Source organism: Burkholderia sp. A9 (assembly GCF_000801975.1).
Map to the genome: position 1 here is coordinate 1 of NZ_JSZN01000033.1, position 57,671 is coordinate 57,671.

Annotated in this window: 46 protein-coding genes, 1 tRNA gene, 1 pseudogene and 1 riboswitch (1 of these 49 running past the window's edge); of the genes and pseudogenes, 18 read left to right on the plus strand and 30 right to left on the minus strand. The window is 64.2% G+C overall.

What is annotated here, in order from left to right:
- Together PI86_RS13550 and PI86_RS13555 are read left to right on the plus strand one after the other, a co-directional pair.
- Window positions 1–368 (plus strand): annotated as a pseudogene (locus PI86_RS13550) (MFS transporter); the annotation flags it as partial.
- Between the two features lie 108 nt (window positions 369–476).
- Window positions 477–1,637: an MFS transporter gene (locus PI86_RS13555; protein WP_039323313.1), complete on the plus strand. Its 1,161-nt coding sequence runs from the start codon at window positions 477–479 to the stop codon at window positions 1,635–1,637.
- A 159-nt stretch (window positions 1,638–1,796) separates the two neighbouring features.
- Here PI86_RS13555 and fahA read toward each other — a convergent pair whose 3' ends face one another.
- The 5 genes from fahA to PI86_RS13580 are packed head-to-tail and all read right to left on the minus strand — an operon-like array spanning window position 1,797 to window position 7,750.
- Window positions 1,797–3,101, minus strand: a complete 1,305-nt coding sequence (gene fahA / locus PI86_RS13560) for a fumarylacetoacetase (protein WP_039323314.1) — start codon at window positions 3,099–3,101, stop codon at window positions 1,797–1,799.
- Complete coding sequence (hmgA, locus tag PI86_RS13565; RefSeq protein ID WP_039323316.1) at window positions 3,098–4,432, minus strand: homogentisate 1,2-dioxygenase; 1,335 nt, start codon at window positions 4,430–4,432, stop codon at window positions 3,098–3,100. The genes fahA and hmgA overlap by 4 nt, the downstream gene beginning before the upstream one ends.
- A gap of 20 nt (window positions 4,433–4,452) precedes the next feature.
- The gene (locus tag PI86_RS13570) at window positions 4,453–5,817 is read right to left on the minus strand and encodes an MFS transporter (RefSeq protein WP_039323318.1); all 1,365 of its coding nucleotides are present in this window, start codon (window positions 5,815–5,817) and stop codon (window positions 4,453–4,455) included.
- Window positions 5,814–6,044, minus strand: coding sequence for a DUF2783 domain-containing protein (locus PI86_RS13575; RefSeq protein WP_014897947.1), 231 nt, complete (start codon window positions 6,042–6,044; stop codon window positions 5,814–5,816). The genes PI86_RS13570 and PI86_RS13575 overlap by 4 nt, the downstream gene beginning before the upstream one ends.
- A gap of 29 nt (window positions 6,045–6,073) precedes the next feature.
- On the minus strand, window positions 6,074–7,750 hold the full coding sequence (locus PI86_RS13580) for an FAD-dependent oxidoreductase (protein WP_082012237.1): 1,677 nt from the start codon (window positions 7,748–7,750) through the stop codon (window positions 6,074–6,076).
- A 381-nt stretch (window positions 7,751–8,131) separates the two neighbouring features.
- On the opposite strand from PI86_RS13580, the gene PI86_RS13585 reads away from it, so the two are divergent.
- Window positions 8,132–8,935, plus strand: a complete 804-nt coding sequence (locus PI86_RS13585; RefSeq protein ID WP_014897949.1) for an EAL domain-containing protein — start codon at window positions 8,132–8,134, stop codon at window positions 8,933–8,935.
- A 234-nt stretch (window positions 8,936–9,169) separates the two neighbouring features.
- On the opposite strand, the gene PI86_RS13590 is transcribed toward PI86_RS13585, so the two are convergent.
- On the minus strand, window positions 9,170–9,580 hold the full coding sequence (locus PI86_RS13590) for a GFA family protein (protein ID WP_039323322.1): 411 nt from the start codon (window positions 9,578–9,580) through the stop codon (window positions 9,170–9,172).
- A 126-nt stretch (window positions 9,581–9,706) separates the two neighbouring features.
- The gene (locus PI86_RS13595) at window positions 9,707–10,498 is read right to left on the minus strand and encodes an IclR family transcriptional regulator (protein ID WP_039323325.1); all 792 of its coding nucleotides are present in this window, start codon (window positions 10,496–10,498) and stop codon (window positions 9,707–9,709) included.
- A gap of 76 nt (window positions 10,499–10,574) precedes the next feature.
- On the opposite strand from PI86_RS13595, the gene PI86_RS13600 reads away from it, so the two are divergent.
- A complete protein-coding gene (locus PI86_RS13600; RefSeq protein ID WP_039323327.1) occupies window positions 10,575–11,762 on the plus strand; it encodes an acyl-CoA dehydrogenase in 1,188 nt (395 codons plus the stop codon).
- A 137-nt stretch (window positions 11,763–11,899) separates the two neighbouring features.
- Here PI86_RS13600 and PI86_RS13605 read toward each other — a convergent pair whose 3' ends face one another.
- Window positions 11,900–12,538, minus strand: a complete 639-nt coding sequence (locus PI86_RS13605; protein WP_014897953.1) for a peroxiredoxin — start codon at window positions 12,536–12,538, stop codon at window positions 11,900–11,902.
- Between the two features lie 316 nt (window positions 12,539–12,854).
- On the opposite strand from PI86_RS13605, the gene PI86_RS13610 reads away from it, so the two are divergent.
- From PI86_RS13610 to PI86_RS13620, 3 genes are all read left to right on the plus strand, one after another.
- Window positions 12,855–13,157 carry a DUF883 family protein gene (locus tag PI86_RS13610; RefSeq protein ID WP_006754606.1) on the plus strand — a complete coding sequence of 101 codons (303 nt, stop codon included), beginning with the start codon at window positions 12,855–12,857 and terminating at the stop codon, window positions 13,155–13,157.
- A 123-nt stretch (window positions 13,158–13,280) separates the two neighbouring features.
- Window positions 13,281–13,670, plus strand: coding sequence for a phage holin family protein (locus PI86_RS13615; protein ID WP_039323332.1), 390 nt, complete (start codon window positions 13,281–13,283; stop codon window positions 13,668–13,670).
- 43 nt (window positions 13,671–13,713) lie between these two features.
- A complete protein-coding gene (locus PI86_RS13620) occupies window positions 13,714–14,157 on the plus strand; it encodes a DUF3318 domain-containing protein (protein ID WP_014897955.1) in 444 nt (147 codons plus the stop codon).
- A 65-nt stretch (window positions 14,158–14,222) separates the two neighbouring features.
- Here the strand turns inward: PI86_RS13620 and PI86_RS13625 are convergent, their stop codons facing one another.
- The 7 genes from PI86_RS13625 to glyA form a co-directional block, all read right to left on the minus strand.
- Complete coding sequence (locus PI86_RS13625) at window positions 14,223–14,675, minus strand: type IV pilin protein (RefSeq protein WP_039323335.1); 453 nt, start codon at window positions 14,673–14,675, stop codon at window positions 14,223–14,225.
- Window positions 14,672–15,145, minus strand: coding sequence for a pilus assembly protein (locus tag PI86_RS13630; protein WP_039323505.1), 474 nt, complete (start codon window positions 15,143–15,145; stop codon window positions 14,672–14,674). Before PI86_RS13630 ends, PI86_RS13625 begins: the two co-directional genes overlap by 4 nt.
- 193 nt (window positions 15,146–15,338) lie before the next feature.
- Window positions 15,339–16,181: a PilW family protein gene (locus tag PI86_RS13635; RefSeq protein ID WP_082012239.1), complete on the minus strand. Its 843-nt coding sequence runs from the start codon at window positions 16,179–16,181 to the stop codon at window positions 15,339–15,341.
- Window positions 16,165–16,560 carry a type IV pilus modification PilV family protein gene (locus PI86_RS13640; RefSeq protein ID WP_235362772.1) on the minus strand — a complete coding sequence of 132 codons (396 nt, stop codon included), beginning with the start codon at window positions 16,558–16,560 and terminating at the stop codon, window positions 16,165–16,167. The genes PI86_RS13635 and PI86_RS13640 overlap by 17 nt, the downstream gene beginning before the upstream one ends.
- A gap of 29 nt (window positions 16,561–16,589) precedes the next feature.
- Window positions 16,590–17,153 carry a GspH/FimT family pseudopilin gene (locus PI86_RS13645; protein ID WP_039323510.1) on the minus strand — a complete coding sequence of 188 codons (564 nt, stop codon included), beginning with the start codon at window positions 17,151–17,153 and terminating at the stop codon, window positions 16,590–16,592.
- A gap of 153 nt (window positions 17,154–17,306) precedes the next feature.
- Window positions 17,307–17,786 carry a transcriptional regulator NrdR gene (gene nrdR, locus PI86_RS13650; RefSeq protein WP_014897962.1) on the minus strand — a complete coding sequence of 160 codons (480 nt, stop codon included), beginning with the start codon at window positions 17,784–17,786 and terminating at the stop codon, window positions 17,307–17,309.
- 6 nt (window positions 17,787–17,792) lie between these two features.
- The gene (glyA, locus tag PI86_RS13655; RefSeq protein WP_039323339.1) at window positions 17,793–19,040 is read right to left on the minus strand and encodes a serine hydroxymethyltransferase; all 1,248 of its coding nucleotides are present in this window, start codon (window positions 19,038–19,040) and stop codon (window positions 17,793–17,795) included.
- A gap of 137 nt (window positions 19,041–19,177) precedes the next feature.
- Window positions 19,178–19,278: riboswitch (ZMP/ZTP riboswitch) on the minus strand.
- 180 nt (window positions 19,279–19,458) lie between these two features.
- Between glyA and PI86_RS13660 the strand changes: the two genes are divergently transcribed.
- The 9 genes from PI86_RS13660 to PI86_RS13700 all read left to right on the plus strand — a co-directional run bounded on the left by PI86_RS13660 (window position 19,459) and on the right by PI86_RS13700 (window position 26,034).
- Window positions 19,459–20,205 (plus strand): SDR family oxidoreductase, encoded by a 747-nt coding sequence (locus PI86_RS13660; protein ID WP_014897964.1) that lies wholly within the window; start codon window positions 19,459–19,461, stop codon window positions 20,203–20,205.
- A gap of 118 nt (window positions 20,206–20,323) precedes the next feature.
- Entirely contained in the window at window positions 20,324–20,809 is a 486-nt protein-coding gene (gene ybgC, locus PI86_RS13665) for a tol-pal system-associated acyl-CoA thioesterase (protein WP_039323341.1), read from the plus strand.
- Window positions 20,810–20,939: 130 nt separating this feature from the next.
- Window positions 20,940–21,617 (plus strand): protein TolQ, encoded by a 678-nt coding sequence (gene tolQ, locus PI86_RS13670; RefSeq protein WP_010091489.1) that lies wholly within the window; start codon window positions 20,940–20,942, stop codon window positions 21,615–21,617.
- Between the two features lie 10 nt (window positions 21,618–21,627).
- The gene (gene tolR / locus PI86_RS13675) at window positions 21,628–22,077 is read left to right on the plus strand and encodes a protein TolR (protein ID WP_014897966.1); all 450 of its coding nucleotides are present in this window, start codon (window positions 21,628–21,630) and stop codon (window positions 22,075–22,077) included.
- Window positions 22,074–23,141 (plus strand): cell envelope integrity protein TolA, encoded by a 1,068-nt coding sequence (tolA, locus tag PI86_RS13680; RefSeq protein WP_039323348.1) that lies wholly within the window; start codon window positions 22,074–22,076, stop codon window positions 23,139–23,141. Before tolR ends, tolA begins: the two co-directional genes overlap by 4 nt.
- A gap of 109 nt (window positions 23,142–23,250) precedes the next feature.
- Window positions 23,251–24,546 carry a Tol-Pal system beta propeller repeat protein TolB gene (gene tolB / locus PI86_RS13685; RefSeq protein WP_039323351.1) on the plus strand — a complete coding sequence of 432 codons (1,296 nt, stop codon included), beginning with the start codon at window positions 23,251–23,253 and terminating at the stop codon, window positions 24,544–24,546.
- Between the two features lie 17 nt (window positions 24,547–24,563).
- Entirely contained in the window at window positions 24,564–25,076 is a 513-nt protein-coding gene (gene pal / locus PI86_RS13690) for a peptidoglycan-associated lipoprotein Pal (protein ID WP_014897969.1), read from the plus strand.
- Between the two features lie 19 nt (window positions 25,077–25,095).
- Window positions 25,096–25,845, plus strand: coding sequence for a tol-pal system protein YbgF (gene ybgF / locus PI86_RS13695; protein ID WP_014897970.1), 750 nt, complete (start codon window positions 25,096–25,098; stop codon window positions 25,843–25,845).
- Between the two features lie 112 nt (window positions 25,846–25,957).
- Window positions 25,958–26,034: transfer RNA gene (locus PI86_RS13700), tRNA-Lys, on the plus strand.
- Window positions 26,035–26,295: 261 nt separating this feature from the next.
- Here PI86_RS13700 and PI86_RS13705 read toward each other — a convergent pair.
- Window positions 26,296–27,243: a cupin domain-containing protein gene (locus tag PI86_RS13705; protein WP_039323354.1), complete on the minus strand. Its 948-nt coding sequence runs from the start codon at window positions 27,241–27,243 to the stop codon at window positions 26,296–26,298.
- A 130-nt stretch (window positions 27,244–27,373) separates the two neighbouring features.
- Here PI86_RS13705 and PI86_RS13710 point away from each other — a divergent pair, with 130 nt between their 5' ends.
- Window positions 27,374–27,703 carry a carboxymuconolactone decarboxylase family protein gene (locus tag PI86_RS13710; protein ID WP_014897972.1) on the plus strand — a complete coding sequence of 110 codons (330 nt, stop codon included), beginning with the start codon at window positions 27,374–27,376 and terminating at the stop codon, window positions 27,701–27,703.
- A 146-nt stretch (window positions 27,704–27,849) separates the two neighbouring features.
- Window positions 27,850–28,683, plus strand: a complete 834-nt coding sequence (locus tag PI86_RS13715) for a class II glutamine amidotransferase (protein ID WP_014897973.1) — start codon at window positions 27,850–27,852, stop codon at window positions 28,681–28,683.
- 24 nt (window positions 28,684–28,707) lie between these two features.
- Here PI86_RS13715 and PI86_RS13720 read toward each other — a convergent pair whose 3' ends face one another.
- From PI86_RS13720 to wecC, 14 genes are all read right to left on the minus strand, one after another.
- Window positions 28,708–29,385 (minus strand): GNAT family N-acetyltransferase, encoded by a 678-nt coding sequence (locus PI86_RS13720; RefSeq protein ID WP_235362782.1) that lies wholly within the window; start codon window positions 29,383–29,385, stop codon window positions 28,708–28,710.
- Window positions 29,385–30,713, minus strand: coding sequence for an aminotransferase class I/II-fold pyridoxal phosphate-dependent enzyme (locus PI86_RS13725; RefSeq protein ID WP_039323360.1), 1,329 nt, complete (start codon window positions 30,711–30,713; stop codon window positions 29,385–29,387). The genes PI86_RS13720 and PI86_RS13725 overlap by 1 nt, the downstream gene beginning before the upstream one ends.
- Window positions 30,714–30,777: 64 nt before the next feature.
- The gene (locus PI86_RS13730) at window positions 30,778–31,695 is read right to left on the minus strand and encodes a UDP-3-O-acyl N-acetylglycosamine deacetylase (RefSeq protein ID WP_039323516.1); all 918 of its coding nucleotides are present in this window, start codon (window positions 31,693–31,695) and stop codon (window positions 30,778–30,780) included.
- A gap of 47 nt (window positions 31,696–31,742) precedes the next feature.
- Window positions 31,743–39,296 carry a type I polyketide synthase gene (locus PI86_RS13735; protein WP_039323363.1) on the minus strand — a complete coding sequence of 2,518 codons (7,554 nt, stop codon included), beginning with the start codon at window positions 39,294–39,296 and terminating at the stop codon, window positions 31,743–31,745.
- Window positions 39,293–40,825 carry an LTA synthase family protein gene (locus tag PI86_RS13740; RefSeq protein WP_039323366.1) on the minus strand — a complete coding sequence of 511 codons (1,533 nt, stop codon included), beginning with the start codon at window positions 40,823–40,825 and terminating at the stop codon, window positions 39,293–39,295. Before PI86_RS13740 ends, PI86_RS13735 begins: the two co-directional genes overlap by 4 nt.
- A gap of 1 nt (window position 40,826) precedes the next feature.
- Window positions 40,827–41,612: an SDR family NAD(P)-dependent oxidoreductase gene (locus PI86_RS13745; protein WP_039323369.1), complete on the minus strand. Its 786-nt coding sequence runs from the start codon at window positions 41,610–41,612 to the stop codon at window positions 40,827–40,829.
- Window positions 41,599–42,825 carry a capsule biosynthesis protein gene (locus PI86_RS13750; RefSeq protein ID WP_039323373.1) on the minus strand — a complete coding sequence of 409 codons (1,227 nt, stop codon included), beginning with the start codon at window positions 42,823–42,825 and terminating at the stop codon, window positions 41,599–41,601. Before PI86_RS13750 ends, PI86_RS13745 begins: the two co-directional genes overlap by 14 nt.
- Window positions 42,826–43,095: 270 nt before the next feature.
- The gene (locus PI86_RS13755; RefSeq protein WP_039323376.1) at window positions 43,096–45,294 is read right to left on the minus strand and encodes a capsular polysaccharide biosynthesis protein; all 2,199 of its coding nucleotides are present in this window, start codon (window positions 45,292–45,294) and stop codon (window positions 43,096–43,098) included.
- Window positions 45,291–46,085 (minus strand): SGNH/GDSL hydrolase family protein, encoded by a 795-nt coding sequence (locus tag PI86_RS13760; RefSeq protein WP_235362774.1) that lies wholly within the window; start codon window positions 46,083–46,085, stop codon window positions 45,291–45,293. Before PI86_RS13760 ends, PI86_RS13755 begins: the two co-directional genes overlap by 4 nt.
- Window positions 46,082–46,849, minus strand: coding sequence for a CgeB family protein (locus PI86_RS16605; RefSeq protein ID WP_235362780.1), 768 nt, complete (start codon window positions 46,847–46,849; stop codon window positions 46,082–46,084). Before PI86_RS16605 ends, PI86_RS13760 begins: the two co-directional genes overlap by 4 nt.
- Window positions 46,850–47,148: 299 nt before the next feature.
- Window positions 47,149–48,876: a hypothetical protein gene (locus PI86_RS17165; protein ID WP_152608110.1), complete on the minus strand. Its 1,728-nt coding sequence runs from the start codon at window positions 48,874–48,876 to the stop codon at window positions 47,149–47,151.
- A gap of 147 nt (window positions 48,877–49,023) precedes the next feature.
- The gene (locus PI86_RS17170) at window positions 49,024–50,784 is read right to left on the minus strand and encodes a polysaccharide deacetylase family protein (protein ID WP_161792369.1); all 1,761 of its coding nucleotides are present in this window, start codon (window positions 50,782–50,784) and stop codon (window positions 49,024–49,026) included.
- 175 nt (window positions 50,785–50,959) lie between these two features.
- Entirely contained in the window at window positions 50,960–56,764 is a 5,805-nt protein-coding gene (locus tag PI86_RS13770) for an FkbM family methyltransferase (protein WP_082012241.1), read from the minus strand.
- A 71-nt stretch (window positions 56,765–56,835) separates the two neighbouring features.
- Window positions 56,836–57,671: the 3' portion of a UDP-N-acetyl-D-mannosamine dehydrogenase gene (gene wecC, locus PI86_RS13775; protein ID WP_039323382.1), read on the minus strand. 433 nt of this gene lie beyond the right edge of the window; only the last 836 of its 1,269 coding nucleotides appear in the window; the start codon falls outside the window, past its right edge; it ends in the stop codon at window positions 56,836–56,838.

Below are 57,671 nucleotides of genomic sequence, written 5' to 3' on the forward strand. Positions count from 1 at the left end.
TCGCGACGCTCGCGCTGATCGGCGTCGTGCTCGCGCTGCTCGCCGGCACGATGCACCTGCCGTTCGCCATGCTCGCGACGATCTTCGTGTGGGGCATCCTCGCGTTCGCGATCGTGCCGCCGCTGCAGATCCTGATCGTCGATCGCGCGAGCGATGCACCGAACCTCGCGTCGACGCTGAACCAGGGCGCGTTCAACCTCGGCAACGCGACCGGTGCGTGGCTCGGCGGGATGGCGATCGGCTCCGGCGTGTCGCTCGTGAATCTGCCGTGGGTCGGTGCCGCGATGGCCGTCGCGGCGCTCGCGCTCACGCTGTGGTCGGCGTCGCTCGAACGCCGACCGGTGAGCGGGCCGACCGGATACGTATGACGCGCGGCAGCCCGGCCGCGCGCCGCAGCATTCGTTGCGCGCGCAACCCCATTCGATCCTGATGGCCTTCATGGACCTTTCAAGGCCCGCGGTGTAGCATCGCGGCCGATGAAAGCCATTCTCAATCGTGATTTCCTCGCGCTGATCCTGAGCGTCGCGGTGGTCGGTCTCGGCACCGGCGCCACCATGCCGCTCACCGCGCTCGCGCTGACCGAGGCCGGGCACGGCACCAACGTCGTCGGCATGCTGACGGCCGCGCAGGCCCTCGGCGGCCTCGCCATCGTCCCGTTCGTCACCGCGCTCGCGCGGCGCATCGGCGCGCGCCGCGCGATCGTCGTGTCGGTCGTGCTGCTCGCCGCGGCCACCGCGCTGATGCAGTTCACGTCGAACCTGCTCGTGTGGGGCGTGCTGCGCGTGCTGTGCGGCGCCGCGCTGATGCTGCTGTTCACGATCGGCGAGGCGTGGGTCAACCAGCTGGCCGACGATTCGACGCGCGGCCGCGTGGTCGCAATCTACGCGACCAATTTCACGCTGTTCCAGATGGCAGGCCCCGTGCTCGTCAGCCAGATCGCGGGCGCGACGAGCATCCGCTTCGCGCTGTGCGGCGCGCTGTTCCTGCTCGCGCTGCCGACGCTCGCGACGATCCGGCGCGCCCCGCTCGCCGGCGACGACGCGCATCACGCAGCACACGACAGCTGGCTCGCCGTGCTGCCGCGCATGCCCGCGCTGATCATCGGCACCGGCTTCTTCGCGCTGTTCGATACGCTCGCGCTGTCACTGCTGCCGCTCTACGCGATGGATCACGGCGTCGCCAGCGCGACCGCCGTGCTGCTCGCGTCGATCATGCTGTTCGGCGACACCGCGATGCAATTCCCGATCGGCTGGCTCGCAGACAAGCTCGGCCGCGAACGCGTGCACCTCGGCTCCGGCTGGATCGTGCTCGCCGGCCTGCCGCTGCTGCCGTTCGTGATCGCGAACCCGTGGCTGTGCTGGCCGCTGCTGTTCGTGCTCGGCGCGGCGGCCGGCAGCATCTACACGCTGTCGCTCGTCGCGTGCGGCGAACGCTTCCGCGGCACGGCGCTCGTCACCGCGAGCTCGCTCGTGTCGGCATCGTGGAGCGCCGCGAGCTTCGGCGGCCCGCTGGTGGCGGGCGCGTTGATGGAGCAACTGGGCAGCAACGCGCTGATCGGCGTGCTGGTCGTCTGCGTCGCCGCCTTCGTCGCGGCCGCGCTGTGGGAACGCCGCACCGCGTTGCAACGCGCGGTCTGATATCGGCGCTGTCGCGGACGCAAACATTAACGCTCGTACGCAGCGTCACACATCGACGCACACGCGTCGCCGCGCCCGCCAGCAAAAACGAAAACGGCCCGCGCAATGCGGGCCGCCCTGTCCTTCCGGACTACCTGCTAAAAGTCGCGCGCCGATCCGTCACGCGCTCCGCGCGGGCAGGATCTTGCCCGCGCACGCGCCGAAGCCGACGCGATAGCCGTCGCCCTGGCACCACCCCGCGAGCGTGAGCTCGTCGCCGTCCTCGATGAACGCACGGCTGCCGCCATCGTTCAGCGCGAGCGGTTCCTTGCCGTTCCACGTCAGTTCGAGCAGGCTGCCGAACGAATCCTTCGTCGGCCCGCTGATCGTGCCCGAACCCATCAGGTCGCCAACCCGCGTATTGCAGCCCGCGACCGTGTGATGCGCGAGCTGCTGCGCCATCGTCCAGTACATGTGCTTGAAGTTGGTGCGGCAGATCGACGTCGCCTCGGCGGCGCCTTCGGCACGCAGCGTCACTTCGAGCGCGATGTCGAACGCGTGCTTGCCAGCATGCTGCAGATACGCGAGCGGCTGCGGCGACTGCTCGGGCTGCGCGACGCGGAACGGTTCGAGCGCGTCGAGCGTGACGATCCACGGCGAGATCGTCGTCGCGAAGGTCTTCGCGTTGAACGGGCCGAGCGGCACGTATTCCCACTGCTGGATGTCGCGCGCGCTCCAGTCGTTCAGCAGCACCATCCCGAAGATATGCGCTTCTGCGTCCTCGCAGGCGATCGGCTCGCCGAGCGCATTGCCCCGCCCGACGATGAAGCCCGTCTCCAGTTCGATGTCGAGCTTGCGGCACGCGCCGAACACCGGGCGCTCCTGGTCGGGCAGCTTCAGCTGCCCGTTCGGGCGCCGCACCGGCGTGCCGCTCACGACCACCGACGACGCGCGGCCGTTGTAGCCGATCGGCATCTCCGACCAGTTCGGCAGCAGCGCATTCTTCGGATCACGGAACATCGAACCGACGTTGGTCGCATGTTCCTTCGACGAGTAGAAATCAGTGTAGCCGGGAATCTCGACCGGCAGGTGCAGCGTCGCGTCGCGCTGCGCGACCAGCACTTGCGAGCGCAGCGAAGCATCGTCGCGCAGCCGCGCGTTGTCGCGCGAGAACAGATCCGACAGTTGCACACGCACGCTGCGCCATGCGTCACGACCGAGCGCGATGAATGCGTTGAGCGTCGGCGCGGCGAACACGTCGGCGCCGGCCGGCAGCGTCACGAGGCCCGCACGCGCGAGCGCCGCGAGGTCGACGATCTGGTCGCCAAGCGCGACGCCCGCACGGCGCGCCGCCTGCTTCGCATCGCTGAAGATCCCGAACGGCAGGTTCTGGATCGGAAAATCGCAGGCGGGATCGTTCGCCGTCTCGACCCAGCTCTTGCGAGCCGGGTCGAGCGTCGCGCGCCAGTCTTGGGTGTCGCTCATTTTTGCTCCGGATTGAAGTGTTTCTTGATGCCTTGCCAGCATTCGAAGTAGTCGGCCTGCAGCTGCGCGGTGTCGAGCGCGTAGCGCGTCGGCCGGATCAGCGTGCGGGTTTCGAACATGAACGCCATCGTCGCGTCGACCTTGTGCGGCTTCGTCGTGTCGCCCGCGGACGCCTTCTCGAACGTGTCCGCGTCGGGCCCGTGGCCCGACATGCAGTTGTGCAGGCTCGCGCCGCCCGGCACGAAGCCCTCGGCCTTCGCGTCATACGCGCCGTGCACGAGCCCCATGAACTCGCTCGCGACGTTGCGGTGGAACCAGGGCGGGCGGAACGTATCCTCGGCCGCGAGCCAGCGCGGCGGGAAGATCACGAAGTCGATCGCGTCGACGCCCGGCGTATCGCTCTGCGACTGCAGCACGAGGAAGATCGACGGATCGGGATGGTCGAAGCTGATCGAGCCGATCGTGTTGAACAGGCGCAGGTCGTATTTGTACGGCGCGTAGTTGCCGTGCCACGCGACGACGTCGAACGGCGAATGGCCGATGTCGGCGCGCCACAGGCGGCCGTTGAGCTTCGCGACCAGCTCGAACGCACCTTCGCGATCCTCGTAAGCGGCCTGCGGCGTCAGGAAGTCGCGCGGATTCGCGAGCCCGTTCGAACCGATCGGGCCGAGGTCGGGCAGGCGCAGCTGCGCGCCGAAGTTCTCGCAGAGATAGCCGCGCGCGTCGCCGTCCGGCAGCGCGACCGAAAAACGCACGCCGCGCGGGATCACCGCGATCTCGAACGGCTCGACGTCGAGCCGGCCGAATTCGGTCGCGATGAAGAGCCGGCCCTGCTGCGGCACGATCAGCAGTTCGCCGTCGGCGCTGTAGAAGAAGCGGTCCTGCATCGAGCGGTTCGCCGCATACAGATGGATCGCGCAGCCGTTCATCGCGGCGGCCGAGCCGTTGCCGGCCATCGTCACCATCCCTTCGACGAAATCGGTCGGCTCGACCGGCATCGGCAGCGGATCCCAGCGCAGCTGGTTCGGCGGCGTCGGCGGCACGTCGGCCGAATCGCCGAATTCCGACACGAGGCGCTGCGGGCCCGTGAACGGCTCGAACGGCCGGTGCACGGCCGCCGGCCGGATCCGGTACAGCCACGAGCGGCGGTTGTGGCCGCGCGGCGCGGTAAACGCGGTGCCCGACAGCTGCTCCGCATACAGCCCGTACGGCGCGCGCTGCGGCGAGTTGCGGCCGTGCGGCAGCGCGCCGGGCAGCGCCTCGGTCGCGAATTCGTTTCCGAAACCGCTCAGGTAGCCGGCGGTCGCCGGTTTCGACAGGTCAAGCGTCATCGTTTCCTTTCTCCATCCATTCATGAATTCATGGCAGCGTTCGGCGCCTGCGCACCGCTGCGCCGCGTTACGCCAGCCAGTCCCAGCACGAACAGCGCCGAGCACAGCACGGGCACCGCGGCCGCATGGAACAGCGCGCCGTTGGTCCAGTTGAGCGCAATCAGTTGTCCGCCGACGAGCGGCCCGAGCACCGAGCCGATCCGGCCGATGCCGAGGCTCCAGCCGATGCCGGTCGAGCGCAGCGACGTCGGGTAATACTGGCCCGCGAGCGCATTCACGGCCGGCTGCCCGCCGACCACGCAGAAGCCCCCCGCGAACACGACGAGCAGCAGCCACGGCAGCGCATGCGCAACCGAGCCGATCAGGCCCACCGCGACGGCCGCACACGCGAAGCATGCGAACAGCACGCGCACGAAGCCGTAACGTTCGATGAACCAGCCGAGCGACAGCGTGCCGATCACGCCGCCCGTCTGCAGCACCGTGCCGACGATCACCGCGGTGCCCGGCGAATAGCCCGCGTCGCGCATCACGGTCGGCAGCCAGTTCGACAGGAAGTACAGGTCGATCAGGTTCATGAAGCTGATGACCCACAGCAGCAGCGTGACCGGCAGGCGGCCATGGCGGAACAGCTCGGCGACCGGCGCGCCGCTCGCCGCGCGCTCGCGCACGACGAGTCGCGTGTTCGCATCGATGCCGGCCTGCGGCGCGAAGCGGGCAAGCCAGCCGCGCGCCTGTGCGTCGCGCCCTTTCAGCACCAGGAACTGCAGCGACTCGGGCAGCCGCGCGAGCATCGCGAGCGTCAGCACGAGCGGCACCGCGCCGCCGACGAAGAACACCGAGCGCCAGCCGAGCGCCGGAATCAGCGCGGCGCTGATGAAGCCGCCGAGCGCGGCGCCGAGCGTGAAGCCGCACGACACGATCATCATCCGCTTCACGCGATGCGCGGCCGGGCTGAACTCGCCGACCAGCGCCATCGCGTTCGGCATGATGCAGCCGAGACCGAGACCCGTGACGAAGCGCAGCGCCATCAGCACGGGGATCGAGCCCGCGAACGGCGTCGCGAGCATCGTCACCGCGAAGAACAGCGTCGAGCCGATCAGCACCGGGCGCCGCCCGATCCGGTCGGCCAGCACCGACAGCCCGAGCGCGCCGAGCAGCATCCCGAACAGGCTCGCGCTGAACACCGGCCCGAGCGCCTGCTTCGGCACACCCCATTCGGCGATCACGCTCGGCGCGACGTAACCCATCGCCTGCGCATCGAAACCGTCGATCACGAGGCACAGGCCGCACAACACGAGCAGCATCCAGTGAAACCCCGGACGATGGGTCTCGTCGATCACATGCTCGACTTCGAGCACGCGCGCGGCGGCCGGCGCCGCGCTCATTGCGCCACCTCGGCGGCCGGATGCACGGGCGGCGTCACGCCCTGGCGCGCGAGCGCCATCGCCTCGCGCAGCACGTCGGCGTCGCCGATCTGGTTCGCGAGCAGCAGGATCAGCTTCGCGTTGACGAGCTGGCTGTCGGCGTCGGACAGGTCGCGATGCATGTCGATCAGCGCTTCGTAGAACGCGTCCGGGTCGGCCAGGCGCGGGCGGGTGTCGAGTCGGGGCATGACGGGTGTCTCCGGTGTCGTTATGGTGTTCAGCATGCGCAGGTCGCGCGCGCCAGTGCGTCGGCGATCGCCTGGCGATCGAGCGCACGCAGCCGTGCGCAGACGTGCTGATCGGGGCGCAGCAGATAGAACGTGCCGGGCTTCGCGTCGTAGCGCTGCGCGGCGAACCCGTCGACGTCCTCCACGACGTCGACGCCGGCCACCGGTTTCGCGTGCCCGGCCGGCACGATCAGCACCGGCCGCACCGGCAGCGCGAGACCGTCGAGCGCCTGCGCGAGCGCGGCGGCGTCGCCCGGCAGCCCGAACAGCACGCCCGCGAAGCCGTCGCCCAGATGCTTCAGCAGCCAGCCCGCTGCACCCTGCGCGCGCACCGGCGCATCGGCCGCTGCCGCGCCCGGGCGCATCGCGCACGCGAACGTGTCGCCGGTGCGGTCCGGCGTGTTCAGCGGCGAATCGGTCAGCACGGCCGGCACCGACAAGCGGCCGCTGTTCACGAGCTTGCGCGCGAACTCGCAGTCGCGCGCGAGCTTCAGCGTCGCGTCGCGGAACACGCGCGACACCGCACTCTTCGGCGTGATGAAGTCGGTCGAGCGTGTCGAGTGGCGGATGTTCTCGTCCGCCGCGAACTCACGCTCGCTCGCATAGGTGTCGAGCAGGCGGTCGTCCGAGCGGCCGTCGAGCACGAGCTTCAGCTTCCATGCGAGGTTGTCCGCGTCCTGCACGCCGCTGTTCGCGCCGCGCGCGCCGAACGGCGACACGCCGTGCGCGGAATCGCCCGCGAACAGCACGCGGCCGTGACGGAACGTATCCATCCGCTGGCAGCGGAACGTATAAACGCTCACCCATTCCAGCTCGAACTCGACGTCCGCCCCGAGCAGCGCACGCACGCGCGGGATCACGCGCTCCGGCTGCTTCTCGGCGACCGGATCGGCATCCCAGCCGAGCTGGAAGTCGATGCGCCACACGTTGTCGGGCTGGCGATGCAGCAGCACCGACTGGTTGCGGTGGAACGGCGGATCGAACCAGAACCAGCGCTCGGTCGGGAATTCCGCCTTCATCTTCACGTCGGCGATCAGGAAGCGATCCTTGAACGTGCGGCCGCGGCTCTCGAGCCCCATCGCCGCGCGCATCGGGCTGCGCGAGCCGTCGGCCGCGATCACGTAGCGCGCGCGCAGCGTCTCGATGCCTTCCGGCGTCTCGACGGTCAGCGCCGCATGGTCCGCCGACTGCGCGACGCCCGTCACCTGGTGCTTCCAGCGAATGTCGAGGTTCGGCAACTCGAACGCGCGCTCGGCCAGATAGCCTTCGACGTAGTACTGCTGCAGGTTGATGAACGCGGGGCGCGCGTGGCCTTCCTCCGGCAGCAGGTCGAATGCATACAGTTGTTCGTCCTGCAGGAACACCTTGCCGACATGCCAGCTCACGCCCTTGTCGACGAAGCGCTCGCCGCAGCCGAGCCGGTCGAAGATCTCGAGCGTGCGCTTCGCGAAGCAGATCGCGCGCGAACCCGTCGACAACGTGTCGTCGTCGTCGAGCAGCACGACCGGCACGCCCTGCTGCGCGAGGTCGATCGCGGCCGACAGGCCCACCGGGCCCGCGCCGACGACGATCACCGGGTGGATCGCCGCGTCATCGCCGGCGGCCCGCGTCGCGCGCGGGCGGTAGTCGAACTTCAGCGTCTGGTAATCGATGCTCATGGTTGCCATCCGCTCCCTCAGCCCTGCCGTGCGCACACCGGCGCGCGCAGCGTCGTTCCGTCCCTGCCCGTCGCCCGCCGCTGCCCCGGCCCGCCCTTGCTCGTCCATTTCCAGTCAACCGCCACGTCTCGCTCCTTGCTTCCTGTTGATTCGATTCGGGAAACGGCGCCGTTCCCGGGCGCCCGAACGCCGCTTTTCTTGATCGGCGACAAATCCTTGGATTTACGAATAGTAAAACCAATTACGAATAGTGAAATCAACGTAAACCCTAGCCATCGACGCGGGGACGGGATAACCATATGAGCGAAACGCCAAGCCGAGGCGGGCGCGCGCTGCTAATATCGACACATGAGGCGGCCCTTTCGGCCGCCATTTTTCCGTTCTACGCCGATGATTCCGCCCAACATTCCCGAGCTGGTCGCCCGCGCCGGGCAACTGCCGTATCTACGGGAACACCTTGCGCTCGCCGACGGCGGCACCGCGTGCGCGAATCTGCCGGAGCGCACGCTCGCCAGTGCGTACGACCCGATCTACGACGTGACGATGCCGGGCGCGCCGCAGTCGACCTCGTTCGCCGATGCGATCGAGCGCTATGGCGACGAACTCGGCTTCCAGGCCGTCACGCTCGTCACCGGCGCCGCACACGATCCGGTCGACTCGGCCGTGGACGACCAGGCGCTTGTCGCGATCGACCGGTTGTCGCGCGCGCTGCACGCGATCAACTTCTTCGGCGCGCAGCGCCACGGGCTGCTGTTCCTGCGCGTGCACGAACGGCTGCTCAAGAGCGTGAAGTACGACCACGGCAAGCATTTCTCGTCGGTGCTGCAGCGCTTCGGGCTGCCGGTCGAGCGGATCGTGATCGAGCTGCCGGCGGTCGCGGTCGCGCACAAGACCTTCCTCGGCTACCTGACGCGCAGCTACCAGCATCACGGCTTCAAGGTCGCGGACAAGCTGCCCGACCCGGGCCGCATCCTCGCGGTCGAATCGGAGATGGCGCGGCCCGACTACATCAAGATGGATGCGGGCATCGCGCTGCGCGACGGGATGGTGAAGGCGCTGGTCGCGTATGCGCAGCGCGTGCGGATTCCGCTGATTTTCGACGGCGTCGTCGACGAGACGCAGTGCGAGCTGCTGCGCCAGCACGACGTGCGGTTCATGCAGGGGCCGGTGTTCGCGAAAGTCGTGCCGGCGTGATTGACGGCGTGGCGGCCGGCTCGCGGGAGCAGCCGGCTCGCGGGGAGCGTCGCGCCGGATCGTGGATTCGGTTCAGCAAGTGTGTTGCGGCGGGGTCGGGGTGTGGTGCGCGGGGTCGCTCGTGGCGCAATGCCGCGCGATACGCGGTGCTTTGTCCGTCACGCGCAAAGGTCGAGCCTGCGTTGAACACGCTCGCGTGCTCGATGCCGCCGTGTCGCCGTTGATGGCCGCAGCCTAGTCTCTTCCGCCGTCCGCGTATTTCGGCAGATCGTCGTCGATCTCGATGCCCGGGAAGCGATCCCCGTACCAGACGTGCCACGCGGGACGCAGCCGCGCCGGCTCGTCGAGCGTTGCATAGTTGATTTCCACGGTCGTCGCCGCATCGGCCAGCCGATACTCGAGCTGCGCGCCGCAGCGGCCGCAGAAGCGCCGCTCGCCCCACGCGCTCGACGCGTAGACCGTCGGCTCGCCCTGCAGATAGTCGAACGCGTCGAGCGGCACCGATGCCGACGCGACGACCGCCGCGCCCGTCGTGCGCTGGCAGAGCCGGCAATGGCAAAAACCTGCATCGGTCGGAATGCCGGTGATCCGGTAGCGGATCGCACCGCATGCGCAACCGCCTTCCATCGTTTCCGGGTGTGACATCGCGAACCTCGTCGTCGGGAAGCTGGTGAACGATGATGAATGCGGTTCACCCGCGACGCAACGGGCGGCTGCGCCCCCTCCCGTTCCCGAGCCCCTCCCGGCGATGCGTCGCTTGCGGTGTCCGTCTCAGGCTGTCTGCCCGAGCCGCTGCGCGAGCGCCTTCAGCTTCGGCCCGACCTGCGTGCGGAACACTTCCTCGTCCATCGACGACGCCGGCCCGCTGCAGCTCAGGATCAGCCAGCGCCCCTCGCGCGGCTCGCGAAACGGCACGGCCGCCGCGTTCACGTCCATGTGCCACGCGCGGAACGAATAGCAGCATCCGCCCGCGGAGAATTCGGCCACCGCTTGCTGCGCGGCAGCCACGAGCGCATCCGCGTCGGCCGCGCCGCCCGCCGCGCGGTGCAGATCCGCATAGAGCGCACGGCGCACGTCCTCCGGCTGCACGGCCAGGTACGCGCGACCCATCGAGCTCGTCAGCATCGACAGCCGCGACCCGGGTGCGAGCCCGAGCGTCAGCGCGGTTTCGCTGCGGATCGTTTCCAGATAGATCATGTCGAGCCCGTCGCGGCAGCCGAGCGACACGGCCGCGCCGATCTCTCGTGCGAGCGCCTGCATGTGCGGCCGCGCGAGATCGATGGTGCCCGAGCCGGACAGCAATGCGTAGCCGAGCGACAGCACGCCGGCGTCGAGCGCATACTTTCCGAGCGTCTCGTCGTAGCGCAGGTAGCCGAGCACGGTCAGCGTATAGGCGAGCCGGTTCACCGTCGCCTTCGGCAGCCCGGTGCGCTCCGCGAAGTCGCGATTGCCCAGCATCGTCTCGCCGGGCCGGAATGCGCGCAGCAGGTCGAGCCCGCGCGCGAGCGCAACGACGAACTTGCGTTCGTCGATCGTGGTTTCGTCGATGGTTGAAAGCGGCATCTGATGCTACACTGGGTTCAATTTGCAAAACATTGTTCCGCAGAGCGGAACTCCAGTCAAGCGAGGAGATGAAACGATGAGCGCTGCAACTTTTCATTGGGACGATCCGCTGCTGCTCAACCAGCAACTGACCGAAGAAGAGCGGATGGTGCGCGATGCCGCGCACGCCTATGCGCAGGACAAGCTCGCGCCGCGCGTCACCGAGGCGTTCCGCCATGAACGCACCGACGCCGAGATCTTCCGCGAGATGGGTGAAGTCGGGCTGCTCGGCCCGACGATTCCGGAGGAATACGGCGGCCCCGGCCTCAATTACGTGAGCTACGGCCTGATCGCGCGCGAGGTCGAGCGCGTCGATTCCGGCTACCGCTCGATGATGTCCGTGCAATCGTCGCTGGTGATGGTGCCGATCTACGAATTCGGCTCGGACGCGCAAAAGCAGAAATACCTGCCGAAGCTCGCGAGTGGCGAATGGATCGGCTGCTTCGGGCTGACCGAGCCGAACCACGGCTCCGACCCGGGCAGCATGGTCACGCGCGCGAAGAAGGTGCCCGGCGGCTATTCGCTGTCCGGCGCGAAGATGTGGATCACCAACTCGCCGATCGCCGACGTGTTCGTCGTGTGGGCCAAGCTGGAAGAAAACGGCAAGGATGCGATCCGCGGCTTCCTCCTCGAGAAGGGCTGGAAGGGCCTGTCGGCGCCCACGATCCACGGCAAGGTCGGACTGCGCGCGTCGATCACCGGCGAGATCGTCCTCGACGACGTGTTCGTCCCCGAAGAGAACCTGATGCCGAACGTGAGCGGCCTGCGCGGCCCGTTCACGTGCCTGAACTCGGCACGCTACGGGATCGCCTGGGGCGCGCTCGGCGCGGCCGAATCGTGCTGGCACACCGCGCGCCAGTACGTGCTCGACCGCCAGCAGTTCGGCCGGCCGCTCGCCGCGAACCAGCTGATCCAGAAGAAGCTCGCCGACATGCAGACCGAAATCACGCTCGGCCTGCAGGGCGTGCTGCGTCTCGGCCGGATGAAAGACGAAGGCACGGCGGCCGTCGAGATCACGTCGATCATGAAGCGCAACTCGTGCGGCAAGTCGCTCGACATCGCGCGGCTCGCACGCGACATGCTCGGCGGCAACGGCATCTCGGACGAATTCGGCGTCGCGCGCCACCTCGTGAACCTCGAAGTGGTCAACACGTACGAAGGCACGCACGACATCCATGCGCTGATCCTCGGCCGCGCGCAGACGGGCATCCAGGCATTCTTCTGATGATTCGCGCGGAGTACGCGGCACGCCCGCCGCACCGCTCGCGCTGAAACGACACGGCCCGCCCGGCATCGCTGCCGGGCGGGCCGTTTTCATCGGCGCCCGCGCTCGTCACGCGCCGCCGCTGCGGCAACCGCTGCTTACTTGTTCGGCTGCGGCGTGAGGCGCAGGTACGGACGCACCGCGTTGAAGCCCTTCGGGAAGCGCTGCTTCAGCTCGTCCGGATCCTGCAGCGACGGCACGATCACGACGTCGTCGCCGTCCTTCCAGTTGCCGGGCGTCGCGACCTTGTAGTTGTCGGTCAGCTGCAGCGAGTCGATCACGCGCAGCACTTCGTCGAAGTTGCGGCCCGTGCTGGCCGGATAGGTGATGATGAGCCGCACCTTCTTGTTCGGGTCGATCACGAACAGCGAGCGCACCGTCAGCGTTTCGTTCGCGTTCGGGTGGATCATGTCGTACAGTTCCGAAACCTTGCGGTCCGCGTCGGCGATGATCGGGAAACCGACGACCGTCGACTGCGTTTCGTTGATGTCGTTGATCCAGCCCTTGTGCGATTCGACGCCGTCGACCGACAGCGCGATCACCTTGACGTTGCGTTTCTCGAATTCGCCCTTCAGCTTCGCGGTCAGCCCGAGCTCCGTCGTGCACACCGGCGTGTAGTCGGCCGGGTGGGAGAACAAGACGCCCCAGCCGTCGCCGAGCCATTCGTGAAACTTGATACTGCCCAGGCTCGATTCCTGCTCGAAATCCGGTGCGATGTCACCAAGACGCAGACCCATGATGTTCCCTCCTCGAACGATGCTGGTTGAAACCGCGCGCTGTCGGCGCGGGCAGTCCATCAGCTTACGGGAAGCAATGGGACATGCGAACGATTATTACGTTCGATATTCATACTTTTTTGTCATTTTTACCCGTTGGCCGAACGGGGCGGACGACAGCAAAGGAAACTTTTCTTCCCGTTGGCGGCTCTGTTGACGATTACGAGTCGTTTACCATGCAGTCTTGCGCTGCCGTCGTGTATCGTCCCGGCTCGCCAGCGGGCAGGCGTTTCGCTACGATGTGAACCTGCAGCATGACAGCACGAAGGGAGTTGCAATGTCGGAAATCAACAAGGAGAAACTGATGTCGGATATCAAAACCGTTCTCGCGGACGCCGAGGATCTGCTCAAGCAAGCGGCGAGCAGCACGGGCGACCGTGCGGCCGAGCTGCGCGAGAAAGCCATGTCGCGCCTGAAGCAGGCCAAGGAAAAGGCAACCGACGTCCAGGTCGTGGTGGTCGAGAAAGGCAAGAAGGCCGCGCGCGCGACCGACGATTACGTGCACGAGCATCCGTGGACGTCGATCGGCGTCGCAGCCGGCGTCGGCGTGCTGATCGGTTTGCTGATCAACCGCAAGTAACGCGCTCAGCGCCGTTTAGCCCCATGTGCCGCCCATGCGGCCCATGGGTGCCGAAGCCAGCCGGCGGTTTGCCGCCGGCTGGCTTTGACCTAGCCGCTCACTGCGCGCGCAAGCGCCTTATCCATGACGACAGACACCCACCCGCAGCCGTCCGGCCAGGGACCGCTGCGCCGCCTCGTCGGCTCCGCAATCGGCCTCCTGCAAACGCGCCTCGAACTGGTTGGCATCGAACTCGCCGAGGAGAAGGAACGCCTGATGGGCGTGCTGTTCCTCGGGCTCGCGGCGATGATGCTCGCGACGATGGCGCTCATCAGCCTGACCGTGCTCATTACGATCGCGTTCTGGGACACCTATCGCTGGCAGTCGCTCGCGGCGATCACCGTGCTGTACGCCGTCAGCGGCATCGGGTGCGCACTGAAGGCACGCTCGGGGCTGCGCGATGCGCCGACCGTGTTCGAAGCCACGCTCCACGAACTCGAGAAAGACCGCGAAATATTCCGCGGCAAGCCGTGAACGCAGTCGCGTTCGCCCCTCTCACCTACTTCGCCGACGCGCCATGAGCCAGAACGTCACGGGCAATTCACCCCGCCCCCATTCGTCGCGATCGAACTGGACCGCGTCGCAGCATCGCGCGCTCCGCAAGGAGCTGCTGATCCTGCGATCCGAGGTCGAGCGGCTGGAGCTTGCAGAAGCCTCCGCCGAAATGCGCCAGGCCGTCACGCGCTTCAGCTGGCTCAAGGTGTTGATCCCCGGCCTCTCCAGCAACAAGTTCAGCCAGTCCGCGAGGAACCTGAACGCGAGCCTCGGCCAGCTCGTCAACCAGTATCCGATGCTGAGTTCGCTCGCATCGCTCGTGCTGGCGAAACCCGTTCGCTCGCTGCTGCGCGCGAGCGCGGGCCCCGCGCTGAAGTGGGGCAGCGTCGGGTTCGCCGCGTGGGAGATCTACCGGATCTGGAAGCAGTCGCGCAATGAGCGCGGCAGCGCTGCGAACGACGACTGACACGCCACGACACATGCGCACGGCCATGTGCCGTCGCGCGTGTTCCGCGCGTTTCCCGCGCGTCATCAACGCACGCCCCAGCATGCCGGATCCGGTGCGTTCGCATCGCCGTCGCTCGATCCCGCATTGCCTTTCGTTCCGTCCGAACGCAGCGTGAATGCCCCGCATGCGTCGTCGCGCATCGGGCCTGTGTCGAGCGGGCTCGCGACGAGCTCGTAGACCACCGGCACATCGTCGCCGACCGGGCGCCGCAGCACCACGCGATAGACCGGCTGCCCGTCCGGCGGCGCCTGGCGGAATGCTTCCGGCAACGTCTGCGGCGGCGCGCCGTCGAGCGTTTCGAGATACTGAGCCGCCCGATACAGCGCGGCAACCACGGACGCGCGATGCGTGCGCGCGACATGCTCGCGATACGACGGGATGCCCCATCCGGCCAGCACGGCGACGATCGCGAGCACGATCATCAGCTCGAGCAACGTGAATGCCGCCGATCGGCGCAGCAGCGTTCGTCCGGTCATGGATGCACCGCCGCGACACGACGCCAGCGCTGCGCAACGATGCTGCCGTCGCGTAGCGCGACCTGACGCTGCAGCCAGACGACGCTCGACGCGTGGCCGCCGACACCACGCGCGGTGACGAGGTAAGCGCGGCTGCCTGCCGGACCGACGCCTCGCCATGCTTCGATGAGGCAACGCGGCGGCTGGACCGCCATCGGCCAGGACGCGAACGGCGGGAATGCCTCGGCGACGCCCAGCGCTGGCGTGCGCCGCCACGCGTCCGGCTCGGCATTCGGCTTCGCGTCCGAGGCGGATTCCTCGATGTACGGCGCCATGCCGCGCAGCAATTGCACGGTACAAGCGGCCAGCGCAGCATCGGCCGCGTGGAACGCGATCAACCGATCCGACAACGCACGCGTGCGACGCGATTCCGTCAGCGCGGATTCGAACCATGTGCCGGTCAGCACTGCTACGGCCGCACCGACCGCGATCACCGCAGGCAACGCAAGGCCCGCGTCGCGACGCCAGCCGTGGTTGGCGGACAGAACGCGTGTGCTCCGTTCTCGTCGGTTCAGCACGATGCCCCCGACGCGTGCTGCGTGCCGCAGGACGCCGCGATGCTCTTGCTCGCATGGTCCACCTCGATTCGCATCGCGATCTCGCCGGCAGGCTTGTTTGCGCGGATCATCGGAACGTCTCGTATGTCTCGTATGCATGCGCTACTTCACCTCCGGAATCGGCAAACGCGGAATTCCGCAATGCGACGATTCGATGCAGCACCAGTTGCGCACGGCCATCATGCGAAACCACCGTGCGGCCATCGCAATCGACATGGCCCGTCGCCGCGCCGGTCGGTTCGCCGCGCGCACGCACGCATACATGCACGGCGACGACATCGCGCCAGTCGCCGGCACGCATCGCCTCGGCGTCGACGAACTGCCCGTCTGCGCGACGCAGGTAGCGCACACGCAGCTGGTCGATCCCGGACACGACGGGTTGCGGCGTGCCTGGGCGCCCGCTGCCTTCGCAGTACAGCTCCGGCTCGCCCGTCGACGGACTGACATGCGCGTCGAAACGGTTTTCCACGAGCGGCCGACCGCCGGGCACGCCGACACCCTGCCCGAGACAATCCGATGCCTGAGCGCTGAGCGTCGGCCATGTCGACACGGCATCACCGACATAGCGGATCAGCACCGCGTCCGACGCTGCGCGCACGGCTTCGCACCGCACCTGCGCGCCGTGGCCTCGTACGCGCCCCGCGGAACAGCCGAACACCGGCGGCAACGACGGCGACGCTTCGACGTCGAGCGGCCGGAACCCTGCCATGCGGAGCTGCTGGCCGATCAGCGTCAGTGTGGTCGCGGCCGCATCGCGCATCCGGAACCCGTCTTCCGCCCGCCGCTGCGCGACCTGCTGCGCGTGGTACAGCGCGCCGGCAGCAGCCAGCACGAGCAGACCGACAGTCATCGCGATCAGCACTTCGAGCAGCGTATGCGCGCGAATGCGGCGATCAACGCTCATTGGCATTGGCCTCGGCCTCCCGAAACGGAATCCGCACGCACGACGGTGGCTCGACCGCTGCCCCCGCGCCTTCGCAGCGCGTCGGCGCCGCCGCCTCGGCGCCGCGCCAGCCAACGATCACATACCGGACCCCGCCTGCCCCGTGGTCGAGCGTCATCGCGCCGCCCGGCAACGATGCGGCCGCGAGCGCCTCGATGCCGTCGTCGGCACCTGCGGCTGCGTACCGGCGTTCGATGCGCGCATCGGCGAGCCACAGCGCGCGTTCACGCCAGATCGTCGCCCGCTGCGCGCGCGCCATCGCGAGCTGGCTGCCGGCCACCGCCAGCATCACGGCCGTGAGCAGCGCAATCGCCAGCACCGCTTCGAGCAGCGACGTGCCGCGCATCCGCGCGGGCATCCACGTTGGCATGCGCATCACGCCGCGTCGCAACGGCCGGCGACGACGCGCGCCCGACCGCCCGCCGCAATCCGTACGCAACGCGACACGCGTACCGCGTCCCCACCCGGCAACGCCCGTTGCGGGCGCAATTCGAACCGCCGGATCCCGCCGATCACTTGCCCGGCCGGCGGCGCAAACGCCAGGTCGTGCGCCGCGCCCGCGACGGCAATGTCGGCATCGCGCGGATAGCGCCGCAGCACGCGCGACTGCCCGTCGAACTGCCCGCTGACGATCCAGCCGCACGACCATTCCGCCGGGTCGCACCGTTCGCCGGACTGCACGCAGTCGCCGTCGCGCCCGGCCCGGCACAACGTGACGCGCACGCCGAGACGCGTCGCCTCGGTGCGGGCGAACGACAGCGCACCGAGCAGCGCGCGCGAGCGCGCATCGACGCGTTCGCGCATGCGCCACTGATCGAAAGCGGGGGCTGCGTACAGCCCGATCCCGGCCGCCAGCGCGATCGCGACCATCAGCTCGACGAGCGTGAACCCGCCGCAGCAGCGCATGCTGTTCTCAACGACCCGCCGGTGCAGTTCCATCGCCATCGCCCTCCGTCAACGTGATGCGACGACTGTAGCGACGCGAGCGGCCACACGCCATTAGCCGAACGGCCGACTGGCGACATGCGATCGCAGCCGACACAATCGGTGCGAACCGAACCTACGGAGAAGACGATGTACGAACGCAGCGCGTCAGCGCTTACGCGGAGACTTGGAGGGGGACGCGCGACGGAACTCTTCGATCACGTCGGCAAATTCGGAGACGTCCTCGAACCGGCGGTATACCGATGCGAAGCGGACATAGGCAATCGTATCGAGGCCGCGCAACTCGTTCATCACGAGTTCGCCGAGCTTCTCGCTACGCACTTCACGCTCGCCGGTCGCGAGCAGTTGATATTCGATGCGGGCGACCGCCGCGTCGATCGCGTCAGCCGCAACCGGCCGCTTGCGCAGCGCGAGTTGCATGCTGGCGACGATCTTGCGACGGTCGAACTCCGTGCGGCTGCCGTCCTTCTTCACGACGGCCGGCAGGTTCAGCTCGACCCGCTCGTACGTCGTGAAGCGCTTGTCGCAAGCCGAGCAGCGACGGCGCCGACGAATCGCGGCGCCATCTTCGGACACGCGCGAGTCGACGACCTGCGTGTCTTCATGCCGGCAGAACGGGCAGCGCATCGTCGATCAGCGATAGACCGGGAAACGCTTGGTCAGCTCGGCCACTTGCGCGCGCACGCGCTCGATCGTCGCTGCATCTTCCGGGTTCTCGAGCACGTCGGCGATCAGGTTGCCGACCTGCTCCGCTTCCGCCGGGCCGAAACCGCGCGTCGTCATCGCCGGCGAACCCAGACGGATGCCGCTCGTCACGAACGGCTTTTCCGGATCGTTCGGGATCGCGTTCTTGTTCACGGTGATGTGCGCTGCACCGAGAGCCGCTTCCGCTGCCTTGCCCGTGATGTTCTTCGCGCGCAGGTCGACCAGCATCACGTGGCTTTCCGTACGGCCCGACACGATCCGCAGGCCGCGCTTGACCAGCGTTTCAGCCAGCACGCGTGCGTTCTCGACCACCTTCTCCTGATACGCCTTGAATTCCGGCGACAGCGCTTCCTTGAACGCCACGGCCTTCGCCGCGATCACGTGCATCAGCGGGCCGCCCTGGATACCCGGGAAGATCGCCGAGTTGATCGGCTTCTCGTACTCCGACTTCATCAGGATCACGCCGCCGCGCGGGCCGCGCAGGCTCTTGTGCGTCGTCGTCGTCACGAAGTCCGCGTGCGGCACCGGGTTCGGATACACGCCCGCTGCGATCAGGCCCGCGTAGTGCGCCATGTCGACCATCAGGTATGCGCCGACCGACTTCGCGATCTTCGCGAGACGCTCGAAGTCGATCTTCAGCGCGAATGCCGACGCGCCTGCGACGATCAGCTTCGGCTTGTGTTCCTGAGCCAGCTTCTCGGCCGCGTCGTAATCGATGTCTTCCTGCTCGTTCAGGCCGTAGCTGACGACGTTGAACCACTTGCCCGACATGTTCACCGGCGAGCCGTGCGTCAGGTGACCGCCGTGCGCGAGGCTCATGCCCATGATCGTGTCGCCCGGCTTGAGCATCGCGAAGAACACGCCCTGGTTCGCCTGCGAACCCGAGTTCGGCTGCACGTTCGCGGCTTCCGCACCGAACAGCTGCTTCACACGGTCGATCGCCAGTTGCTCGACCACGTCGACGTATTCACAGCCGCCGTAGTAGCGCTTGCCCGGATAACCTTCCGCGTACTTGTTCGTGAGCTGCGAGCCCTGGGCGGCCATCACGGCCGGGCTCGTGTAGTTTTCCGACGCGATCAGCTCGATGTGGTCTTCCTGGCGGCGGTTTTCCTGCTCGATCGCAGCGAAGATTTCGGGATCGACGTTCGCGATGGTGCTTTGGGCTCTGTCAAACATACGGTTTCCGTTAAGTGTGTACAGGTTGACCGGGGCGGCCGAGTACATTGCGCTGCTGGCAGGACCAGCTCGACGTGGCGGAAGAATCCGTATGACGCGAGACAGGACAGCCACCGGCGATGCACGCAACGGCGCACAACGGCTGCCCAGGCGAACGGCAAAAACGGTGCCCCGCGCTTCACGGTGGGATGCTCCACCTTGAACCCGAAGGGTTCTATCGCCAGTCACGCAGGGGTGATGAGCGCGTTAGTGTATTGGATGCGTCATGAATAGGCAACCGCGCGGCAGCGGCTCCGAATCAATAGGGGCCAGACTCTACGCGCCCGTGCCGACGCGCTTCGCCGCCTTGCCGCGGTGCGGCAATCTCAGTAGGCTTGCGGGATACTATCCGCTACTTTGTTACCGACCAGGAGCAGCAATGATCGTGTTCGTCACAGGCGCGTCCGCCGGATTCGGCGCCGCCATCGCCCGTGCCTTTGTCAAGGGCGGCCACCGCGTCGTCGCCACCGCGCGCCGCAAGGATCGTCTCGATGCGCTCGCGGCCGAACTCGGCGACGCGCTGCTGCCGCTCGAGCTCGACGTGCGCGATCGTGCGGCCGTCGAAGCCGTGCCGACCGCCCTTCCCGCCGAATTCGCGGCGCTCGACGTGCTCGTCAACAACGCCGGTCTCGCGCTCGGTGTCGAGCCGGCCCAGAAGGCCAGCCTCGACGAGTGGCAGACCATGATCGACACGAACTGCTCGGGCCTCGTGACCGTCACGCACGCGTTGCTGCCCGGCATGATCGCGCGCGGCCGCGGCCATATCTTCAACCTCGGTTCGGTTGCCGGCACCTATCCGTACCCGGGCGGGAACGTATACGGCGCGACCAAGGCTTTCGTCCGACAATTCAGCCTGAACCTGCGCGCCGACCTGATCGGCACGCCGTTGCGCGTGACCGACATCGAGCCGGGCCTGTGCGGCGGCACGGAATTCTCGAACGTCCGCTTCCGCGGCGACGACACGAAGGCCGCAAACGTCTACCAGAACGTCCAGCCGCTTACGGCCGAGGACATCGCCGACACGATCTACTGGATCGCGACGCGCCCCGCGCACGTGAACATCAACACCATCGAGATGATGCCGGTCGCCCAGGCCCCGGCCGGCCTCGCGATCCATCGCGGCTGACCCGTCGAACGCAGCCGCGGGCCTGCTTCCAGCCGGCCTGCGGCGTGCTCCGGTGTGCTACGGCGTACTACATTCCGTTACGAATCGGTTACGAATCCGATCCCGGCCTTCCGGTAAAATGCGCGCCATGACTCAGCCTACCCGCTCCCCGGACGCGCCCTCCGGCTTCATCTGGCCGGTTCGCGTGTACTACGAGGATACCGATGCAGGCGGCATCGTCTTTTATGCCAACTACCTGAAATTCTTCGAGCGCGCCCGCACCGAATGGCTGCGCGCGTGCGGTATCGACCAGCGTCAGCTCGCCGACGACACCGGCGCGATCTTCATCGTCCGCAGCACGTCGCTCGACTACCGCGCGCCGGCGCGACTCGACGACTCGCTGGCGATCACGAGCCGGCCGGGGCGTATCGGCCGCGCATCGGTGGAATTCACGCAGGAAGCCTGGCGTGGCGACACGCTGCTCGTCGCCGGCCACATCCGCCTCGGCTGCGTCGACCGTACCGGCATCCGGCCCGCGGCGATCCCGCCGGTCGTGCTCGACGCGCTGCAACGCGGGCCCGTCATCGACACCGGGCAGACTCTATTGTCAACGAAGCTCGGATGAGCACCGTTTAGACAAAGCCTATGAACTTGCCTTCCTGAATTGATACTAAGCAAGGTTCGGCGCCAGGCCAGGCCGGCGCGCCGCGCCGCACGCATACCGGGCGCCCCGAAGGGACGTTAATCAAACCTCTATGAACACTTCTCAAGACCTGTCGATCATTTCCCTCGTCCTCAACGCGAGCGTGCTGGCCCAGGCCGTGATGGGGCTGCTGCTGCTGCTGTCGCTGATGTCGTGGACCTTCATCTTCCGCAAGTGGTTCGCGATCCGCCGCGCCCGCGCGCAGACCGAACGCTTCGAGAGGGATTTCTGGTCGGGCGGCGACCTGCAGGCGCTGTACCAGAGCGCGGCCAACAACCGTCATACGATTGGCGCGCTCGAGCGGATCTTCGAATCGGGGATGCGCGAATTCCTGAAGGCGAAGGAAAAGCGGATCAGCGACCCGGGCCTCGTGCTCGACGGTGCGCGCCGTGCGATGCGCGCATCGTTCCAGCGTGAAATGGACGTGCTCGAAGCCAACCTCGCGTTCCTCGCGTCGGTCGGCTCGGTCAGCCCGTACATCGGTCTGTTCGGCACCGTCTGGGGGATCATGAACTCGTTCCGCGGGCTCGCGAACGTGCAGCAGGCCACGCTCGCGAACGTCGCACCGGGCATCGCCGAGGCGCTCGTCGCCACCGCGATCGGCCTGTTCGCCGCGATTCCGGCCGTGGTCGCGTACAACCGCTACGCGCACGACATCGACCGCCTCGCGATCCGTTTCGAGACCTTCATCGAAGAGTTCTCGAACATCCTGCAGCGTCAGGCCCAGTAAGGAGCACGCCATGGCAGGAAGTCCCATTCGATCCAGCATGCGCGGCGGCCGCGGGCGCCGTGCGATGGCCGACATCAACGTCGTCCCGTACATCGACGTGATGCTGGTGCTGCTCGTGATCTTCATGGTCACCGCACCGCTCGTCGCACCGTCGATCATCAACCTGCCGACCGTCGGCAACGCCGCGCCGCAGGAACAGACGCCGCCCGTCGTCGTCAACATCAAGGCCGACCGCACGATGAGCGTCAAGTACAAGGGCGAGTCCGGCGCGACGCAGGAAGACACGATGACCAAGGCCGAGCTCGACAGCTTCATCCTGGCCCGGCAGACCGACCATCCTGACCAGCCGGTCGTGATCGCGGCCGACAAGACCGTGCAGTACGATGCGGTCATGACCGTGATGTCGGATCTGAAGGCGCGCGGCGTCAAGCGCGTCGGCCTCCTCGTCAAATCGCAATGAACCGGCAGCAATCCACGCGCAGCAACGCCTACCCGCCTCAGCCCCCTCGCGAGCGCGGCACCTGGCGCGCATTCGCGCTCGCCGCGCTGATGCACGTGTTGCTCGGGCTGTTTCTCTATCACGGCGTGCAGTGGCAGAACAGCACGCCGGCCGGCGCCGAAGCCGAGCTGTGGACCGAGGTGCCCGACGTCCCCGCGCCGCGGCCCGTCGTCACGCCCACGCCGCCCGCAAAGCTCGCGCCGCCCCCTCCCCCGGTCCGGGACGAGCAGGCGGACATCGCGCTGCAGCAGAAGAAGCGGCAGCAGGAAGCGGCCGCGCGCGAAGCGCTGCTCGAGCAGCAGCGCCGCGCACAGCAGCTGAAGGCGCAGGAAGAGGAAGCCCGGCGCGCGCAGCTCGCGGCCCAGCAGGCCGCCGCGCTCGCCGCGGAGAAGGCGGCCGAGCGCGCAAAGCAGAAGCAGGCGGACAAGCTCAAGCAACAGCAGCTCGTGGAGCAGCAGAAGCTCGAACAGCAGAAGCTCCAGCAGCAAAAACTGCAGCAGCAGAAGCAGGCACAGCTGGAAGCGCAGCAGGCGGCGAAGGCCAGGGCCGACGCGGCCGCGAAGGCGAAAGCGGAAGCCCAGGCGAAGGCCAAGGCCGAAGCGACGGCACGCGCGAAGGCCGACGCGGCGTCGAAGGCGCAACTCGACCGGGAACGCAGCGCACGTCTCGCGCAGATGCAGGGCATGTCCGGCGGCGGCGAAGGCGGTGGCGAAGGCCTCGCGAAGAGCGGTACCGGTTCGGGCTCCGGCGGCAATGCCGCATCGCCCGGCTATCCGGACAAGGTGCGTCGACGCGTGAAGCCGAACATCGTCTGGGGCGGCGAGCGCGCCGGCCTGACGACCGTCGTCGCGATCCGCTGCACGCCGTCGGGCGACGTGCTGAGCGTATCGATCCGCCGTTCGAGCGGAAATTCGGGGTGGGATCAAGCCGTGGTCAATGCGATCCAGGCGTCGGTCCCGTTGCCGCCCGATTCTAACGGTCGTACCCCGTCAGACATTACGATTACCTTCAAGGCGGCGGAGTGAACGCAAATGCGCTTACACTCCCGGCGTCGCTGTCAGACGGGAACGAATCGGGTATTTTTACTGTCTCTGCGGTTGCGCAGCGATTCAAGTCATACGGGAAGCAAGAAGCATGAGTTTGATGACGAAGCTAGGATTCAGGGCACTCGTGGCGTCGTGTCTGATTGCAGCGGGCAGCGCCGCTAACGCGCAGGTCAACGTGCTGATCACCGGTGTCGGTTCGACCCAGTTCCCCATCGCCACCGCGAACTTCGCGAACGAGGCAGGCCTGCCGCAGCAGGTCACGTCGATCGTCCGCGCGGACCTCGCCCGCAGCGGCAAATTCACCAATATCGACGCGGGCAGCACGCCCGTGCCCGAGACCGCCTCGGTCGATCTCGGCGCATGGAAGGCCAAGGGCGCGAACGCGTTCGTGGCCGGCAGCGTGAACCGCGAAGCGAACGGCCAGTACAAGGTGAACTTCATCCTGTACGACACCGTGAAGCAGCAAAGCCTCGGCGGCCTGTCGCTGACGGCGAACGACAACACGATGCGCACGGCCGGCCACAAGATCGCCGACTACATCTACCAGAAGCTGCTCGGCGTGCGCGGCGTGTTCGCCACGCGCCTGTCGTACGTGATCAAGACGGGCAACCGCTACCAGCTGCAGATTTCGGATTCGGACGGCCAGAACGCGCGCATCGCGCTGTCGAGCACCGAACCGATCATCTCGCCGTCCTGGTCGCCGAGCGGCACGAAGGTCGCGTACGTGTCGTTCGAGCGCAAGAAGCCGATCGTCTACATCCACGACCTGCCGACCGGCCGCCGCTACATCGTCTCCGACCAGAAGGGCAACAACAGCGCACCGGCATGGTCGCCGGACAGCAACACGCTGGCCGTCGCGCTGTCGCTGTCGGGCAACACGCAAATCTATACGGTCAACTCGACGGGCGGCGGCCTGCGCCGCCTCACGCAGAGCGGCTCGATCGACACCGAGCCGTTCTATTCGCCGGACGGCCGCTGGATCTACTTCACGAGCGATCGCGGCGGCGCACCGCAGATCTACCGGATGCCCGCACAGGGCGAAAGCGCCGGCTCGGCACAGCGCGTGACCTTCACCGGCAGCTACAACACCAGCCCGCGCATCAGCCCGGACGGCAAGCTGCTCGCGTACATCTCCCGCACGGGTGGGGGCTTCAAGCTGTACGTTCAGGATCTGCAATCCGGTGCGGCGAACGCCATCACGAATACCAATCGCGACGAATCGCCCAGCTTCGCGGCAAACGGCCAGTACCTTCTCTACGCTACCCAGTCGGGTGGTCGCAACGTGCTGGCAGCAGTGCCCTCCGACGGCAGCGCGCCGCCGCAAATCCTGTCCGTCCAGGGCGGCTCCGTTCGCGAGCCGTCGTGGGGGCCCTTCATGCAATGACCACAAGGAGAGTAACCATGATGTCGAACAAAGCTCGTCTGGCCCTGGCCGTGATGATGATCAGCGCGCTCGCCGCATGTAAGTCGGGCGTGAAGCTCGACGACAAGGCGAACAACGCGGGTGCAGTCAGCACGCAGCCGAGCGCCGACAACGTCGCGCAAGTGAACGTCGATCCGCTGAACGACCCGAACAGCCCGCTCGCGAAGCGCAGCATCTACTTCGACTTCGACAGCTATTCGGTGAAGGACGAGTACCAGCCGCTGCTGCAGCAACACACGCAGTACCTGAAGAGCCACCCGCAGCGCCACGTGCTGATCCAGGGCAACACCGACGAGCGCGGCACGAGCGAATACAACCTCGCGCTGGGCCAGAAGCGTGCGGAAGCCGTCCGCCGCGCGATGGCACTGCTCGGCGTGAACGACTCGCAGATGGAAGCCGTGAGCCTCGGCAAGGAAAAGCCGCAAGCAGCAGGTCACGACGAAGCATCGTGGGCGCAGAACCGTCGCGCCGACCTCGCCTACCAACAGTAAGTAACGGAAGAGCCGCCGTATGACGCACCGTGTATCCTGGCTGCGCATCGCCGCAGCATTCTGCGTCGTCGGCGCGGCGTGGTCGGCCGCGCCGGCGCACGCCGGCGTGTTCGACGACAACGAAGCGCGCCGTGCCGTGCTCGATCTGCGCAGCAAGACCGACAACCAGGCCAGCCAGTTGTCGGCCGCCCAGCGTACGATCCTCGATCAAACCGGCCGTATCGACCAGCTGAACCAGCAGGTCGCGACGCTGCGCGGCGAGAACGAGGACCTGACGAACCGGCTGACGACGCTCGAACGGCAGAACAAGGAGTACTACCAGGATCTCGACACGCGACTCAAGAAGTTCGAGCCGCAACAGGCGACGATCGATGGTGTCGAGGGCACCGTGCAGCCGGGTGAAACGGAAGCGCTCAGCGCGGCGCAACAGCAGTTCCGCAACGGCAACTTCAAGGCAGCCGCGGCATCGTTCCGCGGTTTCATCACGAAGTATCCGCAGAGCCCGTACCAGCCGACCGCGCAGTACTGGCTCGGCAACGCGCAATACGCGCTGCGCGACTACCGCGGCTCGACTGCGACTTGGCAAGCGATCGTGAGCAAGTATCCGCAGCATCCGCGCGCGGCCGACGCCCTCGTCGCAATCGGCACGAACCAGCTCGAACAAGGCCAGAAGGCGGCCGCGAAGAAAACGTTCGAGCAAGTCGTGTCGCAGTACGCCGGATCGAACGCTGCGCAGACTGCGCAGGGCAAGATCGAGAGCATCAAATAAATTATCGCGTCGAGTTGTTGACAGACCTGCAAACCGTCGCTATAATTTTTTGCTCTTTAGGTCGTTACGCAAGTTGTTGTTAGCGCAACGGACTAACAGGTTTCAAGAACGTGGGGTGGTAACTCAGTTGGTTAGAGTATCTGACTTTTAATCAGAGAGTCGAGGGTTCGAGTCCCTCCCACCCTACCAACTATCTTTGATAGTGCAAATAAAGCCTCCCAAGTGGAGGCTTTTTTGCGTCTGCTTCCTGCCGCGTCGCGCTCGGCATCTCGACGATGCGCGCGCCGATTTCAACGAAGTCGACCGGACGGGGAGCCTGCGGTGCACCGGTGCATGCGGGTGGCCGCGAAACGGGCGAGCAGCGCGCCCCCACGATGCGGCCACGAATGCGAACGCCGGCCGCTGGATGATGGTCAGGTTCATTGCTTGGCCCCAACCGCGCTTGCAGTCCTACACGCCGCGCTGCGCGCGCCGCCAGCGCCCCGGCGTCGTGCCGAGCACCGCGCGAAACGCCTTGCCGAACGCCGCCTCCGACTGATAGCCGACCGCCTGCCCGATCTCCGCCTGCCCGCGCTGCGTATCCTGCAGCAGCGCGCATGCGTGCATCATCCGGATCTGCGCAACGAACGCGCCGACACTCATCCCCGCCTTCTCGCGAAACTGCCGCGCATACGTCGCCCGCGACATCGCGGATGCGATGCCGAGCGACTCGACCGTCCACGGCTGCTCCGGCGCCTGCAGTACAGCCTGAACCGACGGACCGAGCCGCGCATCGGCAGCCAGCGCGAGCCAGCCGGCCGGCACGCGTGCATCGCGGCCGTACGCGCGTAGTGCATACGCGAGCAGCGCCTGCCCGAGCGCGTTCACGATCGCGCGCGCACCCGGCTGCGCATTCGATGCCTCGGCGCGCAGCACGCTCGTCAGCAGTTGCAGCGACGCGGGCCCCGACGCTTCGCGCAACCCGACGTGCAGCACGCGCGGCAGCGTGCGCATCAGCAATTCCCCGGCCCCGCGCGCATAGACGAAGCGGCCGCAGAGCAGGTCGACACTCGCATCGGCCGGGTCCGCGAGATCGCGATTCGACTTGACCGGCAGCACCGCGCCGCCGGCTGCGCCCGGTTCGCGCAGCGACGCGACCGATCGCACACCACCGCCGCCCACATCCGACAAATCGTGCGCGTCGCCCGCCGGCAGCAGCACGAAGTCGCCGTCAGCCAGCCGTAGCGTGCGCCCGTCCGCCGTGCGCAACCGGCACGTTCCGGACAGCAACAGGTGAAACGCCGCCTCGCCGGCCGGCAACGGGTCGTGCGGCATCGCGAACGGGCCGTCGAGCAGGCAGCGCACGTCGAGCTCGACATGGCTGCGGCCCAGCGACAACAGTTGACTCAATGCGTCCATGAGACGTTTGCGCTAAAAATTGACACTCTAGCGTATCGAAACCCTCAGCATGAACGCTCAGAATAAGCCCTGCATCGCCCGAGATCGCGGCATCCGCCGCCCGACCCACCACTTCTCGAAAGGACGCATCATGCTGAACTGGAACGAATACCGGAAGGAACTCTCGACGCGCATCGGCGAAATCGCCAAGCTGTCGCCCGACACGCTCGCCGGCTACAAGGCGCTGTCCGGGGCCGGCGCCAAGACGGGCCATCTCGACGCGAAGACGCGCGAGCTGATCGCGCTCGCGGTAGCCGTCACGACACGCTGCGACGGCTGTATCGCGGTGCACACGGCCGAAGCCGCAAAGCATGGCGCGACCAAGGAGGAAGTGGCGGAAGCACTCGGCGTCGCGGTCGCGCTGAATGCGGGCGCGGCGCTCGTCTACTCCGCGCGCGTGATGGACGCGCTCGGCGACTGACGCGCCCGGCCGGGGTGCAACGGTTGCACCCCGTTGCATGACGATCGCGGCGGTGCCGGCCGGTTGGCCGGCCGCCGCGGATCGACAACGGCGGCACCGCGAAGTCGGCTACCATGCGCGAACGACTCATCGCGAAGGAGCACGCCATGTGCCGCTGGCTCGCCTATACGGGTAATCCGATCCATCTCGAGACCGTCCTGTTTCGCGCGAAGCATTCGCTGATCGACCAGAGCCTGCATTCGGAGCTCGGGGCGACCACCACCAATGGCGACGGATTCGGCATCGGCTGGTACGGCCGCCCCGATGAACTCCCGTTCCGCTACCGCTCCGTGCATCCCGCATGGAACGATCGCAACCTGCGTGAAGCCGCGCGCGCGATCCGCTCGCGAATGTTCATCGCGCACATCCGCGCGGCGACCGACACGCCCGTGCAGGAAACCAACTGTCACCCGTTTCGCCACGGCCGCTGGCTGTTCGCGCACAACGGCCTGATCCGCGATTTCCACAAGCTGCGCCGCGACCTGACGCTGAAGGTCGACCCGGCGCTGTTCCCGACGCTCGAAGGCTCGACCGACTCCGAGCTGATGTTCCGCCTCGCGCTGACCTACGGGCTCGAGCAGACGCCGCTGCCGGCGCTCGAGCGGATGGTCGGCGTCGTCGAGGAAACCGCCGCGCGATATCGTGTCGCCGAGCCGCTCAACATGACGATCTGCGCGACGGACGGCGACCGGATCATCGCGGTGCGCTATTCGAGCGAACGGCAGTCGCGCTCGCTGTTCCACAGCACGTCGTTCAAGCATCTGCACGAACTCTATCCGCACAATCCGCGCATCGCGGAAGCCGGCGACGACGCGTTCATGGTCGTATCGGAGCCGCTCGTCGACCTGCGCGGCGCTTGGGAAGAAGTGCCGGAAAGCATGGCGATCGTCGCGCAGGGAGCCGATGTGCAGCAGCGGCCGTTCAATCCGCGGCACAAGTAGGCGACGGCGCCGTTCGCGCCGCTGTCAGTCGCGGCGCGCGAGCCGCATGCGTACGGAATCGAGTTCGGCGGGCAGCCAACGCGAGCGCGCGCGACGCCGCGTCAGCGCGGCAAAGCCGAGCCGCTCGTACAGCGCGCGGGCGCGCGCGTTGCGGGTCAGCACGTCGAGCACGATGTCGCGGCTGGCGTCGTCCGGCAACGCGCCGGAATCGAGCGCATCGCGCAACAGCGCGGTGAAGATGCCCGTGCCGCGCTGGCGTTCGTCGGTCGCGCAATGTGCGACCAGGATCTGCGAACGCTTCGGCGCCGGGATTTCCGTTTCCAGAATCAGCCCGCGCAGCAACTGGCCGAGCGTACGGCGCAGCCCGAAGAAGCACGTCAATGCCCACACGACGTGCACGTCGTCGAACCGCGTCCGGCGCCCGTCATGGATGGCCATTACGGCGAGCACGGTGCCGTCGGCGCCGACCGCGACCCGGTGCCGGCGCCACGAGAACCGGCCATGGCGCGACCGGAACGCCTGTTGCAGGAACGCGATGCAGCGCGCGTCGCTTTCACCGAGGAAGAAACCGAATTCGCCGACGCCGGATGCGAATACGAGCGGCGCGCATGCCGCCGCATCGTCCGCGCACGCGGCGCGAAACGACGTGAACCTGCCGGCCTGCGTAACGCCGACGGATCGCGCAGGCGCGGCGGCCGACATCATGCTGCGCGCCCCGCGAGCCGCGCCAGCACGGCGACCGTCCGGCTGATCTGCTGCGGCTCGTGCGTCGAGCAGATGAAGAACCGCAAACGCGCGGCCTTCTCCTCGACGGCCGGATAGAAGATCGGCTGCACGTTGATCCCTTCGTCGAACATCGCGTTCGCCCACTGCGCGGCCTTCAGCGAGCTCCCGGTGATCACCGGTACGACCGCATACCCGGCGCTCGTGCCGGTGTTCAGCCCCGCGGCGCGTGCCTCGGTCAGGAACTGCCGACCGCGCGCCTGCAGTTGCGCAACGCGCTGCGGTTCGGCCTGCAGGCGTTCGAGCGCGGCCAGCGACGCTTCGGCGAGCGTCGGCGCGAGCCCGACGCTGTACAGAAAGCCGGGCGCCAGGTGACGCAGCATGTCCACGAGCGGCTGGCAGCCGGCGATGAAACCGCCGCAACCGGCCAGCGTCTTGCTCATCGTGCCCATCCAGATGTCGACCTGGTCGGCCGCGACGGCGCAATGTTCGCGGATGCCCTTGCCTGTCGCGCCGAGCACGCCGAGCGAATGCGCTTCGTCGACGAGCAGGAACGCGCCATGGCGCGTCTTCACGTCGACGAAGCGCTGCAGGTCCGGGAAATCGCCATCCATGCTGTACAGCCCTTCAATCGCGATCAGCACGTGCCGGTAGTCGCGGCGCACACGCGACAGCAATTCGTCGAGCGCCTGCCAGTCGTTGTGCGCGAAGCTCAGCCGCTTCGCGCCGCTCAGCTGCGCGCCCTGCACGATGCTGTTGTGCGCGAGTGCATCGTGGACGATCAGGTCACCGGGGCCGAACAGCGCGCCGATCACGGTCACGTTGGTTGCGTGGCCGCTCACGAACGCGACGCAGTCGTCAGTCTCGTAGAACGCGGCCAGCGCCCGCTCGAGGTCGCGCTGCACCGGGCGCTCGCCCGCGACCATCCGGCTCGCGGACGCCGACGTGCCGTAGCGGTCGATCGCGGCCTTCGCACGCTCGGACACGGCCGGATCGCCGGCGAGACCGAGATAGTTGTAGTTCGCGAAGTTCACGTATTCGCGGCCGCCGATTTGCGTCGTCGCGCCGGCGATGCCATCGTGTACGCGGAAGAACGGCGAGTCGACGCGCAGCTTCTCGCCCATCTCGCGCATGATCCTGACCTGCTGATACTGCGGCATCGATTCGAAACGGCTGCGCGCCGATACGGCCTGTGCCGCCGGCGTACCGGGCACGCCCGGCGCAGCGGCGGCGTCCGTCGCGCGCTCCAGTTGCCGCTTCAGGGCTTTCGCCGCCAGTTGCTGGCGAAGGTGTTCTCCCAGTGCCATTGCTTCCTTCGCTGTATCTCGAAAAGGCGCTATGTTACGCCGCGTATTTTTAAAAAGCGTGGTGTCACGCGTCGGAAAACTCGGCCCATTGCCATGCGCCGGTATCGGCCAGCAGCGCATCGACCAGCCGGAAATTCATCTCGTGGCTCGGGCGCAACGCACTCACGCGCGCGAGCAGCGGCGCGCCGGCCAGTGCGAGATCGCCGACCAGGTCGAGCACGCGATGCCGGACGAACTCCTCCGGCAGCCGCATCCCGCCCAGCACGCGATTGCCGACGATCGACGCCGTGCATGACGGCCGCGCGCCGCGCAGGATCGGCACGCCGCGCACATACCCCGCGATGATCGCGGGTACGGCCCACTTCACGCGCCCGTACGAACGCGACGGTGCGATTTCAGTCGCGAACGCGTCCGGTGTCAGCGCGCCGTCCCAGTGCATGTCGCCGAAACCGCGCAGGTCGTTGCGCACGCTCAGTTCATAGCGCGGCGCCGGCTCGATCCGCATTTCGCGCCGCTGATCGCCGGCGCCGTCCGCGACCACGACGGGGCGCAGCACGCGGATGAAACGCTTCGGTGCGTCGAGCGCGCTGCGGCCGCAGGCGCGAATGGCGTCGACCCACGGCGCTGCGCTGCCGTCGAGAATCGGCACTTCCTCCGCATCGAGCTCGACGATCGCGTGATCGATTTCGCACGCCAGCAGCGACGCGAGCAGATGCTCGACGGTCCGCACGCCGACGCCGTCGGCATTGCGCAGCATCGTGCAGAGCGGCTGTGCACGGCGCAGTGCGGGAGCGGCTTCGAGCACACCGAGCTCGCGCCCGTCGCGCATCCGTCGAAACACGATCCCGTGCCGCCCGCCCGCCGGCGTCACCGGCAGGATCCGCACCTGCACACGCCGCCCGGTGTGCAGGCCGTGTCCCGACAACGCGAGCGGCCGCGCCAGCGTGCCCTCGCTCGCGTGCCAACCCGGCGGCAGCTTGATTCGGGCAATCTCCGCGTCGGCTGGCACGCTTGCGCTCCCTGCTTCCATCAATTCGAACCCCGCTCGAGTTCGGCCCGCGCTTCGTCGCCCAGCGCATGCCGTGCGACCAGTGCCTCTGCCAGCTCGTCCGCTGCCGCGACGTTCTCGTCGCCACCCTGCGCGTCGAGCAGATCGACGATACGCACGGCCAGCGTATGAACCGTCGCGCCTTCCGCGATCGCCATGATCGACAGCTTGACGCCGAAGTTTTCCTCGACGGCCATGCCGAGCTCCATGCCCATCAGCGAGTCCATGCCGAGATCGAGGACCGACCGGCCGGCATCGACGCGCTCCGGCGACATGTGCAGAATCCGCGCGATCTGGCCGCGCAGCGCCGTCTCGACGAGCGCCACGGCGTCGGCACGCGGCAGCGCGCGCAACTGCTCCAGCAATACGCGATCCTCGCTGGACGTCTCGGCCGCCCCGCCCGTCTGCAACGCGGTGTAACGCCGCGCGTGCGCGGCCGGCATGCCGCGCGAGATGGCCCCCCAGTCGAGGCGCACGACGGCTTCGCCGGCCGCCCCGTGCGCAAGCGCACGTTCGAGCGCGGCCATCGCCTCGTCGGACGTGATCGACGCGCCGCCGATCCGCGCCTGCAGTGCCTCGCGGGTGCCGGCATGGCGCGCCAGGAAGCCGACGTCCTCGATCGGCCCCCACGCCATGAACGTGGCCGGCTGCCCGGCCGCGCGACGATGCGCGACCAGTGCCTCGAGGAAGCCGTTGGCGGCGACATACGCGCCCTGCCCCGGGTTGCCGAGATAGGTTGTCGCCGACGAATACACGACGAAGAAATCGAGCGCGCAACGCTGCGTCGCGCGATGCAGGTTCCACGCACCCGCTACCTTCGGTTCGAGCACGGCCGCGAAGCGTGCGTCGTCGACGTTGCGCAGCAGCCCGTCGTCGATCCGCATCGCCGAATGCAGCACACCCTTGAGCGGCGTGCCGCGACGCTCGATCTCGTCGATCAGGCCGGCGAGCGCCGCGCTGTCGGTCACGTCGCATCGCGCAACCGACACGACCGCACCGCACACGTCGCGCCAACGCTCGGCTTCGGCCTGCATCGCGGCGCCCAATGTGCCGCCACGGCTTGCGAGCGTCAGATGCCGCGCGCCGCGTTCGATCATCCAGCGTGCGGTCGCGAATCCCAGCCCGCCGGTGCCGCCGACGATCAGGTACGCCGCGTGCGGATCGAGCCGCAGCGTCGGCAACACAATGCCACGCGTTGGCGCCGGCGTGCCGGACGGGAACGTCACCAGCACCTTGCCGATCTGGCGCGCCTGCTGCATGTAGCGGAACGCTTCCTCCGCACGTGCAGCCGGGAACGCGCGATACGGCAACGGATGCAGCACGCCATCCGAGAACAGCGTCATCACTTCCTCGAACAGCCGCGTCGTCAGCGCCGGCAGCACGCCCAACAGCTGATCGGCGTCGATGCCGAAATAACTGATGTTGTTGCGGAACGGCCGCAGGCCGATCTGGCTGTTCTCGTAGAAATCGCGCTTGCCAAGTTCGAGGAAGCGGCCGAACGGACGCAGCGTATCGATGCTGCGCACCATCGCTTCGCCGGCGAGCGAATTGAGCACGATGTCGACGCCTTCGCCGTGCGTGCGCGCGAGGATCTCGTCCGCGAACGCGAGGCTGCGCGAATCGAACACGCGATCGACGCCCAGCAGGCGAATGAACTCGCGCTTCTCGTCGCTGCCGGCAGTGGCGAAGACTTCCGCGCCAAGATGTCGCGCGATCTGGATCGCCGCGATGCCGACCCCGCCCGCGCCGCCGTGCACGAGCACGCGCTCGCCGCGTCGCAGCCGTGCCAGCTCGCACAGCGAGTAGTACGCGGTGAAGAACGTGGTCGGAACCGTCGCGGCCTCCTCGAACGACATGGTGTCGGGCTTGCGTGCGATCGCGGTGGCACGCGTGACCACGCGCGTCGCGAACGATGCCGGCGCGAAACCGAGCACCGCGTCGCCCGGCGCGAAGCCGTCGACGTCCGGGCCGACGCGGGAGATTCGACCCGACATTTCCATGCCGATCGTCGCGCCTGCGAAGCCCGTCTCGACGGCCTCGTCGGACAGCAGCCCCATCGCGTACATCACGTCGCGGAAATTGAGCCCCGTCGCCATCGGCTCGATCTCGACCTCGCCGGAAGCGAGATCGCGGGCCGGCAGTGCGAACCATTCGAGGTTGCGCAACGAGCCCGGCATGTCGAATGCGAGCCGTGCGCCCGGCTGGTCAGGCGTCGACGCAGCGTGGTCGCGCTCGGCCGCCTGCGCGGCCGGCAGCATGCGCGGCACGTAGCGCCCGTGCGGCGCGAGCAGTATTTCTTCTTCGCCGTCGTCGCCGAGCAGCGCCATCGCAAGCTGCAATGCCGGTTGTTCGACGGCCTGATCGACGTCGATCAGGCGCATCGGCAGCGTCGGGTATTCGTTCGCAATCACGCGGCCAAGCCCCCACAGCGATCCCTGCTCGGGATGCGACGACGCGCCGGCCGCGAACGGCGCACCGCCGCGCGTCACGACGCAGAGTCGACCGCGCTCCGTCGCGCCGGCCGCATCGAGCTCGCGCACGAGCGATGCCAGCGCGAGCGCGCCGCCGTGCTGCGCGCGCATCACGGCCGCACCGTCGGCCGTGTCGAGTGACGCGAGCGGCGCGACGAACACGACGTGCGCCGGGTGATCGGCCGGCTGGCGCACCGACCAGGCCGCGGCGTCCCGAACCGATGCCGACTCGACATGACAACCGAGTTGCGCCAGCGCGTCGGCCAGTGCGATGCCGAACGCATCGCCATCGTCCTGAGCGATCAGCCAGCGCGCGTCGTCGCTCGCCGCGATGCGACGCGCGAGATCCTCGGCCGGTGACGCGGCCGCCGTTTGCTCGCCGGCAGCCGGCTTGCGCCCGATGACGAACGTCGGCACGCCTTCGAGATCGAGGCCCTGTTCGGTTTCGCGCGCCACGTCGACCAGACCGGCACGCTCGCACATCGACACAATGGCGGCGGGCGCCAGCGCACCGTATCCGCTGGCGGCCAGTTCGCCGCCGACCGTGCCGAACACGATGTCCGAGAATCGGCTGCGCCGCGCGTCGGTGATGACGACGAGCCCGCCCGGGGCGAGCCGCTCGACGATCGCCGTCAGCGCCGCGAGCGGATCCGGGTGATCGCCCAGCATCCGGTTGACGACCACGACGTCGAACGGCGTCGTATCGCGGCATTGCGAGAACAGCGGCGCGTCGGTCGCGAACGTCAGCGTCTGCGCATGCGCTTCCGCATCGAACCCGGCGAGTTGCTGGTGCGTACCCGCCAGCGTGTACTCGCAGCGACCGGCCGGCACCTCGACGTCGAGCGGTTGCAACACGTCGCCGTTCGCCGGGCCGATCTCCAGCACGCGCAGGCGGCGCACATGCGGCCACGCCGCGACGGCTTGCGTGACGCACGCGGCGAGCAGCGCACGCGCATGCGACCAGGTCGGCGACGCATCGAAGTACTGCTCGACCAGACTGCGCCCCGTCGACGACAGCAGCGAGCCCGCGGGCGCCTCGTCGCGCAGCACGCGGGGCAGCGCCGCGCCCACGTGCGCAAGCAGCGTCAGTTCGGCGACATGGGCCGGCGAGGCGGCCAGCACGTCGCGCCACAGCGCGTCACGTGCCGGCATCGCCGCGCAAGCTTCGTCATCGCGAACGAGACGATCGCCGTCGAAGCGGGCCAGGCCGTCCTCGACGACGATCTGCGCCAGCCGCGCAACCTGCTGAGGATGCGCGTGCATCGACAGCGCCGGCAGCGCAAACGCGTCGAGCGCATCCAGCGCGTCGAGCGCGTACAGCCCCGCGAGCACGTCGAGCAACGGCAGCATTTCGGTCAGGTACTGCGTGCGGCGCGCGCGATCCTGATGCGCCGCGACTTGCTCGTTCGCGCGCTCGACGAGCACGGCCGGCGGCGGCAGCGTATCGGCCGTGAAACCGGCCGGCTGCGGCCGCGCTTCGAGCACGTAGGCGAAGCGGGCCGGCACCCCGTGACGGCGCCCGGCGAGATCGACCCGACGGAAGCGGCACGCCGACAGGCGCGCGACGATCATGCCGTCGGCGTCGATGAATTCGAACGACGCGACGATCGAATGCGGGCTGCGGCGGTGAATGCGCGCAAGCACGCGGCGAATCGACGCGCCGCTGACGAAATCGACGCGCCCGATCTGGACCGGAACGAACGCCGCATGCGCATCGTCCGGCGTGGCACCGGCCTGCCCCAGCACCGCGAACAGCGGATGGAACCCGCTGTCCATCAGCGCGGGATGCAGCAGATAAGCCGACCGCGCCCGCGCATCGGCAAGGGCCGGCGGCACGTCGAGCTCGGCAAGCGCGTCGTCGCCCGACACGCACAGCGAGCGCACCCACCGGAACGCCGGTCCGTAGCTCAGCCCGATCGCCGTCGTGCCCGCATACAGTGCGTCGCCGGATATCGCCGGCCCCGCCTGCAAGCGCGCGACCACGGACGCATCCGGCGTGCTGTCCGCAGCAAGCGTATTGCCGCTTTCGAGCAGGCGCCCCGTCACGTTGAGATTCCACGCGCCGTCCGTCATCCGGTCGCGCGTCTCGATCGTGAACGATGCGGTGCGCACGTCGATCACGAACCGGAACAGCTTCGCGTGCTGCGGCTGGAACACGACCGGCATGCGGATCTCGATGTTCTCGATGGCCACGTCCGGCGTACCGAAGAACGTGCGCGCCGCGGCGAGCGCCATTTCGACGTAGCCGGCGCCCGGGAACGCGACACCACCGTCGACGACGTGGTCGGCGAGCATCGGCACGCGCTGCGGATCGAGTTGGTTCTCCCACGCGAACGCGTGCTCATGCAGCCGATAACCGAGCAGCGGATGATCGACGCGACGGTTCACGAGCCCGTAGCCCTCGACGCTCGGCACGAGCCAGTAGCGCTCGTGCTGCCACGGATAGGTCGGCAGCGCGGCGTGCGGCGCGTCGGGAACGAAGCGGTCGAGATCGACGCGCGCGCCGTGCGCGACCGCCGACAGGATCGAATGGGCAAGCATCTCCGCACTGTCAAGCTGACGCTTGAGGGTCGGCACGACGGCACCCGGCGAGTTGCGCGCCGCGAGCGTCTGCTTCACGTAGGTACGCAGGATCGAATGCGGCGCGATCTCGACGAACACGCGCACGCGATCGTCGGCCAGCCGGGCAATTGCGTCGCCGAACCGGACCGGCTCGCGAATGTTGCGCCACCAGTAGCCCGCATCGAGCGCGGTGCCCGGCAGCGTGTCGCCGGTCACCGTCGACACGAAGCGCGTGTGCGTATCGTGCGGCGCGAGATCGGCCAGCTTGTCGCGCACGACGGATTCGATCGCGTCCATGCAGTTGCTGTGGAACGCGTAGTCGAGGTCGAGCATCCGGAAGAAATGACCGGCGGCCGCGAGGGCTTCGCCGATCGCTTCGAGCGCGACTCGCGAGCCCGCGAGCGTCACTGCATCGGCGCTGTTGGTGCCCGCGATCTCGATGGCGGACGCGAGGTCGAGACGCGCGATCCAGTCGCGCGCCGCGGCTTCGCCGATGCCCGCCGCCGCCATCCGGCCCGTGCCACGCGTCAGGCCCTGCGCGCCGCTGCGGATCCGGATCACGCGCACGGCCTCGGCGAGCGTGAGCGCGCCCGACGCCCAGGCAGCCGCGATCTCGCCGACGCTGTGGCCTACCGTCGCGTCGAACCGTATGCCACGAGCGGTCAGCGCACGCGTGATGCCGACCTGCATCGCGAACAACAGCGGCTGCGCGTTCTCGGTCGCGGCGAGCCATTCGGCGTCGACCCCTGCGCACATGGCGTCGACCAGCGATGCGTTGCCATCCGCGCACCAGAGCGCATCGACTTCGTCGAGCGCCGCGCGGAACACCGCGTCCTCGGCGTAGAGCCGCTTGCCCATCCCGGCCCATTGACAGCCGTTGCCTGCGTAGACGAACGCGACCGGTGCATCCCCTTCAACGGCCTGCCCCTGCACGACGCACGCCGGCAGCGCGCGCTCCGACGGCTCGGCAAGCGCGGCGAGCGCGGCATACGCTTCATCCTGATCGGCCGGTGCGACGACGGCGCGATGCTCGAGCCATTGGCGTCGCCGTGCGGCCGCGGCGGCGAGTGCGGCCCAGTCGGCGCCCTTCTGCAGGCGCGCAAGATGACGTGCCGCAAGGGCGGCCAACGCGGCCGGCGAACGTGCGGTCAGGACGAGCGGCGGCAGCGCTGCATTGTGCGTTGCCGCCGGCTGCGCGGCCGATCGCGGCGCCAGCGCTTCGGTGACGACGACGTGCGCATTCGTGCCGCCAAAGCCGAACGAGTTGATGCCGATCGTCAGCGGGGCGTCGCCGCGCTCGATCGGCGTAAACCGATCCACCACGCGCAGGCGGCCGCCTGCGAAATCGATGCCGGGATTCGGTGTGTCGAAATGCAGCGAGCGCGGCACGGCGCGGTGCTTCAGGCACAACACCGCCTTCAGCAGGCCCGCCATTCCCGATGCCGTTTCGAGGTGCCCGATGTTGGTCTTGACCGAACCGATCAGCAGCGGATCGGACTCGGGCCGGCCGCCCGACACCACGTCGATCAGCGCGCGCGCCTCGATCGGATCGCCGACCGCCGTGCCCGTGCCGTGTGCTTCGACGTACGCGACCGTACGCGGATCGATGCCCGCGCGCCGATAGACCGCGCGCAGCAGGTCCGCCTGCGTCGCCGCCGCCGGCACGTTGATGCCGCCGTGCGAATGACCGTCGGAATTCACGCCCGATCCCGCGATGACCGCGTGGATCGTGTCGCCATCGGCCAGCGCCTGGTCGAGCGGCTTGAGCAGCACGAACGCGCCGCCTTCGGCGCGCACGTAGCCGTCGCCGGTCGCGTCGAACGCACGGCAGCGGCCGCGCGGCGACAGCATCGACGCCTTCGAGAAACTGACGAAGCCGAACGGATGCAGCAGCAGGTTGACGCCACCGGCAAGCGCCATCGCGGTCTCACCGGACTGCAGCGCCTGGATCGCCTGATGGAGCGCGACGAGCGATGACGAACACGCGGTGTCGACCGACATGCTCGGGCCGCGCAGGTCGAACACGTAGGACACGCGGTTCGACGCAATGCTGAGGGTGTTGCCGGTTGCCGAATACGGATCGATCGTGTTCATGTCGTCCATATTGCGGTTGCCGTAATCCATGCCCGCCACGCCGACGAACACGCCGCAGTCGCGCCCGCGCATCGCGGCCGGACGCACGCCGGCGTCCTCGAACGCCTCCCATGCGAGTTCGAGCAGCAGGCGCTGCTGCGGGTCCATCTGCGCCGCCTCGCGCGGCGAGATGCCGAAGAATTCGGCATCGAAACCGGCGACGTCGTCGAGCACGCCGGCCGCGAACGTGTAGCTCTTGCCCGGCTCCCGTTTCGACGGGTGCTGGTAGAACGCCGTACCGAAGCGGTCCGGCGGAATGGCGGTCACGGCATCGCGCTGGTCGCGCAGCAGTTGCCAGAAGTCGTCGGGACTCTCGACGCCACCGGGGAACCGACACGCCATCCCGATGATCGCTATTTGCTTGTTCATGCTGTTTCTGATTTGGCCAGCGCATCGCGATCACACGCGCGCGGCTCGTTCGAATCCGTGATGGCCAGCAGAAGCTGGCCGAGTTCTTCCGCCCCGATGTCACGCGCGGAAGCGACAGGTGCCGCAGTATTTCTCCAAATGAAATACTCGCTCCGGTCAGGCATGACACCGAGCTTACCAAAGACTTTCGGCAATGCCGGCACATGATCGCCGTAGAAGCAGACGATCGTTTCGCGGTCGCGCTGCCGCGCATGGTCGAGCAGCCGCTCGATCATCGCGTTCGCGTTGTCGACGTGGCGCAGATACGCGGTCAGATCCCGCCACGCGGCATCTTCGCCGAGCGCATGGAACCGGCCCGCGTCACCTGGCGCCACCGGCTCGAGATGAAGCGGTCCATGGTTTTCCATCGTCATCGCGAAGATAAAGGCCGGCTGCTCGCCCGACGCGTCCAACGCATCGATGATCGCCTCTGCCACCGCCGCGTCCGCGACGTACTGGCCGACACGCGGCTTGCCGTCAAAGCCGCGGATGTCCATGAATACGTCGAAATGCATCAGCGGGAACACGCGATCCCGTCCGAAGAAGTCCGCATGGTACGGGTGGATCGCGAGCGTCCGGTAGCCGCCACGCTTGAACCAGCCGGCGAGCGACGGGTATGCGCGGCGCAGGAATGCATACGGATAGAAGCGTGCATAACCGAGTAACGCGGACGCAATGCCCGTCAGCACCGCGAACTCCGTACGCATCGTATTCGCGCCCCATGCCGGAACCGTCAGCGCGCCGTGCGCGACGGCTTCGCGCCGCGCGCGGTCGAATGCCGACATCAGCGTCGGCCTGACCGCCGACGTCGCGCGGCGGACGTCGAAGAACGACTCGCTCTGGATCACGATCACGTCGGGTTTGCGCCGTGGGGCGCCCACCGCGTACGGGCTGCGTTGGGCCACCGCATCGAAGGTGCGGAACGTCGTGCTCCGCATCCCGTTGAGCAGGTACGCGACGAATACTGCGAAGAAACCGTGCCGTCGCTGGTCGTCGAACGCATCGAGCGTCAGTGGTACGCATGCGGCGACCCGGCGCGCCGCGACGACGCACACGAGCGCGCCGATCGCCGCCACCACGCGCGGCACGGCAGCGGGACGATCGAGCAGGCATCCGGCCACGAGCAGTGCGACGCCGATTGCGATCGCCACGACCTTCCCGATGCTGAGAAACGGCAGATACAGCCGCGGATGCGCGAACAACTGGCTGAACAGGCTGAGATCAGTGAACACGAACGGTTCGCGGAGCGACTCGTACTTCGCATTGCTGACCGCCGCGAGCAGCGCGACCAGCGCGGCGGCGACACAGGCCGAGAACACCGGTCGCGCGGTGATCGTGTACACGCATGCACCCACGTACGACACGGAAATGAGATGCAGGAGAACGGCCCACGGGGATCTGCGCAGCGGCGCGCGCGGGACCGCGACGGCGTCCAGGGCGAACGACGCGACAAGCGTCGCGACGAAAACGATTGCGTGGACGCCGGCCATGCTAGCGCCCCTCGCGCGGCAGATACGAGAGCTTTCCGAGAATGGCGTCCGCCAGCGCGGCGGGCAGCAGCGTCAGCAAGCGCATTCCGAGCACGAGCATGCCCGGAAAGGCGATTTCCGCACGCCCCGCATCGAGCTTGCGCCGGATATGGCGCGCGGCGCGATCCGCCGACCACATGAGCCGCTTGTCGCCCGGGAACACGTCGCTCATCGCGGTCTTCACAAAGCCGGGCAGGATGACCGACATCCGGATGCCGTCGCGCGCGAGCACGGGCCGCACCGAATCGCCGTACGCCTTGATCGCCGCCTTGCTCGCGCAATAGGCCGGCGAAATCGCCATCCCGCGCAGCGCCGCGATCGAACTGACCATCGCGATCTGGCCATGGTGGCGGGTCCGCATGCGCGCGATCACCGGCAGGACCGCATGCAGCGCGCCGTACAGGTTCGTGTCGATCACGGCGGTGGTGCGGTCGAGTTCCTCCCAGTCGTCGGCATGCGCCAATGTACTCGCGACGCCCGCGTTCGCGATCAGCAGATCGATCGGATGCGCGTCGTCGAACGCGTCGAGCCAGGTTCGCATCGCTTCGGCGTCGCAGACGTCGACCCGCCCCGTCTCGATGACGGCGCCGCGCGCGCGGCACGCGGCTGCGACGTCGGCAAGGCGCGCGTCATCGCGACCGATGAGCCCCATCACGACGCCGGGCGATGCGTAGCGCAGCGCAAGCGCGCGCCCGATCCCGGCGCTCGCGCCGGTGATCACGATGTGCCGCGACTCACGTGACGGCATCGCTCACCTCCATGCGTGTTGCTTCCAGTCGTCGCACGGACCCTGCCACCGCCATGTCGATCCCCTTGTGGGTATAGAAATCCCCGTTGATCTGCGTGTGGTAGATCACGTAATCCAGAAAGGCCTGAAACAGTCTTTCATCCGGTGGCCCTGCATGCCGCCAGAAGGTATCCAGCCCACCTTGCCACGTCAGGCCCGGCATGTCATAGATGGCGTTACCCAATGCAACGAGCGGGCAATGATGGTAGAGCGCCGACATCCCGGTCGTACTGTTGACGAGCACCACGCCACGCGTATGGTCGAGCAAGGTCGGCAGATGGCCGGCATCGATGAACATTACGCGATCGGCGATGCCGAGTTCGCGCGAGAGGCGGCTCACGTGGCCGCGATAGTCGAAATGCCCCGTGTCGAGCGGATGGTTCTTCACCACGAGGTCGTGCCCGGCGGGCGCATTGAGCGCGAACGAGCGCAGCACGACATCGATCGATTCGCGCACGCTGTTGAATGGCGAGTGGTGGACGATCTGCGCATCCGCGTTGACCTGGAGCGGCAGCAGGTAATACGGCCGCTTGCCGGCAATCAGCCGGCGCGAGACGCGCTCCGCTTCGCGGTCGTACAGCGGTTGCCGGATCGCACGCGCCGCGAGTCCTGCGTATTCGACGAAACCGTTACGCGGACGGTGGCTGCGATAGTTCGGAAAGCGCGCCTGGTGCAGCGTGTTCGAGGCCCGGTAGCGGATGTCGTGAAACGCGCGCACCGACAGCTTGTAGCCGGTCGGGCGCCCAAGGTCGCGCGGCGGCGTCGAGTCGCGCTGCGACAGATACCACGACGGATCGCGCGGCAGCAGCGACCGGCCGTTCACGCCATGCTGTTCAAGCGTCAGCCAGTGCGGCCGGACGTAGCCTTCTTCGAACACGTGTACGGTGGCGCCCTGATCACGTGCAGCGGGGTGCACGGGGCGATGGATCGTCCGACAGTCGCCGAACAGGATCACGTCGGTCACGCTGTCAGCGCGCAGCAGATCCGCATACCACTTGGCCAACTCGCCCGCTGACCCCGTGTAATCGCACGACATGCCATTTCCGGCATAGACCAGGTCCCCTCCGCAAAAATTCACCCTGCGAGCACGATGCCCACGGCTTCGCAAGGCATCGGCCAGCCGGCTAAAGAACGGCGATGCCGTGCCTTGCAGCACGAGAAATGAGCGTCGCATTATTAATATGATTAAACATTTTCAATATTTTTACGCATTCTCCCGGAATTGCGCCCCGAATGCGTCGACCGCTGATTTAAAATCAGCGCCTTGCCTGTATTTTTGACCCCGGATTTATAGGTAAAAGATTGTATCGCTTTCAGATACCCTGCTACAACCGCCAATCCGAGAAAAACGCGACACCCGAATGGCCGCGTCAGCATGACCGGTTACCGCCCGCCACCCCGGCCGAACCGTAAAATCGGCCGGCCACGGATCCGGCACCATTCGCTAAAGCTTGGCGAGCAAGCGCTGAAGTCCCATGTAGAGGGATTTTCCGGCCGTGACCCGGTACTCGGCATAAGTGGTAAGCAACCACATTTTCATTTTGCCTAGCTGCTGCACCGCCCAATTGCGCTTCAACCGTCCCTGCCCCGTCGCCTGCCGCTGCGCGTGAAGCAGCGCGATCGCGCGTTGCGCGTCGATCGCCATCCGTGAAACCGGGTGCACATAGCGCGGATAGCGCAGCAGCGTGCCCGCGACCAGTTCGTCGAGCGTCACACGGCGGCGACGCCGGGACCAGACCGGATGCGCGCTCGGCACATCACCGGCAGCCTGCGTTTGCACGCTCGACGACACGCTCGCAAAAACATCGCGCGTGAGCCCCCACCCTGCATAAAACGGCGCACCATAGCAGACGACGCGCTTGCCGCGCAGCAGCGCCTCGAAACCTGCCAGCGACGTCATCGTGTGCACCTCGTCCACCTGCTCGAGACACGCGATGACATCCGCATCGGGTGCGACGACGTCGGCAAGCCGTTTTGCCTTCTGCAGCGGGACTGCGCCCGCCCGGTTGCCGCTAACCACGTCCGGGTGTGGTTTGAAGACGATGAAGGCATCGGGGTGCGCCGCACGCACGGCCGAAAGCAATTCCAGATTCGTGGAAATCCACGGCGATCCCGTGCGAATCGACGCATCGTCCTCGACCTGGCCCGGTACCAGGATCACCGTTGCGGGCCGCGGCGTCGGCAGCGCGACGCCGCCCTCGCCAACGTTGTACTTACCGAGGCGCGAGTCGACCAATGCGGCGCGCACCGCGCCCGCTTCCTCCCGTTCACCGTCGTCGAACTCCGCCTGCTCGAGAATCGATTCCAGCCGCGACGGCGTGCGCGGATCGAAATAGATGCCGAGATCGTCGATCACGAGCGACAGCGGTGCGATCAGGTTCGAGCCGAGACCGACCGATCGGATGAAGCCGTCCTCCATACGCAGCACCGGCAAATTCAGCTCGCGAGCGACGGCCGCTACCTCGGGATGCCGCGCGCCCCATAACACGACGGAGCGTGACGGGTCGGGCGGAAGACGCCGCAACGCTTCCGGGCTAGCAACGAAGCGCACGCGCGCACCGCCCTGCCGCAGGAAAGGCGCGACGACGCTGCGCTTCCACAGGCTCAGGCTGACGCATACCAGTTCGCCGTGCGAAACGGTGTTCATGCGACGCTGTTTTGCGAGATGCGCGATCACGTCGAAGATGGTGCCGCGTTTACCGGTTTCGGGATTCACGTATCGGCAGTACTGCAGGTACGCGGCGTGGAACAGCTGAACCAGTGTTGCGCTACCACGGCGTTCCGCCAGCGCAGGCGCAGCCGGATGCCGATCGTCGGTCAAGCCCCAGCCGGCATACCACGGAAGCCCGAACGTCACTACGGGCTTGCCGCACATGAGCGCCTCGAAGCCCATCTGCGACGACACCGCGTAGACCTTGCCGACACGGTTCAGCAGCGATGGCGGGCTGACATCGAGCGGCAGCAGCCGGGCTCGCGAATCGGCGATCGCATCGTCGACGAGATAGCCTGCCTTCTTGCCGCACGTCACGTCCGGGTGCGTCTTGATCCAGACGGGCTTATCCGGATTTTCGGCGAGCGCGGTGGCCAGCATCGCGCGAAACGACGATTCGTCGGCGCCGCCGAGGCGAACCGCGACGTCGCCGCGCGTCTGGTCGATGACGAGAACGGCGTCGTCGCGCCAGTCTTCCGGCGGCACGAAGTCGGGCGCGTGGTTGTACTTGGACAGGCCGTGGCGGACGATCAGGGACATCGCGCGGCGGGCCGCGGCGCTGGCATCCGCGGATTCACGGCCAGCTGCGGCCGATTCCTTGACGAGTGCTTCGAGACGGGATGGGCGGCCTGCGTCGTAGTAGATGCCGAGGTCGTCGATGACGACAGAGAATGCGTCGCCGCCCTGCACGCCGAGCGACACCGAGCGCAGGAAGCCGTCCTCGATGCGCAGCACGTCGACGCCGGCGCGTTCTGCCCAGGCCTGCGCACGCTGGCCGCTTTCGCGAAGACCCCAGCCGAGCACGCCGGAAACGCCGGACAGTTGCCAAGGCAAGCGGCAGCTCACGACGCCGTCGAGCCACGGGTTCGTGCCGAGCCACGTCCACAGGCCGACACTTGGGAACGGAACGGCCCAGCGCAGCGGCCGGCTCACGGGCGCACCTCGTCCCGCTCAGTCGCCGTCAGCCCAGCGCGGCGTGCGGCCGGCGCGCGAAACAGCGCTTTCAATTGCCGCGCGAGACAGCGCGCGTACGGCGCGCGTGCGTAATGATGGTCGAAGCGGCGGCGATGGCGCCAAGACTGCTTCACGAGGCCGTCCGGACCTAGTGCATCCGGGCTCGAGTCTAGGTACGGCACGTCGTGCGCTTCGCAAAATGCACGGACGCGGGAATTGAATTCGAGCGCCAGTCCCGTCCGTTCCAGCTGGGAAGCCGATACGTGCTGGCGTACGGCTGCCGTTTCGTCGCCTGGCGCGGCCTGATCGGCGAGGGTCGGCAATGGGGCACTCAGTACCGCAACGCGATGCGAGGCAGCAACTTCGGCGATGAAGTCGCAGTAGTTGCGGATTGCTTCGTCGAGCAGTTCCGGAATCGGATTCGATCGGAACTCGACCAGTTTCCACAGCGAGTACGCGGTATCGACCTCTCCAAGGTTGAGCAATACCCAGTCGTGGCGCGATGATGCCAAGCGATCAGTAAAACGGAGCAGCGCCGACGTGATCGAATTCCGGTTTTCGATGCCGATCGCCGTTGCGCCGGGCACGTATTCGATGTCGAAGTGCACGCGCGGGAGCAATACAGCGAACCAGGCGTGTTCGAACACGCGAACGTGTGAATCTCCCAGAACCAGTACGCTTCTTGGCAGGCGTGCTTGGAAATTCCTAGCGATGAACCCCCATGCACAATGCAAATATTTAATGTGCATCGAGCGGGTATCCGGGCTCATTGGCCCACCACCTCGGCAATCTGCCGCAATCGATGTGCCCATGTATGATGACCAGCTACAAATTCGGCACCCGCGCGGGCCCGCTCAAGATCCTCAGCGGACGGCCCGTGCCGCAGGCGAGCAAACAATTCATGTGCCTCACTGGCGCTACGAACGACGTGGCAATATTCCGCGAACATCGCATCGACCGATACTGCGGGAGTTGTAACTGCAATGCCGCCGCATCCGAGTATCTCGACCAAGCGTCGTGAAAACATGGTTGGCGAGTCTTCGACGGTATTCACGTTCAGCGAGACCAGGTAGTCTCGATACAGACACGCCGTCGCCTCATGCGATATAGCACGCTTCACGTCAAGACCAGGTAATGAAGGGAAGCGATAATGCGCTGCTTTTCGATTCGAATTCCGGTCGATAACAGTCAGACCAAGCCCGCTATTACACGCCGCACCAAACAGCTTATCCTGCCACTCACGTCGACGCGGATGGTTTTCACTACTATAGCTTCCGACGAAATTCGCTCGACTGTATCTGAAATTGAAACCCGTGAAACCATGCGTCTTCGGCTGGATCGCAAACATCATCGGATGAACAGATGCGCGCTCCCCCATAATCTTCTTATAACGCGGAATTGCATTAGCATCGACTGTAAAGACATGATCGAACAATTTTGCGCTTTCGATGAATCGATCGAAGTGAACGGAATCCTCCTTATTCCAAAAAACAGTCGGAATCCCACGATCGCGCGCAGTCGACACAAGTTTCACGAGCGCCTGATTCGTCCGCCCCGGGTGGCTAGGATAAGACGCAATTTTATATTTCCATGAATCGCGAGGCCCCGACCAAGCAGACTCGACCAGCAAGAATTCTGGGCGACGCAACCACAACCGCCACCACGAGTCTCTCGGACCCAATTGGATAACTCTGCAATCGAAGTTGAGACTCGCCGCTGTCAGCGCATCTGCAACTAATCCAATGGTCGGCAACGCTTTCAACTTCAATCCCTCAAAAATACTATTGCAGAAATATTAAATTACAATCGGCGCCTTACACACGCACCTTGACATCACACCAATTTTTCCAGAATCAAGATGCCATCCCTCGGATTTCCGCCCCCGCATTCGAGCGCAAAAAAGGCGAGAGCACGCAATCGCCCCCCTTTAAATGCCGTTTCGAAGCCTTCCTTAGGAACTGGATTTCCCTTAAATCGTTTCATCAGATATCCAGCAATTTCCGGGCTTTCTTCTTGCGTCACCGAACACGGGAACGGCACGGCGAAGTACGTACCGACCGGGTGCCGCTCGGCAAGTTCGCCGATCTCTTTTGAGAAAAATCGAATAAATTCATCCAGTTTTGGGGGGGCTAAGTTAACGCAAGCGCCCCCAAGCATCGCCTCTATTCGAGATGCGGCAGCTTCCGGCAACACTTTCTCGAACACGAAATCTCTTTTTTCAAGTTTTCTTTTGTGTCGGCTGGAGTTCCCTCTGGCTTCTACATTGACATCGACCCTTTCCCGATTTTTCCGAGGGAACGCCCCTCCCCCACACAACACGCTATCATAAACCGCAACATCAATCGCACGAAACCCAACACTACCCTTAAATACATCAATACCAGCCCTGCCACTTCCAATATATAGATAGTTGATCGCCCTAACCCACGGATAATTGGAAATTACCCCATCCACAACATTAAATACATTCAAATTCATTACGCCATTTTTCACATGGTCTTTATGGCATAGAATTTGATTTATTTGCGCAAATTCACCAAAAATCAACACCGTTATGTACGAGACAAGCCTCCCGTCGAGAAACACACCAAAGAATTTCTCCGTGTGATACTGACACCCAACGGGGCTCGGGCTCAAGACATATTGCGGCGGATTTGAATAATAGTATTCAGGGATCGGCCTCCCTTGTCGCATTGGATCCGAAGTGCGAATCGCCACAATATCCGCCTCGTATCCTTCGGGGGCAACTTCCGAAAAGACATACCCCATACGCTTCGCCTTACGAAGCATGTTCCTGGATTTATCTCCGATCTCAAACAGATAGTCATCCGTGGTTTGCGGGATCACCAAGAACGCGGGCGCAGAATTTTGCAAATTAGCCGGGATTAACTCGCCGAACTCACTCGAGATATAAATATCACGCCGACCAAAATTTGCCTTCTTGTGTCTTTGCGCGACGGCATCCATGGACCGAAGCCATTTCTCGCAATGAGAAATGCAATGTGCGCCGCACTTATGTCTTCTCAGCAAGAAATTCACTGCCGGATAATTACCCGGTCTTACGTCTATCGCCTGAGTTACGGCTTCGCGTGAAGCGACGAGCCTCTCAGAATTAAATTTTGCGACATCAGACTCGATTTGAAAATCTTCGAGTACAACTGGCCCATCAAAATTCCAAATCTGGAATTTTATCGACTCCACCCTCTCGTCGATTTCAAAATCGACAAGCAGCCTCCCATCCCGAACAAATTCACTTAAATATTTGTAGTATCCGATTCGTGACTTAACATAGCCCATATTGGCTACACTGGTCTCATCAAGGGCGCCACCGCCCAGAATCAGGATAAAATTTCGATCTCCGGACAAATCACCCAGGAATCTAGCACTCAGTTTGATCGCTGCCCGCGACGCCGCACGCACTCGAATTTCAACATCTGAATGTGGACGTCGCAAAATTATCCGATCCACCCGTCCGCTGGCAATCCATTGGGATGGCGAACGGACGAAATGTCGAGAGATATTACGCCACATCAACAAGAGGAACCGTACCGCATGTAGCATCATATATCGTCAAACCTTTAATGAGTCGGACCATTCACCACAACCCCAAGCCTGTCTACCACACATTTATCGAAAATATGAATTACTGCTGCAACAACGAATTACCCTCTCTTGAGGTCGCGACATTCTTCAGCGCCTTCAATCCGATCACATCTCAATACGTCGACAGCAATCTCTGAATTTCGAAACAAACTCTGACATCGAAGTGGAGTCGGTCGCACTCTCAACTCTCTCGATATGATCACCAACAGGCAATCCATTTCCGAGCGAAACGATGGCACCCTTAATTTCCACTGTCATCGCCGGAAGATTTGCGCCGCTGCGGGCACTCCAATCAGAGTTAAATGGAAACTCGCAACCTTCGGTGCCAGTTGAACTCGGCAAATCGATTTCGCGCAGCGCTCTCTCTCCGAATATCCGCTCAACCTCCGCCCGATAGTTCCCGAGCCATTCCTTGTTATCCAACAATCCCTTCCTACGACTCAACCCACGCTTAAAAATCAAACACTCATATGTCGGACTCTTTTTCCCGAGCTCCGCCATTGGAATAAATGTATCGACCAGATCGAAATCAAAAATATGCGCCAGCAGTGAGACTTCGCGACGATTAAACAAATGGCGCACGCCCGTAGTAACCACACCATATTCCCTACGCATCAGCATCGAGAATTTACTCGCAAACACCTCCGATACCGCGGACCGATTCTTATTTTTTACCGCGGCATCCAAACGCAAATCATCAAAACCCTCGGTTTGAACAACAAGCAAGAGGCGACCTTCGTGTTCAACACATCGATTCGCCAGCTTGAACAACGAAATTGGGTCCAAATAATTAAATGAACCGCAGACCACAAAATCCACGCCACCGAAAGAATTCAATTCGTTATCACGAAGAGCAAGCAAATTTCTTTCATCAACAACGATATTGTCATTACAAGACAACTCCTTCGTCACATCGCGCAAGCTTCCAGCAAAAAATGCGTTTGTCTCATTTAAAGTTAGCTTTACATCCCCGCCAGAAAGCGCAAACCCGATCGACCAATTTCCAAAACCAGACCTTACATCCAATATTTTTTTTGGCTTAAATGGAAAAAGCCTTCTGCTTATTTGGACGCAATTCCGAACGCTCTCAGATTCAAATTTCGGAACAAGATATGACTCAAATCCACCGATCTGTTTGGCGTATTTAGATACATCATCTCGCCATTTGGAAACCATCGACTCAGCACCATTCACCAGATTCTTCAATGGCTGATTTAAGACGGACACCTCCCGATCAACACGATCATCAATCAGCGCCTGTTCGGCGGTCACGCACACAAATCCGCCGTTACTGATTGCATACTCCACGCATTGAATTAAATTATCAATGCCCCCATCAGACCACCGCGGCGGGTGAGCTTGCACGATAATTGATTGGTCAGCCCCGGCGCGCGCCAGTCGCTCATGAAAGGCCATTAGGTTCGGCTGCCCATCAGCAAATACATTGTATTCCGGCGTAAACTGTCGATACCCAGGAAAATCAACCTCATAAACGAAGTAATTTTCGAATCGCTGGCGCACCTCGAACAATGCCGCATCATTGAATTTATTGTAGGGAAATCCAAATCCACAAGCATCGATATTAAGAGTGTCACGAATTGCCTCGTGCCCCCTTACGAGATCATCGAGCAACTGAGCAATCGTCGCATTGTCGTATCGAATATGAGAAAATCCGTGATTCCAGATCTCCACCATTCCCAACTCGATTCCTGTCCGCAGGATCAAGATCAGCTCGGCTGGAGCATTAAACAAATGACGCCCGATTGTGCCAATTGAAATCGGGATTTTCTTATAGAGCGCCCAAGAGACGATGTCAAACGTCGGTTTGTGTGAATCGTGCCCAATATCATCGAGCTTTAGAATCATTTTTCTCATCAACCACCCCCAATTTTCTGACCAATTATCATGTGAATTCGCACATGAAATCTCGTCGCACCGCGATCCATCCAGCAACCAGCCGCCCTTTCGTCACCCGTCATCATAAAACTGATGGCCCCATATCAATCTAACGACGAATTTCACACCAAGTAACGAAAATACATTATTGCGCGATTACGCCCAGCTCCTTATCAAGCACAATATTTAGCGAAGATTGTCGACGCACACGCCCAGCGGCGCTTTCGCTTGCGAGCAAGAATTGGTCTGGATTATTATGCAATCTTTCAATGCCTCCAGAAAGACCGACCGCACTTTCAGACTCCGCCAAAATTGCGCAGTTACCATCAGTGAATTCAGGAATCGCTGCGACAGCATTTGTCACTGGCACCAAACCTGACGCCATCGCCTCATCACGAGATACTCCTTGCGTGTCCATGCGTGATGGGCAGAGAAAGATCCCATACTCTTTATGGAGCGCCGCGATCTCTGGTTGACTCAGAAACCGCCTCTGAATCTCGACGTTCTCGAATGCTCTGAGCGGCTCCAGCGTCTCGTCAAACAACGGCCCGTCGCCGACAAATAGGAATTTCATTTTCTTGAAAAATGATTTCTTTGACAGGTCAAGAACGGCCTTCACGCTCAGATCATTCGCATACACACGAGATGCATACGGGCGAATCGACAAAACTTTCATACGTTGCTCAGCGTCTTTAGGGACATAATCGAACATCCCGACATCAATTGGGTTATGGATGACACTGTACTTTTCCTTCGGCAACGTAATCGCAAGGTCTTCCATGGCCGTATCGGCCAGATATTGCGACACGAATACTAAATGCATCGATGGCGGCATGGATTCGAGAACACGGCGCCAAAACACATTTCGCTGCTCCCCCTTTGCCATTGCCGCATTACGTGCCTCTGCATTGTCATAAAGGAATGCCCGACGATGAAAGCTCTGAATATCAGCACCATGTAACCACACAACAATTTTGAGTTGGTCGGCATAACGCTGCAGCACGTTCCACATCGACTCATCGAGAAAATGCACAAGCACCGAGCGGTATTGGCCCGTCTCAAGCAATCGATTCAAGACGTCAGCACCACCCGTCATAACATCGGTATTTTCGAACTCTTGATATTCCGCCATTTGGTCTGCACGGAAGCGGAAGACATCGCAGCGAACACCGCGAGCTCGATAAGCTCTCACTCGACTATGTACGAATCCATTCCGATATAGATCGTCATACGATGGATAGTGGTTCGTCAGTACAAGGTGCCGACCTTGTGCAAACACGTCTGCCGGCAGGAGTGAACGATGACCGAGGAGCAACGATTGGACTCGCGCCGAACCGCTTGCATAGACACGCAGGCCGATTCGCAGATACGCAGTGTCCGCAGGCAGTTCAATATCCTGATTGCGATTCGCCGGTTTGACCACATGGCCAATACGCCCTTTCTTGCCATCGAGGAACAGCACGACGATCTGAAGGTTCAAGCCCGGTGAGACCTCCAGATGGAACTTCAAATGTCCATCACTAACGGAGAGTTCTGACGGTTCGAAATCGCGGTTCGCATACCAGTACTCGTGGGTTCCATCCGACAATGTCGAGTCGACTTCCAGGCATCCGCCACGCTCAACCATCGAGACACGACTATCTGCAGGCGGCTTCGTTAATAGCGATGCCAAGTCGCCTCCCCGAAGTTGAGGAAGTGCCGTGCTGTCCACTTGCTCTGGCTCTATAGCTTCCGCGCGCATCTGCATTTCGGCCAACGTCAGTCCCTGATTAGGCAAATCAGCGTCGTCGACGAATGCACGGCTAGCGTCATCGAGCGCGACGCCACTCCTACAGTAATTGAACTCGTCTATCGCAAAACTAGCATCGTCTGTGAACTGCGCGGTATATAACTCTCTCACCCAGTCGCGAAGTGTCACACTCGATAATGTATCGAGACGTGCCATACCCGCTCGTGCCGCGATGGCCTTAACAGGTGTATAGGCTGCATTGCCTTGAGTAAGCGACAGACCTTTATTGTTCGACCACACGTACTGTGCAACCTTGCCAATCGCATGCGCATTCGAGTAACGCGTAGCAAGTGCAAGATCCGTTAGATAATTTTCACCATAATGATCATCTGCGACCATAACGGATAGCCATGCAGTGGGTGACGCAAGCGCAGGCAATGTAATGGTGTCCGATTCAATCGCAGACAGCACACGTACTGCACTTCCCTCCACCCCCGAGGGGCTGAACTGATCAGGCACGACAAGTATCAAGGTCTTGTGCTTGTACCGCTGCCGCGCAAATGCCTGCAGGAGACGATCCGCCTGCAATTGATCTTTCGCGTAACCAGTCACTACGATCTGTGGCAGCAGAGATGGCAGAGTTTCGCCACTGACTTTCGATATCATGTATGCGAGCCGATCCTGATACGTATGCTCGCTCATTACTTTTCGCAATGCACCCAATCGCAGTTTTCGCACCCCGACATCATCTCCCGCGAGCGATTCTAGTCGGCGGCGAATTTCCAAACCGCTATCACTTGTGACAACCAGGTCCCCGAACATCAAGCGAACGCCTCTCGAGAAATTACTCACCGTGATCGTGTTGGACGCCAGTAGCTCATAAACACGGCGCGCGAACATCGATTGCGATTGCTTGATCGAGTTCAGATTGATTGCGAACTTATATCCCTTGTACGCCTTGTCAATTTCGGAATACGGAAGATTTCCGACAATAAATGGCTGATATTCAATAGGAAACTTATAATTAGGATCGTCTTTTCCGTAATTTCTGTCGTAAATTTCCAACGGCCGATATTCTGGCAAATTGACGATGAAATTCCCGAGATCGCGCGTACGCTCAGGGTAACGGGAATAGTACGCACCTGCGAAACAGAAAGCATCTTTCCGCTCGTACTTCTCGATTGGATTATTGACGAGCGGCTGCGCGGCAAACGGCAGAAAATAGACCCGATCATGCCCCAGCGCGGATTTATATCGATGAATACAATCGATATCCGTCGTGAAGATGAAGTCAAAGAGTTTCGCTGTAGACAAAAATGTCTCGAAATGGACGGGATCTTCCTTGTTCCAGAATATTGTCGGAATTTTATGATCGCGACACCACTCGACGATGTTGACGACCTCTTGGCTCTTGTGGCCGACCTTGCTGCCCCACAGATCGTCCTTTCCTCGCCAAGCCGATTCGATGAACAGCATATCCGGATTGAACGCACTCAACTCACTTTGCCAATGTGTCGGCGTAAGCTGCAGCAAATTGCATTCCGGATCGTAGGATCCGAAAGTAAACTCGTCCATGATCGCCGCGACCTTGAGCAGCTTCATGCGATGTATCAACTGTTGACCGTTGTCGTCGTGTAGCCCCTGCAATCGAGCTCGCGCCGCGTCAGCCACGCGCTCGACGGCTTCGATCCGGTTGGGAGCCGTGACGGCAATCGCGACTGATTTCACTTCGGTCGATTTTGGCCCCTTGGCAATTCGCTCATCGCGCCGCTGCTTGGCCAATTTGTGAATTGTCCACAGCTTGACAGGTAGCGCCACAAATTCGCGCCAGGATTTGGTGCCAAATATCAACGCATGTCCCAACTGAAAGGACAGCGTATTCTTTGTTCGGAGAACTTGCTGATTTGCCGCAACGACCTGTTGTCGCAAGCGCTCGACCTGCACATTTGCTTCCGTCAGCGCCACCTTGTGACGGACGGCATCCAACTTGATCCGCTCATGCGCTGCAGAACTTGCTTTGCTCTCCGAGCGCAGAACCGAGAGCGTCGATTTGAGTTCCTGACGCTCTGCCTCATGGTCCGTATGCGCCACTTCCAGCGTGCCGAGTTTTTTCTTGAGCTCTGAAAGACTATTCGCGTGTTGTAGTTCTTGCTGCTTCGCCGAGTCTCGCACGGCGTCCATTTCTTCAGCAAGGCGACTGACTTTCTCACTTCGCCGCGCGAGCTCCGTCTCGAGAATCTTCACGTCCTCTGTCAGATGGTCGATTTGCTCGGAACGAGCACGTCCCGTCGACTCGAGCAGATCAATCTCAGCCTCGGCATCCGCTCGGAACTGTTGAAACTCCGCGCCTTCCTGCTTGCGCAATGCATTCAATTCATCCAACGCCGCCGTGAGCTTGGTTACATCGCGATTTAGTTGAATCTCATCGTCTGCTCGGCGTGCGAGTTGCACTTCCAAGGCCGTGTTTTTGTCACACACAACTTCGTGGGCGTGACGCAACTGTTGGGTTTCAGCGCTCAATTGCTCGATGACCTTGGTCTGCGCTGTTCGCTCTGCCTGCAACTCAGCGAGTTGAGCACCATATTGGCCACACTCGAGCCGCAGTGAATCCAGTTCTTTAACGTGTTGGCTCTCCATACGAGCCAAGGACGCATTCAACGCTTCGATTTCTGCGGTCAGCCGTATAATTTCGCTCGACTGGCTTCCGCTCGAATTTCTCAGCGTGGCAATTTCGGCCGTCAGCAGCGCGCGCTCGCGTTCGTTTTCCGCGGCCGTGACTAATTGGGCCGCCCGCTGCTCGGTCAATTCGGCTGAAAGTTTCTCTGATCGCGCTGCAAGATTTGCCTGTTTGGCGTGTAGCGTTGCTAATTGCTTCTGCACGCGATCGCGATCGGCCTGGACTCGGCTCAACTCCGCTTGAAGTGACAGCGCCTGCATTTCGAGGACGCGGCCATCACTTACAGCACCATGGAAGTTTACCAGTGCCTCTTCGAGGCGACGCCGAACCTCGGCCGTTTCCTCTTGCAGTCTTCCTTGTTCCGCTCCAGTACGGGCCTGCAGTTCGGCCCCCCACTGCTGCCAGTCGTCGAGGCGGGCCTTTGCGTCCGCGTCTGCCTGCGTCGCAAGCGCGCGGCTGATAGACAACTCTCGTTCGGTTTCGGTCAAACGCTGCCCTGACTCGGAAGCAGCGTCCTGCGCCTCGCTCAGTTCGTGACGCGCAATCTCCAGTGCAGCCAGATTCGCATCCATTTGTGCCTTCAGACCGGCAACGCGCTCCTCGGCATTGCGATGATCAACATTCACTGCGTCAAATCGCAGTTTTACGTTGACCAGATCAGTTTCGAGCGCGACCTTCGTCGCAGCCATATCGCTAATCTGCAACTTGTATTGTGCGACCTGCTCCGTCACAAAACGATACTTCTTATTCGCCTCGTCGAGCTTCTTCTGCGTCTCTTTTAATTGAAACGCGGTCTGATAAATACCGCGTGCTATCGCTGTATGAAGACGGGAAAAACGCAGGTCGAGTGGAGCCTGCTCGTTCGGAACGAATAGATGTGTTGGCGTCGCGTTGAAGGTTTCCCAATAGCAATAGCCAAGCTCGGCCAAGTACTCGGCCACCTTCGAAAAATGCTCTTCGTCAACGCACTCTACATAGATCAACGGGCGGTTGCGTTCCAAAAGCTTGATCGCACCATGCAGGACATCGAACTCCATGCCTTCGACGTCGATCTTGATCAACTTGACGGGTTGGTCGAAGGCGAGCGAGTCGAGCGAGACGATCTCGATATCCCCCTGTCCAACCTCCACGGACTGCGCGCCGAGATTGTCGACGTACAGTTCAGCAAATCGCCCCTTTCCGCGTTCAGCACCAACAGCACATTGCTTTACAGTCAGGCGCTCGCTGGCGTCGTTCTCATCGGCGCTCAGGCGTAGCGCAGCACAAAGTTCCGCGTTCGGTTCGAACGCGACAACTTTGCTACCACGCACCATGGCCATATAGAGTGCGTGGTTTCCGATATTCGCACCAATGTCGAGAACCAACTCCCCCGGCTGCACACGCGAGGCCATATCCTCTAGCATGGCGAGCTCGTAGGGTTTGCCTTCTGTATTGATCTTTCCCTGGATATAGTCAGTCTGAGCGTGAGGAAGCAGTATCCTGTAAAACGTGTTTTCGACATGCAGTTCACAGTAGCTGTCGTCTGATTCGACGTTCACGCTCATACCGACTTCCTTACCTCTTTTAGTTTAAATTCGCCTTTCCACCAAGTTTGGCGGACAGCCACATGCCCATCTCAGGACCAGATGCCCTTTGCATCGACCAGCCGCTGATCCGTACGCAGGGCGGGTTTGACCTCCTTGAAGCACGCATGATCGACAAGCATGACGAGCACATCCGCTTGCCTTAGCGCCTCATCTCGATCGACCAATTGCACGCCACTCGCGCCCAGTTCACTCGGGATCGTTTGCACGTGGGGCTCGACAGCGATGACTTGCCCCGGATAGGCGTCTGCGAGCTTTTGTGTGATGCCAAGAGACGGGCTTTCACGCAAATCGTCGATATTTGGTTTGAATGCGAGTCCAAAGCAAGCAATCTTGATATTTCGTTGCAATTTTCCGGCAGTACAGAGCGACTCGATCCCTGCCCGAACCTTGTTGATCACCCAACGTGGTTTAGCATCGTTAACCTCTCGCGCCTGTCGAATCAATCGCGCCTGATCAGGGGTCTTGTTGACGATGAACCAAGGATCAACCGCGATGCAGTGGCCGCCAACCCCAGGGCCCGGTTGCAGGATGTTGACCCGCGGATGATGGTTCGCGATGTTGATCAGTTCCCAGACGTTGATATTGAGCTTGTCACAGATGAGCGAGAGCTCATTTGCAAAAGCAATATTGACATCCCGGAAGGCATTTTCCGTTAGCTTCGACATCTCGGCGGTGCGAGCATCCGTAATATGAAGTTGACCGTCAACGAAGGTCCGGTAAACCTCTTGCGCGCGTACGGCGGAAACACTGTTGATACCGCCAATGACGCGATCATTCTCGATCAATTCCCGGATGACGTGGCCGGGCAGTACCCGTTCCGGGCAATAGGCAACGTATACATCACATTCGTCCCGATCCTTGCTCG

What these genes read in the sequence shown, in the direction of transcription:
- PI86_RS13590 (WP_039323322.1), bottom strand. Translation starts at nt 9,580, where the DNA reads ATGTCACACCCGGAAACGATGGAAGGCGGTTGCGCATGCGGTGCGATC.
- glyA (WP_039323339.1), bottom strand. Translation starts at nt 19,040, where the DNA reads ATGTTTGACAGAGCCCAAAGCACCATCGCGAACGTCGATCCCGAAATC.
- tolB (WP_039323351.1), top strand. Translation starts at nt 23,251, where the DNA reads ATGAGTTTGATGACGAAGCTAGGATTCAGGGCACTCGTGGCGTCGTGT.
- PI86_RS17170 (WP_161792369.1), bottom strand. Translation starts at nt 50,784, where the DNA reads ATGATTCTAAAGCTCGATGATATTGGGCACGATTCACACAAACCGACG.
- fahA (WP_039323314.1), bottom strand. Translation starts at nt 3,101, where the DNA reads ATGAGCGACACCCAAGACTGGCGCGCGACGCTCGACCCGGCTCGCAAG.
- PI86_RS13605 (WP_014897953.1), bottom strand. Translation starts at nt 12,538, where the DNA reads ATGGGTCTGCGTCTTGGTGACATCGCACCGGATTTCGAGCAGGAATCG.
- ybgC (WP_039323341.1), top strand. Translation starts at nt 20,324, where the DNA reads ATGCGCGCCATGACTCAGCCTACCCGCTCCCCGGACGCGCCCTCCGGC.
- PI86_RS13760 (WP_235362774.1), bottom strand. Translation starts at nt 46,085, where the DNA reads ATGAGCCCGGATACCCGCTCGATGCACATTAAATATTTGCATTGTGCA.
- PI86_RS13620 (WP_014897955.1), top strand. Translation starts at nt 13,714, where the DNA reads ATGAGCCAGAACGTCACGGGCAATTCACCCCGCCCCCATTCGTCGCGA.
- PI86_RS13770 (WP_082012241.1), bottom strand. Translation starts at nt 56,764, where the DNA reads ATGAGCGTGAACGTCGAATCAGACGACAGCTACTGTGAACTGCATGTC.
- PI86_RS17165 (WP_152608110.1), bottom strand. Translation starts at nt 48,876, where the DNA reads ATGCTACATGCGGTACGGTTCCTCTTGTTGATGTGGCGTAATATCTCT.
- PI86_RS13580 (WP_082012237.1), bottom strand. Translation starts at nt 7,750, where the DNA reads ATGGCAACCATGAGCATCGATTACCAGACGCTGAAGTTCGACTACCGC.
- PI86_RS13740 (WP_039323366.1), bottom strand. Translation starts at nt 40,825, where the DNA reads ATGGCCGGCGTCCACGCAATCGTTTTCGTCGCGACGCTTGTCGCGTCG.
- PI86_RS13660 (WP_014897964.1), top strand. Translation starts at nt 19,459, where the DNA reads ATGATCGTGTTCGTCACAGGCGCGTCCGCCGGATTCGGCGCCGCCATC.
- PI86_RS13585 (WP_014897949.1), top strand. Translation starts at nt 8,132, where the DNA reads ATGATTCCGCCCAACATTCCCGAGCTGGTCGCCCGCGCCGGGCAACTG.
- pal (WP_014897969.1), top strand. Translation starts at nt 24,564, where the DNA reads ATGATGTCGAACAAAGCTCGTCTGGCCCTGGCCGTGATGATGATCAGC.
- PI86_RS13745 (WP_039323369.1), bottom strand. Translation starts at nt 41,612, where the DNA reads ATGCCGTCACGTGAGTCGCGGCACATCGTGATCACCGGCGCGAGCGCC.
- PI86_RS13595 (WP_039323325.1), bottom strand. Translation starts at nt 10,498, where the DNA reads ATGCCGCTTTCAACCATCGACGAAACCACGATCGACGAACGCAAGTTC.
- PI86_RS13750 (WP_039323373.1), bottom strand. Translation starts at nt 42,825, where the DNA reads ATGCGACGCTCATTTCTCGTGCTGCAAGGCACGGCATCGCCGTTCTTT.
- PI86_RS13555 (WP_039323313.1), top strand. Translation starts at nt 477, where the DNA reads ATGAAAGCCATTCTCAATCGTGATTTCCTCGCGCTGATCCTGAGCGTC.
- PI86_RS13645 (WP_039323510.1), bottom strand. Translation starts at nt 17,153, where the DNA reads ATGGAACTGCACCGGCGGGTCGTTGAGAACAGCATGCGCTGCTGCGGC.
- PI86_RS13635 (WP_082012239.1), bottom strand. Translation starts at nt 16,181, where the DNA reads ATGCCAATGAGCGTTGATCGCCGCATTCGCGCGCATACGCTGCTCGAA.
- nrdR (WP_014897962.1), bottom strand. Translation starts at nt 17,786, where the DNA reads ATGCGCTGCCCGTTCTGCCGGCATGAAGACACGCAGGTCGTCGACTCG.
- PI86_RS13725 (WP_039323360.1), bottom strand. Translation starts at nt 30,713, where the DNA reads ATGGCACTGGGAGAACACCTTCGCCAGCAACTGGCGGCGAAAGCCCTG.
- PI86_RS13600 (WP_039323327.1), top strand. Translation starts at nt 10,575, where the DNA reads ATGAGCGCTGCAACTTTTCATTGGGACGATCCGCTGCTGCTCAACCAG.
- PI86_RS13710 (WP_014897972.1), top strand. Translation starts at nt 27,374, where the DNA reads ATGCTGAACTGGAACGAATACCGGAAGGAACTCTCGACGCGCATCGGC.
- hmgA (WP_039323316.1), bottom strand. Translation starts at nt 4,432, where the DNA reads ATGACGCTTGACCTGTCGAAACCGGCGACCGCCGGCTACCTGAGCGGT.
- ybgF (WP_014897970.1), top strand. Translation starts at nt 25,096, where the DNA reads ATGACGCACCGTGTATCCTGGCTGCGCATCGCCGCAGCATTCTGCGTC.
- PI86_RS13575 (WP_014897947.1), bottom strand. Translation starts at nt 6,044, where the DNA reads ATGCCCCGACTCGACACCCGCCCGCGCCTGGCCGACCCGGACGCGTTC.
- PI86_RS13640 (WP_235362772.1), bottom strand. Translation starts at nt 16,560, where the DNA reads ATGCGCGGCACGTCGCTGCTCGAAGCGGTGCTGGCGATTGCGCTGCTC.
- PI86_RS13715 (WP_014897973.1), top strand. Translation starts at nt 27,850, where the DNA reads ATGTGCCGCTGGCTCGCCTATACGGGTAATCCGATCCATCTCGAGACC.
- PI86_RS13705 (WP_039323354.1), bottom strand. Translation starts at nt 27,243, where the DNA reads ATGGACGCATTGAGTCAACTGTTGTCGCTGGGCCGCAGCCATGTCGAG.
- PI86_RS13610 (WP_006754606.1), top strand. Translation starts at nt 12,855, where the DNA reads ATGTCGGAAATCAACAAGGAGAAACTGATGTCGGATATCAAAACCGTT.
- PI86_RS13735 (WP_039323363.1), bottom strand. Translation starts at nt 39,296, where the DNA reads ATGAACAAGCAAATAGCGATCATCGGGATGGCGTGTCGGTTCCCCGGT.
- PI86_RS13720 (WP_235362782.1), bottom strand. Translation starts at nt 29,385, where the DNA reads ATGTCGGCCGCCGCGCCTGCGCGATCCGTCGGCGTTACGCAGGCCGGC.
- tolR (WP_014897966.1), top strand. Translation starts at nt 21,628, where the DNA reads ATGGCAGGAAGTCCCATTCGATCCAGCATGCGCGGCGGCCGCGGGCGC.
- PI86_RS13625 (WP_039323335.1), bottom strand. Translation starts at nt 14,675, where the DNA reads ATGACCGGACGAACGCTGCTGCGCCGATCGGCGGCATTCACGTTGCTC.
- tolQ (WP_010091489.1), top strand. Translation starts at nt 20,940, where the DNA reads ATGAACACTTCTCAAGACCTGTCGATCATTTCCCTCGTCCTCAACGCG.
- tolA (WP_039323348.1), top strand. Translation starts at nt 22,074, where the DNA reads ATGAACCGGCAGCAATCCACGCGCAGCAACGCCTACCCGCCTCAGCCC.
- PI86_RS13615 (WP_039323332.1), top strand. Translation starts at nt 13,281, where the DNA reads ATGACGACAGACACCCACCCGCAGCCGTCCGGCCAGGGACCGCTGCGC.
- PI86_RS13570 (WP_039323318.1), bottom strand. Translation starts at nt 5,817, where the DNA reads ATGAGCGCGGCGCCGGCCGCCGCGCGCGTGCTCGAAGTCGAGCATGTG.